General features: G+C 71.9%; 50 protein-coding genes, 1 tRNA gene, 1 pseudogene and 1 riboswitch (1 of these 53 running past the window's edge). Of the genes and pseudogenes, 15 read left to right on the forward strand and 37 right to left on the reverse strand.

The features are described 5' to 3' along the window. Positions 1-56: 56 nt before the first annotated feature. Together ACFYZ3_RS27540 and ACFYZ3_RS27545 are read right to left on the reverse strand one after the other, a co-directional pair. Entirely contained in the window at positions 57-569 is a 513-nt protein-coding gene (locus ACFYZ3_RS27540; RefSeq protein ID WP_388522929.1) for an ATP-binding protein, read from the reverse strand. Between the two features lie 196 nt (positions 570-765). Further along, a complete protein-coding gene (locus tag ACFYZ3_RS27545) occupies positions 766-1,143 on the reverse strand; it encodes an STAS domain-containing protein (RefSeq protein WP_003975744.1) in 378 nt (125 codons plus the stop codon). 240 nt (positions 1,144-1,383) lie between these two features. Between ACFYZ3_RS27545 and ACFYZ3_RS27550 the strand changes: the two genes are divergently transcribed. Further along, entirely contained in the window at positions 1,384-2,310 is a 927-nt protein-coding gene (locus ACFYZ3_RS27550) for an RNA polymerase sigma factor SigF (protein ID WP_388522932.1), read from the forward strand. A gap of 83 nt (positions 2,311-2,393) precedes the next feature. Here ACFYZ3_RS27550 and ACFYZ3_RS27555 read toward each other — a convergent pair whose 3' ends face one another. From ACFYZ3_RS27555 to ACFYZ3_RS27585, 7 genes are all read right to left on the reverse strand, one after another. Next, positions 2,394-2,726 carry a hypothetical protein gene (locus ACFYZ3_RS27555; protein ID WP_388522934.1) on the reverse strand — a complete coding sequence of 111 codons (333 nt, stop codon included), beginning with the start codon at positions 2,724-2,726 and terminating at the stop codon, positions 2,394-2,396. A gap of 36 nt (positions 2,727-2,762) precedes the next feature. Then, a complete protein-coding gene (hutI, locus tag ACFYZ3_RS27560) occupies positions 2,763-3,938 on the reverse strand; it encodes an imidazolonepropionase (protein ID WP_388522937.1) in 1,176 nt (391 codons plus the stop codon). A gap of 38 nt (positions 3,939-3,976) precedes the next feature. After that, positions 3,977-5,326, reverse strand: coding sequence for a formimidoylglutamate deiminase (locus ACFYZ3_RS27565; protein WP_388522939.1), 1,350 nt, complete (start codon positions 5,324-5,326; stop codon positions 3,977-3,979). Beyond that, complete coding sequence (locus ACFYZ3_RS27570) at positions 5,323-6,540, reverse strand: allantoate amidohydrolase (protein ID WP_388522942.1); 1,218 nt, start codon at positions 6,538-6,540, stop codon at positions 5,323-5,325. Before ACFYZ3_RS27570 ends, ACFYZ3_RS27565 begins: the two co-directional genes overlap by 4 nt. Continuing rightward, a complete protein-coding gene (hutU, locus tag ACFYZ3_RS27575; protein ID WP_388522945.1) occupies positions 6,537-8,255 on the reverse strand; it encodes a urocanate hydratase in 1,719 nt (572 codons plus the stop codon). The genes ACFYZ3_RS27570 and hutU overlap by 4 nt, the downstream gene beginning before the upstream one ends. 221 nt (positions 8,256-8,476) lie before the next feature. After that, complete coding sequence (locus ACFYZ3_RS27580; protein ID WP_361008513.1) at positions 8,477-9,064, reverse strand: hypothetical protein; 588 nt, start codon at positions 9,062-9,064, stop codon at positions 8,477-8,479. 138 nt (positions 9,065-9,202) lie between these two features. Beyond that, the gene (locus ACFYZ3_RS27585; RefSeq protein ID WP_388522948.1) at positions 9,203-10,072 is read right to left on the reverse strand and encodes a MurR/RpiR family transcriptional regulator; all 870 of its coding nucleotides are present in this window, start codon (positions 10,070-10,072) and stop codon (positions 9,203-9,205) included. A gap of 154 nt (positions 10,073-10,226) precedes the next feature. On the opposite strand from ACFYZ3_RS27585, the gene ACFYZ3_RS27590 reads away from it, so the two are divergent. Further along, on the forward strand, positions 10,227-10,664 hold the full coding sequence (locus tag ACFYZ3_RS27590; protein ID WP_388522951.1) for a hypothetical protein: 438 nt from the start codon (positions 10,227-10,229) through the stop codon (positions 10,662-10,664). Between the two features lie 373 nt (positions 10,665-11,037). Here the strand turns inward: ACFYZ3_RS27590 and ACFYZ3_RS27595 are convergent, their stop codons facing one another. Further along, positions 11,038-12,423 carry a cystathionine beta-synthase gene (locus tag ACFYZ3_RS27595; protein WP_388522954.1) on the reverse strand — a complete coding sequence of 462 codons (1,386 nt, stop codon included), beginning with the start codon at positions 12,421-12,423 and terminating at the stop codon, positions 11,038-11,040. A gap of 167 nt (positions 12,424-12,590) precedes the next feature. Here ACFYZ3_RS27595 and ACFYZ3_RS27600 point away from each other — a divergent pair, with 167 nt between their 5' ends. From ACFYZ3_RS27600 to ACFYZ3_RS27610, 3 genes are all read left to right on the forward strand, one after another. Then, positions 12,591-13,622 (forward strand): SGNH/GDSL hydrolase family protein, encoded by a 1,032-nt coding sequence (locus ACFYZ3_RS27600; RefSeq protein WP_388522957.1) that lies wholly within the window; start codon positions 12,591-12,593, stop codon positions 13,620-13,622. 265 nt (positions 13,623-13,887) lie between these two features. After that, on the forward strand, positions 13,888-15,108 hold the full coding sequence (locus ACFYZ3_RS27605; protein ID WP_388522960.1) for an acetyl-CoA C-acetyltransferase: 1,221 nt from the start codon (positions 13,888-13,890) through the stop codon (positions 15,106-15,108). Positions 15,109-15,402: 294 nt separating this feature from the next. Next, positions 15,403-16,212: a hypothetical protein gene (locus ACFYZ3_RS27610; RefSeq protein WP_388522963.1), complete on the forward strand. Its 810-nt coding sequence runs from the start codon at positions 15,403-15,405 to the stop codon at positions 16,210-16,212. A 60-nt stretch (positions 16,213-16,272) separates the two neighbouring features. Here ACFYZ3_RS27610 and ACFYZ3_RS27615 read toward each other — a convergent pair whose 3' ends face one another. Continuing rightward, complete coding sequence (locus ACFYZ3_RS27615; protein ID WP_388522966.1) at positions 16,273-16,584, reverse strand: hypothetical protein; 312 nt, start codon at positions 16,582-16,584, stop codon at positions 16,273-16,275. Positions 16,585-16,687: 103 nt separating this feature from the next. Between ACFYZ3_RS27615 and ACFYZ3_RS27620 the strand changes: the two genes are divergently transcribed. Then, positions 16,688-16,918 carry a DUF4287 domain-containing protein gene (locus ACFYZ3_RS27620; protein ID WP_030189937.1) on the forward strand — a complete coding sequence of 77 codons (231 nt, stop codon included), beginning with the start codon at positions 16,688-16,690 and terminating at the stop codon, positions 16,916-16,918. Between the two features lie 73 nt (positions 16,919-16,991). Here the strand turns inward: ACFYZ3_RS27620 and ACFYZ3_RS27625 are convergent, their stop codons facing one another. The 11 genes and pseudogenes from ACFYZ3_RS27625 to ACFYZ3_RS27675 form a co-directional block, all read right to left on the reverse strand. Then, positions 16,992-17,915, reverse strand: a complete 924-nt coding sequence (locus ACFYZ3_RS27625; protein WP_388522969.1) for a Bax inhibitor-1/YccA family protein — start codon at positions 17,913-17,915, stop codon at positions 16,992-16,994. 168 nt (positions 17,916-18,083) lie between these two features. After that, complete coding sequence (locus ACFYZ3_RS27630; RefSeq protein WP_388522972.1) at positions 18,084-19,253, reverse strand: 4-hydroxybenzoate 3-monooxygenase; 1,170 nt, start codon at positions 19,251-19,253, stop codon at positions 18,084-18,086. A 234-nt stretch (positions 19,254-19,487) separates the two neighbouring features. After that, on the reverse strand, positions 19,488-20,834 hold the full coding sequence (locus ACFYZ3_RS27635; protein ID WP_388522975.1) for an ammonium transporter: 1,347 nt from the start codon (positions 20,832-20,834) through the stop codon (positions 19,488-19,490). Between the two features lie 27 nt (positions 20,835-20,861). Next, the gene (locus ACFYZ3_RS27640) at positions 20,862-21,803 is read right to left on the reverse strand and encodes an urease accessory protein UreD (RefSeq protein WP_388522977.1); all 942 of its coding nucleotides are present in this window, start codon (positions 21,801-21,803) and stop codon (positions 20,862-20,864) included. A gap of 1 nt (position 21,804) precedes the next feature. After that, positions 21,805-22,425 carry an urease accessory protein UreG gene (gene ureG, locus ACFYZ3_RS27645; protein WP_388522980.1) on the reverse strand — a complete coding sequence of 207 codons (621 nt, stop codon included), beginning with the start codon at positions 22,423-22,425 and terminating at the stop codon, positions 21,805-21,807. A 76-nt stretch (positions 22,426-22,501) separates the two neighbouring features. Continuing rightward, positions 22,502-23,299 carry an urease accessory protein UreF gene (locus ACFYZ3_RS27650; protein WP_388522982.1) on the reverse strand — a complete coding sequence of 266 codons (798 nt, stop codon included), beginning with the start codon at positions 23,297-23,299 and terminating at the stop codon, positions 22,502-22,504. A gap of 5 nt (positions 23,300-23,304) precedes the next feature. After that, positions 23,305-25,028 (reverse strand): annotated as a pseudogene (gene ureC, locus ACFYZ3_RS27655) (urease subunit alpha). A gap of 1 nt (position 25,029) precedes the next feature. Then, entirely contained in the window at positions 25,030-25,476 is a 447-nt protein-coding gene (locus tag ACFYZ3_RS27660) for an urease subunit beta (RefSeq protein ID WP_388522985.1), read from the reverse strand. Next, complete coding sequence (locus ACFYZ3_RS27665; protein WP_388522988.1) at positions 25,473-26,375, reverse strand: sirohydrochlorin chelatase; 903 nt, start codon at positions 26,373-26,375, stop codon at positions 25,473-25,475. Before ACFYZ3_RS27665 ends, ACFYZ3_RS27660 begins: the two co-directional genes overlap by 4 nt. A gap of 2 nt (positions 26,376-26,377) precedes the next feature. Further along, on the reverse strand, positions 26,378-26,683 hold the full coding sequence (locus tag ACFYZ3_RS27670; RefSeq protein WP_388522991.1) for an urease subunit gamma: 306 nt from the start codon (positions 26,681-26,683) through the stop codon (positions 26,378-26,380). 59 nt (positions 26,684-26,742) lie between these two features. Continuing rightward, positions 26,743-27,735, reverse strand: a complete 993-nt coding sequence (locus tag ACFYZ3_RS27675) for an urea transporter (RefSeq protein ID WP_388522994.1) — start codon at positions 27,733-27,735, stop codon at positions 26,743-26,745. Positions 27,736-27,844: 109 nt separating this feature from the next. Between ACFYZ3_RS27675 and ACFYZ3_RS27680 the strand changes: the two genes are divergently transcribed. The 6 genes from ACFYZ3_RS27680 to ACFYZ3_RS27705 all read left to right on the forward strand — a co-directional run bounded on the left by ACFYZ3_RS27680 (position 27,845) and on the right by ACFYZ3_RS27705 (position 35,535). Further along, positions 27,845-28,336 (forward strand): fluoride efflux transporter FluC, encoded by a 492-nt coding sequence (locus ACFYZ3_RS27680; RefSeq protein WP_388522997.1) that lies wholly within the window; start codon positions 27,845-27,847, stop codon positions 28,334-28,336. Then, positions 28,336-28,710 (forward strand): fluoride efflux transporter FluC, encoded by a 375-nt coding sequence (locus tag ACFYZ3_RS27685; protein ID WP_388522999.1) that lies wholly within the window; start codon positions 28,336-28,338, stop codon positions 28,708-28,710. The genes ACFYZ3_RS27680 and ACFYZ3_RS27685 overlap by 1 nt, the downstream gene beginning before the upstream one ends. Continuing rightward, entirely contained in the window at positions 28,707-30,848 is a 2,142-nt protein-coding gene (locus ACFYZ3_RS27690) for an FUSC family protein (protein ID WP_388523002.1), read from the forward strand. The genes ACFYZ3_RS27685 and ACFYZ3_RS27690 overlap by 4 nt, the downstream gene beginning before the upstream one ends. A 558-nt stretch (positions 30,849-31,406) precedes the next feature. Next, a complete protein-coding gene (locus tag ACFYZ3_RS27695; protein WP_388523004.1) occupies positions 31,407-33,683 on the forward strand; it encodes a CDP-glycerol glycerophosphotransferase family protein in 2,277 nt (758 codons plus the stop codon). A 155-nt stretch (positions 33,684-33,838) separates the two neighbouring features. Then, the gene (locus tag ACFYZ3_RS27700; protein ID WP_388523007.1) at positions 33,839-34,390 is read left to right on the forward strand and encodes a hypothetical protein; all 552 of its coding nucleotides are present in this window, start codon (positions 33,839-33,841) and stop codon (positions 34,388-34,390) included. Then, a complete protein-coding gene (locus ACFYZ3_RS27705) occupies positions 34,387-35,535 on the forward strand; it encodes a glycosyltransferase family 4 protein (protein ID WP_388523010.1) in 1,149 nt (382 codons plus the stop codon). Before ACFYZ3_RS27700 ends, ACFYZ3_RS27705 begins: the two co-directional genes overlap by 4 nt. Before the next feature lie 91 nt (positions 35,536-35,626). Here the strand turns inward: ACFYZ3_RS27705 and ACFYZ3_RS27710 are convergent. Next, positions 35,627-35,710, reverse strand: a tRNA-Leu gene (locus tag ACFYZ3_RS27710). A gap of 461 nt (positions 35,711-36,171) precedes the next feature. Between ACFYZ3_RS27710 and ACFYZ3_RS27715 the strand changes: the two genes are divergently transcribed. Together ACFYZ3_RS27715 and ACFYZ3_RS27720 are read left to right on the forward strand one after the other, a co-directional pair. Next, positions 36,172-36,942, forward strand: coding sequence for an ABC transporter ATP-binding protein (locus ACFYZ3_RS27715; protein ID WP_361008439.1), 771 nt, complete (start codon positions 36,172-36,174; stop codon positions 36,940-36,942). A 91-nt stretch (positions 36,943-37,033) separates the two neighbouring features. Further along, complete coding sequence (locus ACFYZ3_RS27720; protein ID WP_388523013.1) at positions 37,034-39,565, forward strand: ABC transporter permease; 2,532 nt, start codon at positions 37,034-37,036, stop codon at positions 39,563-39,565. Between the two features lie 73 nt (positions 39,566-39,638). On the opposite strand, the gene ACFYZ3_RS27725 is transcribed toward ACFYZ3_RS27720, so the two are convergent. The 14 genes from ACFYZ3_RS27725 to ACFYZ3_RS27790 form a co-directional block, all read right to left on the reverse strand. After that, positions 39,639-40,955 (reverse strand): class I SAM-dependent methyltransferase, encoded by a 1,317-nt coding sequence (locus ACFYZ3_RS27725; protein WP_388523016.1) that lies wholly within the window; start codon positions 40,953-40,955, stop codon positions 39,639-39,641. A gap of 226 nt (positions 40,956-41,181) precedes the next feature. Beyond that, positions 41,182-42,606, reverse strand: coding sequence for an NAD(P)/FAD-dependent oxidoreductase (locus ACFYZ3_RS27730; protein ID WP_388523019.1), 1,425 nt, complete (start codon positions 42,604-42,606; stop codon positions 41,182-41,184). 442 nt (positions 42,607-43,048) lie between these two features. Continuing rightward, positions 43,049-44,014 (reverse strand): exopolyphosphatase, encoded by a 966-nt coding sequence (locus ACFYZ3_RS27735; protein ID WP_388523022.1) that lies wholly within the window; start codon positions 44,012-44,014, stop codon positions 43,049-43,051. Then, positions 44,011-44,550 carry a DUF501 domain-containing protein gene (locus tag ACFYZ3_RS27740; RefSeq protein WP_388523025.1) on the reverse strand — a complete coding sequence of 180 codons (540 nt, stop codon included), beginning with the start codon at positions 44,548-44,550 and terminating at the stop codon, positions 44,011-44,013. Before ACFYZ3_RS27740 ends, ACFYZ3_RS27735 begins: the two co-directional genes overlap by 4 nt. 69 nt (positions 44,551-44,619) lie before the next feature. Further along, complete coding sequence (divIC, locus tag ACFYZ3_RS27745) at positions 44,620-45,102, reverse strand: cell division protein DivIC (RefSeq protein ID WP_356859335.1); 483 nt, start codon at positions 45,100-45,102, stop codon at positions 44,620-44,622. Positions 45,103-45,197: 95 nt separating this feature from the next. Continuing rightward, positions 45,198-46,478 carry a phosphopyruvate hydratase gene (eno, locus tag ACFYZ3_RS27750; protein WP_388523028.1) on the reverse strand — a complete coding sequence of 427 codons (1,281 nt, stop codon included), beginning with the start codon at positions 46,476-46,478 and terminating at the stop codon, positions 45,198-45,200. A gap of 247 nt (positions 46,479-46,725) precedes the next feature. Continuing rightward, a complete protein-coding gene (gene rpfA, locus ACFYZ3_RS27755) occupies positions 46,726-47,454 on the reverse strand; it encodes a resuscitation-promoting factor protein RpfA (RefSeq protein WP_388523030.1) in 729 nt (242 codons plus the stop codon). Between the two features lie 3 nt (positions 47,455-47,457). Further along, positions 47,458-47,624, reverse strand: a riboswitch (cyclic di-AMP (ydaO/yuaA leader). Between the two features lie 183 nt (positions 47,625-47,807). Beyond that, positions 47,808-48,836: a transglycosylase family protein gene (locus tag ACFYZ3_RS27760; RefSeq protein ID WP_388523033.1), complete on the reverse strand. Its 1,029-nt coding sequence runs from the start codon at positions 48,834-48,836 to the stop codon at positions 47,808-47,810. A 143-nt stretch (positions 48,837-48,979) separates the two neighbouring features. Next, on the reverse strand, positions 48,980-50,281 hold the full coding sequence (locus ACFYZ3_RS27765) for a cytochrome P450 (RefSeq protein ID WP_388523036.1): 1,302 nt from the start codon (positions 50,279-50,281) through the stop codon (positions 48,980-48,982). After that, positions 50,278-51,255, reverse strand: a complete 978-nt coding sequence (locus tag ACFYZ3_RS27770) for a nucleoside triphosphate pyrophosphohydrolase (RefSeq protein WP_388523039.1) — start codon at positions 51,253-51,255, stop codon at positions 50,278-50,280. Before ACFYZ3_RS27770 ends, ACFYZ3_RS27765 begins: the two co-directional genes overlap by 4 nt. 75 nt (positions 51,256-51,330) lie before the next feature. Further along, a complete protein-coding gene (locus ACFYZ3_RS27775; RefSeq protein WP_388523042.1) occupies positions 51,331-51,984 on the reverse strand; it encodes a SurA N-terminal domain-containing protein in 654 nt (217 codons plus the stop codon). 162 nt (positions 51,985-52,146) lie between these two features. Further along, positions 52,147-53,637 carry a serine/threonine protein kinase PkaE gene (pkaE, locus tag ACFYZ3_RS27780; RefSeq protein WP_388523289.1) on the reverse strand — a complete coding sequence of 497 codons (1,491 nt, stop codon included), beginning with the start codon at positions 53,635-53,637 and terminating at the stop codon, positions 52,147-52,149. Between the two features lie 38 nt (positions 53,638-53,675). Further along, the gene (locus ACFYZ3_RS27785; protein ID WP_388523044.1) at positions 53,676-54,275 is read right to left on the reverse strand and encodes a hypothetical protein; all 600 of its coding nucleotides are present in this window, start codon (positions 54,273-54,275) and stop codon (positions 53,676-53,678) included. Between the two features lie 138 nt (positions 54,276-54,413). After that, positions 54,414-56,453 carry an N-6 DNA methylase gene (locus tag ACFYZ3_RS27790; RefSeq protein WP_388523046.1) on the reverse strand — a complete coding sequence of 680 codons (2,040 nt, stop codon included), beginning with the start codon at positions 56,451-56,453 and terminating at the stop codon, positions 54,414-54,416. A gap of 204 nt (positions 56,454-56,657) precedes the next feature. Here ACFYZ3_RS27790 and ACFYZ3_RS27795 point away from each other — a divergent pair, with 204 nt between their 5' ends. After that, positions 56,658-56,913: the beginning of a hypothetical protein gene (locus tag ACFYZ3_RS27795; protein ID WP_388523049.1), read on the forward strand. The gene runs 257 nt beyond the window's last position; only the first 256 of its 513 coding nucleotides appear in the window; its start codon is at positions 56,658-56,660; its stop codon lies off the right edge, out of view.

Here is a 56,913-nt window from a genome sequence, read left to right on the forward strand (position 1 = left end):
GAGGTGCGGGGGTAAGCGCAGAAGCGCTCGGCAGGCCCGGCACACGCGCCGCAGGCCTACGCCGGGGCGCCCAGCTCCGCCCAGACCCGCTTGCCCGCGACCCCCGGGGTGCGTACGACGCCCCAGTCCAGGCACAGGCGCTGCACGATGAACATGCCGTGGCCGCCGGGGCGACCGGCGCGGTGCGGGGTGCGGGGCGCCGGCTGTCCCGTGCCCCGGTCGGAGACCTCCAGGCGGATCACCTTCTTCTCGCAGGTGATCCACAGCTCGTCCGGCCCCTCGGCGTGCAGGCACGCGTTGGTGACCAGCTCGGAGACGACGAGCAGGACGTCCTCCGCGGCCGCACGCTGGTCCGCGGTGGCGGAGGGCAGCCAGCCCCAGGCGTACAGCGCCTCGCGGGTGAAGTCACGGGCCAGCGGGACGACCCCGCTCGCGTCCTCGAAGCTCAGCCTGCGGGCCTGCCGCCCGCCGCCCTCCCCGGACGCGGAGGCGGGCGCGGACGCCGTCCCGGAAGCGCCGCCGGGCTCCGGGCCTCGGTCGCCCGGCGAGTAGGGCCGGGTGGTGCTCATCAGCGCTTCACCTCACCGATTCACCAGTTCATGTTTCAAAGTCGTAGACAGCCATGTCGTACACAGCCGGTTCAGGGTCTCTCCTGCCCGACCGGATCGCACGAACACCCCTGTATTGCGCACGAAACCCGGGGCGGGGTGAAAACACCCGCTCCGGGAAGCACACGCACCCCTCCGTCGGCCGGACAAGGACGGCTCAGTCGGACGCGTCGGCCAGGGCGGCCGCGAGCGTGTCATGAAGGGTGAAGACCGCTTCGGCCCCCGTGATCTCGAACACGCGCGCCACTACCGGCTGCATGGCCACCAAATGCACTCCGCCCCCCGCGGCCTCCGCTTTCAACCGAGCGCCGAGCAGGACGTTGAGCCCCGTGGAGTCGCAGAACTCCAGCCGTGAGCAGTCCACGACGAGCCGGTTGAATCCCTTGTCGAGACAGTCCTCCAGCGGCTCGCGCAACAGATCGGCGGTGTGGTGATCCAGCTCACCCGCCGGGGTCACGACGGCGCTGGGGCCCTCTTCCCGTACCTCGACCAGAAGCCGGCCCGACTGGGCACTGCCGACCGTCCCGCGGTCCATGCCGTTTCTCTCTCCCGGGGTCGTGACTGCTTGCTGACGCACTCGAACACTACGCCTTCCCACCGCACTCCGACACCCGAACAACCGCACACAAACGGACATACCCGCACAGAACACACTTGCGGTCAGCTCGGTAAACCCGGTAGGGCTAGTAGGACACGTAAACCGACACGGCCGGCTTTGGAGGCGCCGCACACCGCAGTGCACGTATCTGGCTTCGGCAGCCGTATGCCGAGAACGATGGAGGACATCATGTCACCCCGGCTCGACGGATCGCGTACCCACGAAGCGACGTCGACACTCCCTCCGGAACATCTGGATCCCATCGCGCACCCTGACGCCGTCGTCGACCACGACGACGCACTCGCCGGGCTTCCGGACATCCCCGCGTACGACGAGGTCGCTCCGGCGGACGCCAGGGCCCTGTCCAAGACCCTCTTCGAGCGACTGGAGTCGCTGGAGGAAGGCACCCACGAGTACGCGTACGTACGCAACACGCTCGTCGAGCTGAACCTCGCGCTGGTCAAGTTCGCCGCCTCCCGCTTCCGCTCGCGCAGCGAGCCGATGGAGGACATCATCCAGGTCGGCACCATCGGCCTGATCAAGGCGATCGACCGTTTCGAGCTGTCGCGTGGTGTGGAGTTCCCCACGTTCGCGATGCCGACCATCATCGGCGAGATCAAGCGCTTCTTCCGCGACACCTCGTGGTCCGTGCGCGTTCCGCGCCGCCTCCAGGAGCTGCGGCTCGACCTGGCGAAGGCCGGTGACGAGCTGGCCCAGCGCCTCGACCGCGCCCCGACGGTGACCGAGCTGGCCGAGCACCTCGGCCTGTCCAAGGACGAGGTCGTCGAGGGCATGGCGGCGTCCAACGCCTACACCGCCTCCTCGCTGGACGCCCAGCCGGAGGAGGACGACGCGGAGGGCGCTCTCGCCGACCGCATCGGCTACGAGGACCACGGGCTCGAAGGCATCGAGTACGTCGAGTCGCTGAAGCCGCTGATCGCCGAGCTGCCTTCCCGGGACCGGAAGATCCTCTCCCTCCGCTTCGTCGCCGGCATGACCCAGTCGGAGATCGGCGAGGAGCTGGGCATCTCCCAGATGCATGTCTCACGTCTGCTGTCGCGGACCCTCGTACGGCTGCGCAAGGGGCTCACGGTCGAGGAGTAGTCCTCAGTCCTGACCGTGTGACGCTTGCCCTCCAGGGGGGTGGTCCGAAATCGGGCCGCCCCCCTTCGGGGTGCCGTCGCCCCTCACGAGGAGTTGGCGATCAGCACGGCCGTCGGCAGGAACGGCACCAGGACGCACAGCAGCCAGAACGAGCGCGGGGCGAGGGCGGTCCTGCGCCGCAGGGGTTCGTTGGCCAGCCACCAGATGAGCCCGAACAGCGCGACGACCGGGACGACGATCACCAGCCAGAGCGCCATGCCGTCGTTCTCCGTCGGTTCGCGCACGGTCCAGCCGAGTTCGGCCAGCGGCCAGTTCACCAGCAGGTACCAGACGAGCCAGATCGGCACCACGGCCGGGACGCCGAGCAGCAGGTTCACCAGGAACGGCGCCCCCCATGCCCGCCAGTGCCTCGCCATCCGCCCCGTCCCCCGCTCCCGCCGACGCTCGTACGCTCACACCTTACGTACGCCCCGCCGCCACACTCCCGCGACCAGCGGCACCCCCGGCCGGTAGGCCAGGTGGACGTGGCTCGGGGCGTCGAGCAGCGTCAGGTCGGCGTACGCGCCCGGGACGAGGCGGCCGACGTCCTCGCGGCGCAGGGCCGCGGCGCCGCCCGCGGTGGCGGACCAGACCGCCTCGTCCGGCGTCATCCCCATGTCCCGCACCGCGAGCGCGATGCAGAAGGGGACGGAGGACGTGAAGGAGGAGCCGGGGTTGCAGTCGGTGGACAGGGCCACCGTGGCGCCCGCGTCGATGAGACGCCGGGCGTCCGGCCACTGGGCACGGGTGGAGAACTCGGCGCCGGGGAGCAGGGTGGCGACCGTACGGCTGTTCGCGAGGGCGTCCACGTCGGCGTCGGTGAGGTGGGTGCAGTGGTCGGCGCTGGCGGCGTCGAGTTCGACGGCGAGCCGGACGCCGGGCCCGTAGGAGAGCTGGTTGGCGTGGATGCGGGGGTGCAGTCCCTTGGCCTTGCCCGCGGTGAGGATCGCGCGGGCCTGGTCGCCGTCGAAGGCGCCCTTCTCGCAGAACACGTCGATCCAGCGGGCGTGCGGGGCGCAGGCGTCGAGCATCTCGCCGGTGACCAGGTCGACGTAGGCGGCGGGGTCGTCGGCGAGTTCGGGGGCGACGATGTGGGCGCCGAGGAAGGTGACCTCGTCGGTGTGGCGGGCGGCGACGCGCAGGGCCCGGGACTCGTCGGCGGTGGTCAGGCCGTAGCCGGACTTCGTCTCGAAGGTGGTGGTGCCCTGGCGCAGGGCCTCGGCGAGGTAGCGGGTGAGCCCGGCCTCCAGTTCCGCGTCGCTCGCGGCGCGGGTGGCGGCGACGGTGGTGCGGATGCCGCCCGCGCTGTAGGGGCGGCCGGACATGCGGGCGTTGAACTCCTCGGTGCGGTCGCCCGCGAAGAGGAGGTGGGAGTGGGAGTCCACGAAGCCGGGGAGGACCGCCCGGCCGGCGGCGTCGACCCGATTGTCAGTGGCGGGTGCTTTGCTTGATTCACCGGTCCACACGACGCGGTCACCCTCGATGACGAGGGCCGCGTCCCGGACCAGACCGAGCGGGGAGTGGTCGCCGAGGGAGGGGTCGTTGGTGACGAGTGCGGCGATGTTGGTGATGACGGTGCTGCTGCTCATGGGGTCCCTGGTGTCCTCGTGGGGGCGGGGGCGGGTGGTCAGGCGCGCAGGGCTTCGACGGCCCGGGCGAGGGCCTGCGGCACATCCGGTACGAGGGCGTGCGCCCCGTCGCGTACGACGTGCCGCCCGCCTACGACCGTGTGCCGTACGTCCGCTGCCGTCGCGGCGAATACGGCCGTCTCGGCGCCGAGCCTGGGCAGCGGCCCCGCTGTCCTGACCGAGTCCAGCGCGACCGTCGCGAGGTCGGCGCGGGCCCCGGCCTCGATGCGGCCGGTGTCGTCCCAGCCGAGGGCGGCGTGCCCGTCGGCGGTGGCGGCCCGCAGCAGGGCGGCGGCGGTCCAGTGGCCGCGGGCGCGGGTGCGCAGGCGCTCGTTCAGCTCCATGGCGCGCGCTTCCTCCAGCAGGTCGATGACGGCGTGGCTGTCGGAGCCGAGGGAGAGCGGCGAGCCCGCCCGCTGGAGCGCGGCCGCGGGTCCGATGCCGTCGGCGAGGTCCCGTTCCGTGGTGGGGCACATGCAGGTGCCGGTGCGGCTGCCGCCGAGCAGGGCGATGTCCTCGTCGGTGAGGTGGGTGTTGTGGACTCCGGTGGTGCGGGCGCCGAGCACACCGTGGTCGGCGAGGAGGCGGGTCGGGGTGCGGCCGTGGGCCTGGCGGCAGGCGTCGTTCTCGGCGGTCTGCTCGGACAGGTGCACATGCAGCGGGGCCCGCCGCGCCTCGGCCCACTGCGCCACGGTCGCCAACTGGTCCGCGGGCACGGCCCGTACGGAGTGGATCGCGGCCCCGATCCGTGCGTGATCCCGTTCCTTGAGAACTGAACAGCGTTCGGCCCAGGCCTGGGCCGTGCCGTCGGAGAAGCGGAGCTGGTGGGTGTTCGGGGGGTCGCCGAAGCCGGAGGACAGGTAGCAGGTGTCGAGGAGGGTGATGCGGACACCGGCTTCGGCGGCGGCCTCGATCAGGGCCTCGCCCATCGCGTTGGGGTCGGCGTAGGGAGTGCCTCCGGGCGCGTGGTGCACGTAGTGGAACTCGCCGACGGCGGTAATCCCGGCCAGCGCCATCTCGGCGTACACGGCGCGGGCGAGGGCGTGGTAGGTGTCCGGGGTCAGCCAGTCGGCGACCGAGTACATCACCTCGCGCCAGGTCCAGAAGGTGCCCGAGCCGACCTGGACGGTGCCGCGCAGGGCGCGGTGGAAGGCGTGGCTGTGCGCGTTGGCGAGGCCGGGCAGGGTCAGTCCGCGCAGGATCTCGGCGCCCGGGGGCGGGGCGGGGACGTCCGTACGGACGGCGGCGATGCGGCCGTCCCTCACGTCCACGGCGACACCCGGCTCGACATGGGTGCCGAGCCAGGCGTGCTCCAGCCAGTACGTGCGGGGCCGCTCGGAGGAGGTCACGTGCAGGCCAGCCCTTCCAGTACGTCGGCGAGTGCGTTCACCCCGGCCACGCAGTCGTCCTCGGCGGCGTACTCGGCCGGGGAGTGCGAGACGCCGGTGGGGTTGCGTACGAACAGCATGGCGGTCGGGACGCGGTCGGAGAGGATTCCGGCGTCGTGTCCGGCGCCGGTGCCGAGGACGGGCACCTTCAGCTCCCTCTCCGTGCCGAGGATGCGGGCGAGTTCGTCGCGCAGGGCGTGGTCGAACTCGACGACGGGCGTGAAGGACTCGCGGACCACGTCTAGGTCCACGCCCTGGGCTGCGGCGTACTCGCGGGCGGCCTTCTCGATGCCGGTGACCACGGTGTCCAGGCTCGCCTGGTCGGCGGCGCGGGAGTCGAGCCAGCCGCGCACCAGGGAGGGGACGGCGTTGACGCCGTTGGGCTCGACGCCGATCTTGCCGAAGGTGGCCACGGCACCGGCGAGTTCGGCCTCGCGGCGGGCGGCGAGGACGGTCTCGGCGTACGGCAGCATCGGGTCGTGCCGGTCGGCGAGGCGGGTGGTGCCTGCGTGGTTGGCCTCGCCCCGGAAGTCGAACCGCCAGCGTCCGTGCGGCCAGATGGCGGACGCGATGCCGATGCGGTCGCCGGACAGGTCGAGGGCGCGGCCCTGCTCGACGTGGAGTTCGACGAAGGCGCCGATGCGGGCGAGCCGTTCGGGGTCGGCGCCCAGGGTGGCCGGGTCGTACCCGGCGGACTCCATGGCCTGCGGGAGGGTGATGCCGTCGCCGTCGGTGAGCCGGTGCGCCTGCTCGACGGTGAGCGCCCCCGCGGTGAGCCGGGAGCCGACGCAGGCGAGACCGAAGCGGGCGCCCTCCTCGTCGCCGAAGTTGACGACGCCCAGCGGCCTGGTGAACCGCGCTCCCCTCCCCCGCAGTTCGTCGAGGGCGGCGAAGGCGGAGACCACGCCGAGGGGGCCGTCGAAGGCGCCGCCGTCGGGCACGGAGTCCAGGTGGGACCCGGTGACGACGGCGTTCCCGGCGGCCGGGTCGCCGAGCCAGGCCCACTGGTTGCCGTTGCGGTCGGTCTCGTAGGTCAGGCCGCGTGCCTCGGCCTGCTCCTGGAACCAGGTCCGGCAGTCGGCGTCGGCGCCGGTCCAGGCGGAGCGGCGGTAGCCGCCGGAGGCAGAGCTGCGGCCGACCGGCAGCAGCTCCGCCCACATGCTGTGGAAGCTCACGCGCCGTCACCCTCGCGCGCCGTCCCGCTCCCGTGCGCCTCGTCGCCCTCGTGCGCCTCGCCGCCCTCGCGCATCGGCACCCGCACGTCGCGCTCGGCCGCCACCGACTCGGCGATGTCGTACCCGGCGTCGACGTGCCGGATGACACCCATGCCGGGGTCGTTGGTAAGCACCCGGCGGATCTTCTCCCCGGCGAGCGGGGTGCCGTCGGCGACGGTGACCTGCCCGGCGTGGATGGAGCGGCCCATGCCGACGCCGCCCCCGTGGTGGAGGGAGACCCAGGAGGCGCCGGAGGCCACGTTGACCATGGCATTGAGCAGCGGCCAGTCGGCGATGGCGTCGGAGCCGTCGAGCATCGCCTCGGTCTCGCGGTACGGGGAGGCGACGGAGCCGCAGTCGAGGTGGTCGCGGCCGATGACGATCGGCGCGGCCAGCTCGCCACTGGCGACCATGTCGTTGAACCGCTCACCGGCCTTGTCGCGCTCGCCGTAGCCGAGCCAGCAGATGCGGGCGGGCAGGCCCTGGAAGTGGACCCGCTCCCCCGCCATCTTGATCCAGCGGGCCAGGGACTCGTTCTCGGGGAAGAGGTCGAGGATGGCCTTGTCGGTCTTGGCGATGTCTGCGGGGTCGCCGGACAGGGCGGCCCAGCGGAAGGGGCCCTTGCCCTCGCAGAACAGAGGGCGGATGTAGGCGGGGACGAAGCCGGGGAAGGCGAAGGCCCGGTCGTACCCGGCGAGCTGGGCCTCGCCGCGGATGGAGTTGCCGTAGTCGAAGACCTCGGCACCGGCGTCCTGGAAGCCGACCATGGCCTCGACGTGCCGGGCCATGGACTCGCGGGCCCGGGTGGTGAAGCCCGCCGGGTCCTTGGCGGCGGCGTCTGCCATGTCCTCGAAGGCGATCCCGGTGGGCAGGTAGGCCAGCGGGTCGTGGGCCGAGGTCTGGTCGGTGACGATGTCGATCGGGGCGCCCACGGCGAGGAGCTGCGGGACCAGCTCGGCGGCGTTGCCGAGGACCCCGATGGACAGCGGCTTGCGGCGGTCCCGTGCCTCGGTGGCCAGCTGGAGGGCGTGGTCGAGGGAGTCGGCCTTCACGTCCAGGTAGCGGTGCTCGATGCGGCGGTCGATCGCGCGCGGGTCGCAGTCGACGCAGATGACGACGCCGTCGTTCATGGTGACCGCGAGCGGCTGGGCGCCGCCCATGCCGCCGAGACCGGCGGTGAGCGTGATGGTCCCGGCCAGCGTGCCGCCGAACTTCTTCGCGGCGACGGCGGCGAAGGTCTCGTAGGTGCCCTGGAGGATGCCCTGGGTGCCGATGTAGATCCAGGAGCCGGCCGTCATCTGCCCGTACATGGTCAGCCCGAGGGCCTCCAGGCGGCGGAACTCCTCCCAGTTCGCCCAGTCGCCGACGAGGTTGGAGTTGGCGATGAGGACCCGCGGGGCCCACTCGTGGGTCTGCATGACGCCGACCGGACGGCCGGACTGGACGAGCATCGTCTCGTCCTGCTTGAGGGTGCGCAGGGTGCGGACCATGGCGTCGAAGGAGCGCCAGTCGCGGGCCGCCTTGCCCGTGCCGCCGTAGACGACGAGCTTGTCGGGGTGCTCGGCGACCTCCGGGTCGAGGTTGTTCTGCAGCATCCGCAGGGCGGCCTCCTGCTGCCAGCCCAGGGCGCTCGGCTCGGTACCGCGTGGCGCTCGGACGGGACGAGGTCCGGACATGGTCTGCCTCCTGGTGGCTGTGCTCCCGGCGGATTGTTGCTACGGATATTCATATCCTCGCCTCCTGAATAGAGCTAGTCAACAGGGTCGTGTTCCGTGCCGCCCACATGCGAGTGCGGGGCCCCCTTGTAGGAGGCCCCGCACTCGGGCTTGCCGGTACGCGCGCTTCGCGGACCGCGCGTTCGTCGTGGTTGCTCGTGGTTGCTCTTGGTTGCTCGTACTCAGACCGTCGCCGGCGTCTTGCGCCTCGCTCCGCCCGGTGCCGCGTCGCCCGCCGCGATGCCTGTGCTGCGGTAGGCCCTGACCGCCTTGCCCGCGGGGCGGCCCGCGTTGCCGGCGAGCCAGTCCACGCGGACCCACAGCAGGGCGTCCCCGGCCTGTTCGCGGCGGCCGATCCAGGCGGACTTGAGCCACAGCCCGGCGCCGCAGCCGGCCAGCAGCAGGCCGCCCGCGGCGGGCAGGGCGAAGGCGCTGCCGAGGGCGGCGAGGAAGGCGAGGAGCAGCCACCAGCGGTGGCCCCGGCGCCAGTTGCGTACGGTGACCCCGCGGTCCTGGAGCACGTCGTGCTTGCCCGCGCGGGCGGCCGAACCGGCCAGGGCCGTGTAGCGACGCCGGCGCACCCACGCCACGACGGCCGTGGCGACGATGAAGAGGGCGGCGCCCGCCAGCACACCGATCCGGCGTCCGGTGAGTCCCGGCACCAGCACACCGATGCCCGCCGCGAAAACGCCCAGCCACCACAGTGGTGCGGCGCCCGCCCGTACCACGACGGCGACCCGAGCCAGCCCCACCTGTCCTCCGCGCGCCACGTCCTGCCTCCTGTCCCGTTCCTGCCTGTGCGATGCGTCTGAAGGGTGTGTCAGGCGCCGCACTGTAACGGGGCAAGCTGAGACGAATCTGAGAACCCGTCCGCCGTCCGGGTCGATCAGCTCCGGGCTGCTCCCGGGTCAGTCCACGAAGAGCCCCCGTGCCGCGGCCCTGGCGTCGAACTCCTCCAGCCGGGCCTGCGCGTCCGGCAGGTCGTCGCACATCGCCTCGAGGAGCACCCGGCCGAGCAGCATCGGCGCGCAGGCGGTGTCGAAGGCGAGGCCGGTGCCGACGGCGGCGGGCAGCAGCAGGTCGGACACCTTGGCGACCGGCGCGAAGGCGGAGTCGGCGACGGTCACCACCGTGAGCCCGGCCTCCTTGGCGTGGGCGAGCGCCTCGACGACCTCGCGCGGGTGCCGGGGCAGGGCGAAGCAGAGCAGCGTGCCCGCCCCGGCCCGGACGGCGGCGTCGATGCGGTCGTGGAGCATCGTGCCGCCCTCGCCGAGGAGCCGGACGTCCGGGTGGACCTTGGCGGCGAAATAGGCGAAGCCGTGTGCCTGGGCGGCGGCGGCCCGCAGCCCGAGCACCGGCAGCGGCCTGCTCCCGGCGAGCAGGCGGCCCGCCTCCCGTACCGGACCCGGGTCGGCCAGCACCTCCGCGAGGTGCCGCAGGTTCTCGATCTCGGCCGCCACGGCCTGCTGGTACTCGTTGACGGCACCCATGTCCGGGACCGGCTCCGCGGGCGCGACCTCGCGCAGATGGCGGCGCAGCGCCGGGTAGCCGTCGAAGCCGAGGGCAACGGCGAAACGGGTCACGGACGGCTGGCTGACCCCCGCCAGCTCGGCCAGCTCCACGCTCGACAGGAAGGGCACCTCGGAGGCGCGGCGCACCATGCTGTGCGCGATGCGCCGCTGGGTCGGCGTCAGCCGGTGCCCCTCGAAGAGCGTCTGCAGCCGGGCGGCCGGACTGTCGGTCCCGCTCGTCCCGCTGCTGCCGCCGGTCCCGTTCATGACGTGGCCCCCTCGCCCTATTCACGCGCCCCGACTCCTGCATACCTTTATACAGCGAGGCGGCGGCGCAGGCCGACCCCTACCGGCCCGCCCCCGCCGGAAACGGGGGTTGTCCCCAGTGCCGGCGGCGCCCCGGCTGCCTACCGTGGGATTCATGACGGGAATGGACGCACGCGACGCCGACCTGAAGAAGGAACTCGACGCCACCCTGCGGACCCGCAGGGAGCTCGGCGAGGAGTACGAGTCCGCGCTGGTCGACTCGTTCCTGGAGAAGGTCGACCAGCGCATCGACGGAGCGGTGGAGCGCCGGGTGCGCCGGCAGCTCGCCGAGCAGCAGATGACGGCGGCCCGGGACAGCCGGTCGCCGCGGCCCACGGACACCTTCGGCGAGCGCTTCGGCTTCGGCATCGTCTCGCTGGTGCTCGCGATCCCGCTGTCCGCGATCGGGGGCGGGGTCGCGAACCTGCCCGGGATGCTGGTCGCCTGGGCGGGCATCGTCGGGGTCAACGTGGTCCAGGTCGCCCGCACCAACCCGGACCTGTTCGGGCACCGCCGCCGCGGCGCCGGGCGGGGCGACGCCTGGGAGGACTGAGAAGCGACGCCCGGAAGGACCGGGACAGGCGTGGGAAGACTGCGCGGGGACCGCCGCACCCCCATCACTGGGGGGCGGGACGACGGCGGTCCCCGCGGGGGACGCGCGTTCCGGGCCTCACGGCCGGGGCAGCGCGTCCGTGGCGTCCTTGGAGGTCCGGGAGCCGCTCCGGAAGGTCCGTGACGCCGTTCGGCGCCGGCGGAACCGGGGAGCCGCTCCCTGTCCCTGCCGACACCCCTTACTCTGCCGGTCCCGTGTTAAGCGACTGCTGCGCGCACATGACGTGCGCGTACCACTTCCGCGAAGTCCACGAAGATCATCAGCCGGGCCGCGGATCCCGCCCGCCCTGCTTGTCCTACTCGCGCTGCTCGCCCTACTTGCCCTTGGCGAGGAAGGACAGCAGGTCCTGCCGGCTCACCACACCGGTCGGCTTGCCCTCGACGAGGACGATCGCCGCGTCGGCGCCGCCGAGCACCGACATCAGGTCAGCGACCGGCTCGCCGGAGCCGACCTGGGGCAGCGGGGCGGACATGTGCTTCTCCAGCGGGTCCTCCAGCGAGGCACGCTTGGCGAACAGCGCGTCCAGCAGCTCGCGCTCCACCACCGAGCCGACGACCTCGGCGGCCATCACGTCCGGGTGACCGGCGCCGGGCTTGACGATCGGCATCTGCGAGACGCCGTACTCGCGCAGCACCTCGATGGCCTCGCCGACGGTCTCGTCCGGGTGCATGTGGACGAGGGAGGGGATGTGGCCGCCCTCCTTGTGGTTCAGGACCTCCGCGACGCGGGCGCTGGGTCCCGCGTCCTCCAGGAAGCCGTAGTCGGCCATCCACTCGTCGTTGAAGATCTTGCTGAGGTAGCCGCGCCCGCTGTCCGGCAGCAGGACGACCACCACGTCGTCCTCGCCCAGCCGCGCCGCCACCTCGAGGGCCGCGACGACCGCCATGCCGCAGGAGCCGCCCACCAGCAGGCCCTCCTCCTTGGCGAGGCGGCGGGTCATCTGGAAGGAGTCCTTGTCGGAGACGGCGACGATCTCGTCGGCGACCTCGCGGTCGTACGCCGTCGGCCAGAAGTCCTCGCCGACGCCCTCGACCAGGTACGGACGCCCGGAGCCGCCGGAGTAGACGGAGCCCTCGGGGTCGGCGCCGATCACCTTGACCGCGCCGTCACTGGCGTCCTTCAGGTACCGGCCGGTGCCGGAGATGGTGCCGCCGGTGCCGACACCGGTCACGAAGTGGGTGATCTTCCCCTCGGTCTGCTCCCACAGCTCGGGGCCCGTGGAGTGGTAGTGGGAGAGCGGGTTGTTCGGGTTGGAGTACTGGTCCGGCTTCCAGGCGCCCGGCGTCTCGCGGACCAGCCGGTCGGAGACGTTGTAGTAGGAGTCGGGGTGCTCGGGGTCGACCGCGGTCGGGCAGACGACGACCTCGGCGCCGTACGCGCGCAGCACGTTGATCTTGTCGGTGGACACCTTGTCGGGGCAGACGAAGATGCACTTGTAGCCCTTCTGCTGGGCCACGATGGCGAGGCCGACGCCGGTGTTGCCGCTGGTCGGCTCGACGATCGTGCCGCCCGGCTGCAGCTCACCGCTCTTCTCCGCGGCCTCGATCATGCGCAGGGCGATGCGGTCCTTCACCGAGCCGCCCGGGTTGAAGTACTCCACCTTGGCCAGGACGGTCGCCCTGATCCCCTTGGTCACGCTGTTGAGCCGCACCAGCGGGGTGTTGCCGACGAGGCTGATCATCGAGTCGTGGAATTGCACCGTGGTCTCCGGATGCCGCAAATGAAGGGTCGATATCGGTCCGGCCAGCCTATGGCCTGCGGACCCGCGGATGCCCCGTGACGGTCGTTCACCCTGCGTTGAGATTGGGCGACCGTCCGTACGGGGCAAGGAGTGGGTGTACGGGTTGGAGGAGGTGGCGGCGACGCATGACGAGCATGTCGAGGGCGAGGGTGGCCCGGCGGATCGCGGCCGGCGCGGCGTACGGCGGCGGCGGTATCGGGCTGGCGGGGGCGGCGGCGGTCGGTCTGGTGGTGGCGGAGGTGCAGTTGGCCAGGCGCCGGGTGGGCGTGGGCCCACCGACCCGGGTGCCGAACGCGCAGGGACTGTACGGCGGCACCCTGCCCACGGCCGGTGACCCACCGCTGCGGCTGATGATGCTGGGCGACTCCACGGCCGCCGGGCAGGGCGTGCACCGGGCCGGGCAGACGCCTGGCGCGCTGCTGGCGTCCGGGCTCGCGGCGGTGGCGGAGCGGCCGGTGCGGCTGGGGTCGGTGGCGCAGCCGGGGGCCTGCTCGGACGACCTGGACCGACAGGTGGCGCTGGTGCTCGCGGAGCCGGACCGGGTGCCCGACATCTGCGTGATCATGATCGGCGCCAACGACGTCACCCACCGGATGCCGGCGACCCGCTCGGTGCGGCACCTGTCCGCGGCGGTACGGCGGCTGCGCACGGCCGGTGCGGAGGTGGTGGTCGGCACCTGTCCGGACCTGGGCACGATCGAGCGGGTGCGGCAGCCGCTGCGCTGGCTGGCCCGGCGGGCCTCGCGGCAGCTCGCCGCGGCACAGACCATCGGCGCCGTCGAGCAGGGCGGGCGCACGGTGTCGCTGGGCGATCTGCTGGGCCCGGAGTTCGCGCAGAACCCGCGGGAGCTCTTCGGCCCCGACAACTACCACCCGTCCGCCGAGGGGTACGCCACCGCCGCGATGGCGGTACTGCCCTCGGTGTGCGCCGCGCTCGGCCTCTGGCCGGCCGAGGAGGAGCACCCGGACGCGCTGCGCCGCGAGGGCTTCCTGCCGGTGGCGCGTGCGGCGGCGGAGGCGGCGTCGGAGGCGGGTACCGAGGTCGCCGCCGCTATGCCCACGGGGCCTCGGGGGCCCTGGGCGCTGCTCAAGCGCCGGAGGCGGCGTCGGGTGTCGGAGGCGGAGCCGGCGCCTTCGCCGTCGGGGCAGGCCGGGTAAGGGCGCCGCCCGGCGCTTGCCGGGTGCCTCCCCCACTCTCGGCTTCGCTCGAGCGGGGGGACCCCCATCGCCCACCCGTGCCGCTTGGGGGTACCTCCCAGGCCGTTCAGGCACTGGGGGAGGCACGACTGCCCGCAGCTACGGGCATTGCCAAGCAAGCGCTTAGACAGTTGCGGTCCATGTCACACGGTCGTACGCGTGACCCGGGCCATACGGCCGGGTAACTTCCCCAGCAGCCGCCCATCTTCTCGCCACTGGAGCCGTGATGCCCGAAGCCGTGATCGTCTCTGCCGCCCGTTCCCCCATCGGCCGCGCCTTCAAGGGCTCCCTGAAGGACCTGCGCCCCGACGACCTGGCCGCCACGATCATCCAGGCGGCCCTCGCGAAGGTCCCCGAGCTGGACCCGAGGGACATCGACGACCTGATGCTCGGCTGCGGTCTGCCCGGCGGCGAGCAGGGCAACAACCTCGGCCGGATCGTCGCCGTCGAGATGGGCATGGACCACCTGCCGGGCTGCACGATCACCCGGTACTGCTCCTCCTCCCTGCAGACCTCCCGCATGGCCCTGCACGCCATCAAGGCCGGTGAGGGCGACGTCTTCATCTCGGCCGGCGTCGAGATGGTCTCCCGCTTCGCCAAGGGCAACTCCGACAGCCTCCCGGACACCCGCAACCCGCTCTTCGCCGAGGCCGAGGCCCGCACCGCCGAGGTCGCCCAGCAGGAGGGCACCACCTGGCACGACCCGCGCGAGGACGGCCTCGTCCCCGACCCGTACATCGCGATGGGCCAGACCGCGGAGAACCTCGCCCGCGCCAAGGGCATCACCCGGCAGGACATGGACGAGTTCGGCGTCCGGTCCCAGAACCTCGCCGAGGAAGCCATCAAGAACGGCTTCTGGGAGCGCGAGATCACCCCGGTGACCCTGCCCGACGGCACGGTCGTCAGCAAGGACGACGGTCCTCGCGCCGGCGTCACCCTGGAGGGCGTCCAGGGCCTCAAGCCGGTCTTCCGCCCCGACGGCCTGGTCACCGCCGGCAACTGCTGCCCGCTCAACGACGGCGCCGCCGCCCTCGTCATCATGAGCGACACCAAGGCCCGCGAGCTGGGCCTGACCCCGCTGGCCCGCATCGTCTCCACCGGCGTCTCCGGCCTCTCCCCCGAGATCATGGGCCTGGGCCCGGTCGAGGCCAGCAAGCAGGCCCTGGCCCGGGCCGGGCTGGGCGTCGGCGACATCGACCTGGTCGAGATCAACGAGGCGTTCGCCGCGCAGGTCATCCCCTCCTACCGCGACCTCGGCATCCCGCTGGAGAAGCTGAACGTCAACGGTGGCGCGATCGCCGTCGGCCACCCCTTCGGCATGACCGGCGCCCGCATCACCGGCACCCTGATCAACTCCCTCCAGACGCACGACAAGCAGTTCGGCCTGGAGACCATGTGCGTCGGCGGCGGCCAGGGCATGGCCATGGTGATCGAGCGCCTGAGCTGACCCCTGCCGAAGGCCACTGAGGGACCGTCAGTAGCGCCTCACGGACCCAGCGTGACAACTCGGCCCGGAACCCCGTTCACCCCAGGGTTCTGGGCCGTTTTGTGACCCAAACTCCCCCAGGATGTGACCTACCTCTCCTGCCCCATGGATTTACGCAGGTCAGACCACCCTCACCCCTACCTCGCGGGCCCAAAGTCCTGTCCGTTTCGTGACGTTACGCACTGACAGACGGTTAGTCCTCCCTTCAAGCTGATGTAGGAAGTCGGGGGTCGACTTTGAACCGGGAGTACGTCAGTGAGCGCCATGCCGATCGCCCTGCTGCTCACCACGGCCGCCACCGGCGCCGTGGGCGTCGCCGTCCTGCGCAGCATCCTGGTGCTGCGCCGCCAGGTGACCGCCTTGCGCGCCGAGCTGGCCGAGAGCCGGGCCACCGCCACGCGGGGCCGGGTGCCCGCCGCCCGCACCACCGCCGACGCCGAGGAGATACGCGCCGCCGTCGCGGAGGCGCTCGCCGAGGAGCGCGAGCGGGAGCTCGCCGAGGCGCGGGCCTTCTGGGCCGCCCAGGAGACCCGGGACGCGTCCGACGCGCCCCTGCTGCTGGGTCTGTCCGACAGTGAGCTGTTCCTGCCCCGCCAGGCCGACCTCGTGGGCCTGGAGTCCGTGACCGAGCCGGCCGCGGACACCGACGAGCCGACCGCGCAGGACGCGGGTCACGCCGGTCCCAGGGAGTCCGCCGAGCTGGCCGCCGCCCGCCGCCGGCACCCCTCGCACCCGGACTTCGTGCCGAACCCGTCCCCGGCCGTGAACGACCACGACCGCACCGTGGCGACCCTGGAGGGGCTGGCCGAGTCGAGCGTCGCGCTGGCCGACGTCCGTCCGGGTCCGCTGGGCACCCTCGACGTGTACGTCTTCGCCGACGGCACCACCCTGTGCATGACCCCGGGCCACCGCGAGACCGCGGAGCGCCTGGCCGCCGCGGTGGGCGCGGGCCAGACGCCGTACCTCCTCGGCGGCTCCGGCATCTCCGGCGCCTACACGCTGACCTTCGCGTGCGGCGAGGAGAACGTGTACATCCTGGCGGACCGCGTCATCGCGTCCCTGTAGTCACCCCGGCCGCGCCAGTCACGCCAGCCCCGCCGGTTTGCATCAGCCCCGCCGGTCGCGTCAGACCCCGGCCCGCTTGCGGGCCTCCTCGACCAGCGCCGCCGCTTCTTCCACCTGGCCCTCGTTCTCCAGGACGAGGGCCAAGTCGTGTGCGGCGACGGCGATCTGGTCGGCGGCGGCGAACATGCCCGCGTCCGGCATCTCCCGGGGCTCGGCCCCGGGCTCCTCCGCGAGCTGGGCGCGCCGGGCCAACTCCCTGGCCAGGCCGAGCGCCTCGGCGGCGGCGCCGCGTTGCAGCCTGCTCTGCGGGGCGGCCCGCAGGCGGTCGGCGAAGTCGTCCACGGCACGGGTCAAAGGCGTCGTATCAACCACGGCGCGAGCGTACGCGGCCGTCCGGGACTGTTGCCAACGGGCGAACGCTCAGGCACGGTGACGTGAAGGACCGGCTCACATCCCCTTTCGCCCGGAGGCGCCGATGTCCCAAGTCTTCTCCGAGGAGACCCATCGCAATCTGCTCGCCCGTATCCCCCAGTGCACCGGCCGTGAGATCTCCGACTGGCTGCGCGCCGTCGAGGACGGCCCCGCCCTCTTCCGCTTCGAGGAGAAGGTCAGCTGGCTGCGCCACGAACACAACCTCGCGTACGGCCACGCGAAGGCGATCGTCCACGAGTACGACCTGAGAAGGGCCGCGCGCAAGCTGCTGTGAGCGAACGCGCCGACCCCACGACGACGAAGGGCCCCGGGCACGAAGCCCGGGGCCCTTCACCTGCTGGGTGCTACTAGTCGTTGCTGTTCAGGATCGCGATCAGGCGCAGGAACTCCAGGTAGATCCAGACCAGCGTCAGCGTGAGGCCGAAGGCGGCGAACCAGGCCTCCTCGCGCGGGGCGCCGTAGGCGAGCCCGTCCTCGACCTGCTTGAAGTCGAGGGCCAGGAAGCAGGCACCGAGGATGATGCCGACGATGCCGAAGACGACACCGAGCGCGCCGCTGCGGAAGCCGAGGCCGTCGCCGCCGCCGAAGACGGCGAACAGCAGGTTCACCATCATCAGGAAGACGAAGCCGAGCGCGGCCGCCATGACGAAGCCGTAGAAGCGTCGGTTGACGCGGATCCAGCCCGCCTTGTAGGCGATCAGCACACCGGCGAAGACCGCCATCGTGCCGATCACGGCCTGCATGGCCGCGCCGTCCGCGATGCGGTTGTCGACGACGCTGGAGACGACGCCGAGGAAGACACCCTCGAACGCCGCGTAGGAAAGGATCAGCGCCGGCGTGGGCTTGCGCTTGAAGGACTGGACGAGCGCCAGGACCATGCCGATCAGCGCGGCGCCGATGCCGATGCCGTACGAGCGGCTGATGTTTGCGTCGTCCACCGGCAGCAGCGCCCACGCGAGCGCGGCCGTCACCACGAGCACGCCGAGCGTGCTGGCCGTACGGATGACGACGTCGTCCATCGTCATCCGGCCGGTGGTGGCGGGCGCCTGCGGCGGCGCGCCGAACTGCTGGTCCGGCTGGGCGTACGGGTTCTGCGCGTACGGGTTGCCGGCGGACGGCTGGGCGTACGGGTTGCCCTGAGTGCCCTGCGCGTACGGGTTGGCCTGCGTGGCGACGGCGGGTCCCCCGGCCTGCGGCGCGGCGTTGAAGCCCGCGTAGCCGTTGTCGCGGCTGAACCCCCGTCGCGAGAAGACCGGGTTTCTGCTCCTCATTTCACTCCTCCATGGCCACACGGCGCAGCCTTGGCTCAAGAGTAATAGAACGGCAAAGGAATGACCCTACTGCTTGGGGAGGATCTTTCCCTCGCCTTGCGACTCAACACGCTACGCCGATCAGTGATTCCCCTCACGGCCGGGGGCGCCCGGGCTGTCCGGCCCCGCTCACCCGATCGGGAACCCGGTGTAGGCCTCGGCGAGGTCGGTCTCGGCGGCGCGGGAGGACGTGATCCGGTCGAGGCGGGCCAGCTGGAGCCGGTCCTCGAAGGGCGTGGCGTCCGGAGCGGTGTGCAGCAGTGTCGTCATGTCGTACGAGAACCGCTCGGCCTGCCAGACGCGGCGCAGGCAGGTCGCGGAGTAGGCGTCGAGCAGTTCGTCGGAGCCGGTCGCGGTGCGGTGGGCCAGCGCCCGCGCGAAGGTGACCACGTCGCCGACGGCGAGGTTGAGGCCCTTGGCTCCGGTGGGCGGCACGATGTGCGCGGCGTCGCCGGCCAGGAAGAGGCGGCCGTGCCGCATGGGCTCGTGGACGTAGGAGCGCATCGGCGTGACCGACTTCTGGGTGATGGGGCCCCGCCGCAGGCTCCAGTCGTCGTCGGTCTCGAAGCGGCGCTCCAGCTCGTCCCAGATCTGCTCGTCGCTCCAGCTGTCGGCGTCCGTGTCCGCGGGGACCTGGAGGTAGAGGCGGGAGACGGACGGGGAGCGCATGGACAGCAGGGCGAAGCCGCGGTCGTGTCGGGCGTAGACCAGCTCGTCGTGCGAGGGGGCGACGTCGGCCAGGATGCCGAGCCAGCCGAAGGGGTACGTCCGCTCGAAGGTCCGCCCGTCCGGCACGGCCGCCCGGGCCACCCCCCAGTAGCCGTCGCAGCCGACGACGTAGTCGCACTCCAGGACGTCATCGGCGCCCTGGTGGCGGAAGCGGACGCGCGGCCGGTCCGTCCCGGCGCCTTCCACCGCCAGCGCCTCCGCCTCGAACAGCAGCGGGCCGCCCTCCTTGAGCTGGAGCGCGATGAGGTCCTTGCAGACCTCGGTCTGGGCGTAGACCATGACGGACCTGCCGCCGGTGAGCGCGGGGAAGTCGACGCGGTGGCGGCGGCGGGCGAACCGCAGCTCGATGCCGTCGTGGCGCAGCCCCACCCGGTCCATCCGCTCCCCGGCCCCGGCCCCGCGCAGCACGTCCACCGTGCCCTGCTCCAGGATCCCGGCGCGCTGCCTGCGCTCGACGTAGGCACGGTCGCGGCTCTCCAGGACGACCGAGTCGATCCCGGCGTTGTGCAGCAGCCGGGCGAGCAGGAGCCCGGCGGGGCCTGCCCCGATGATGCCGACGGTGGTGCGCATCGGTCGTTCCCTTCGATCGGCGTCGTTGCCTTGCTCGAATCACCCGTTGTTCGCGGCGGTTGTTCGCAGCAGTTGTCCGCAGCAGTTGTCCGCGACGACTGTTCGTGTGGTGAAAATTCCTTCACCATCATCTGACGCCGAGTCTCGGCCTCCCGCGCACCACTGTCAACGGGCGAACCGGACATCCTCCCGGAGATCCCCTCCCGGGCCGCCCCGGTCCGCGCCCGGGGTGCCTCAGCCCTCCCGGTGTTCCCGCAGCAGTCGCCGGATCTCTTCCAGCGTCTCCCGGTCGGTGCCCCGGCCGGCGCCCGCGAGGGCGTCCAGGCGCTCGGCGGTGCGGAAGTCGTAGGCCCGCTCCTCGTCCTGTCCCGGTACGGCGGCGTACGTCTCCTTCTCCCCGAAGCCGACGACGACGTCCACGGCCTTGGCGAGGAGCCAGGTCAGGACGAAGGAGAAGGCGGCCACGGCGAGGATGGCGACGATCTGCTTCCAGAGCAGGGAGCCGCCGCCCCCGTAGAAGACGCCTTCCTTGCCGCTGACCGTGGAGGTGGCGAAGAAGCCGACCATGAGCAGTCCGACCAGGCCGCCCGCGCCGTGCACGCCGACCACGTCCAGGGTGTCGTCCACGTTCAGCCGGTACTTGAGGGTGACGGCGAACGCGCAGACGAAGCCCGCGACGAGTCCGGTCACCAGCGCGCCGCCGGGGTCGATCTCCCCGCAGGCGGGGGTGATGGCCACCATGCCGGCCACGGCCGCCGAGCCCACGCCCATCATGGTGACCCGGCGGGTGCGCCAGTACTCGACCAGTGGCCAGGTGACCATCGCACCGGCCGCGCCGAGCTGGGTGTTGATGAAGGCCGTGGCGGCGGTGCCGGTGTCGCGGACGGCCGACCCCGCGTTGAAGGCCAGCCAGCCGAACCAGAGCAGCGCGACGCCGATCATGACCAGGGGGATGTTGTTGGGCGTCGGCTCCTTGCGCCGGAAGTCCGCCGGTCCTCTGATGACCAGCGCGGCGGCCAGCCCCGCGATGCCGGAGTTCAGCTCCACCGGCAGGCCCCCGGCGAAGTCCAGCGCGCCCAGGTGCTTGGTGATCCAGCCGTGCTCGGTGTCGAAGACCCAGTGCGCGATCGGCACGTACACGATCAGCAGCCACAGCGCCGAGAAGACCAGCCAGCCCCGCATCGTGGCCCGGCCGGCGATCGAGCCGCTGATCAGCGCCACCGTGACGATGGCGAAGCCCATCTGGAAGGTGGCGTACACGTACGTCGGGATGGACCCGGTCAGGGTGTTCGGCTCGATGCCGCGCAGGAAGGCGTGGTCGAGGTTGCCGATGAGCCCGACGCCTCCGACGTCGGGGCCGAAGGCGAGCGAGTACCCGACGATGAACCAGAGGATGGTGACGAAGCACAGCGAGGCGAAGCTCATCTTGAGCATGACCAGGATGTGCTTGGTGCGGACCATGCCGCCGTAGAAGAAGGCGAGGGCGGGGGTCATCAGCAGCACCATGGCCGCCGCGGCCAGCATCCAGGCGGTGTCGCCCGAGTCGTAGGCGGGGGGCATGGGGGCGGGCGCGGTGATCACGGGCGGGGTCTCCTGGGAGAGAGGGGGCTACGGTTTACGCAGGTCGGGTGCGGGATGGCCGGTGAGCAGCCGGCGTACGGCGTCCCACGCGGCCCGGACGGCCTCGGTGACCCGGGGTTCCTCGTGGCCGAGGATCCGCACCCAGGCCCCGCAGTCGTCCGGGAGGACACTCGCCCCGTGCAGGACCTCACGTCCCTCCAGGGACGCGTGCAGGGCGTCGGCGATCTCGGCGGCGGGACGCCTGCCGCTCACCACGAACAGCGAGGCGACGTGGTCGTGCCCGGCGAAGACGCCCGGGCCGTCCACTCCGCCCGTCCGCTCCGGGGTGAGCCGCAGCGTGTCCACCGCCAGCAGGGTGCCGTCGGGTCGGCGGATCTCCAGGTCGCCGGTGAGGACGGTGTACGCGTGCCGCTCGCCGCGGGCGAGCCGGCCGGCGGTGACGGCCTCCCCGTAGACGACCGTGGCGTCCTCGTCGACGGTGAGCACCACGTCCTGGTGGAAACGCGCCCCCCGGAAGGGGATGAGCGGATCGGGCAGGTACTCGACGTAGGCGCCCTCGTCCGCGCTCAGCCGCACGAGCTGGGTCGCGTAGTCCTGCTCCATCCGGTAGACCTTCGTGGCCGCCTGCGTGGTGAACAGCGTCTGGGTTCCCGGACCGCACCTCAGGTCCTGGCGGTAGCGGTCGGCCTGGGCGATGCCGCCGCCCGTGGCCATCAGGTAGGTGCACGCCATGCCGGGCAGCGCCGGATCGACGTAGAGCGGGCGCATGATCTCCAGCGGCGTCTTCTGGTACCGCTCCACCAGCTCGGTGCGCTCGCCACGTCGGGCGAAGCCGAGGTCGAGGATGCCGACCTTGGCGGGCGAGCCCGGCCCCAGGGTCTCGGGCACGGCGGAGAGCGCCGACAGCTCCGGGGGGAGACGGCTGGGCTCGTAGTACTCCGGCGCGAGCCGGTCGCGGACGGCCGGCATGTCAGATCAGGACCTCGCGCCGGGACTCGAGGAAGGCGAGGACCTCCTCGACACCCTTCCCGGTGAGGCAGTCGGTGAGCACCACGGGACCCTCACCGCGCACGGTGTGGGCGTCGGACTCCATGACGCCGAGGTCGGTCCGCACGTACTGGGCGATGTCGATCTTGTTGATGACGAGCAGGTCGGAGTCGGTGATGCCCGGTCCCCGCTTGCGCGGCATCTTCTCGCCCTCGGCGGTGTCCAGGACGAAGACGAACACGTCGACCAGGGCGGGGCTGAAGGTGAGGGTCAGGTTGTCGCCGCCGCTCTCGTAGAGCAGGACGTCGGTGTCGGGGAAGCGTTCCAGCATCTCCGCGCCCGCGGCCAGGTTCATCGTCGGGTCGTCGCGCACGGCGGTGTGCGGGCAGGCGCCCGTCTCGACGCCCACCACCCGGTCGCCCTCCAGCACCCCGTCGAGCGCGCGGCGGATGTGCTGGGCGTCCTCCTGGGTGTAGATGTCGTTGGTGATCACGGCGGGCCGATGACCCCGTTCGATCAGAATCGGCACGAGGGCCTCGATGAGGGCGGTCTTGCCCGATCCGACGGGTCCGCCGATTCCCACGCGCAGCACGTTGTCCCGCACTTGCCTTCCTCTTCTCCTGGTCGGGTACTCCTGGTCGTGCCCGCCGGCCCTCGCGGCCGGCGGACGGGTCGGGTGGTCAGCTCGCGAACAGCCGTGCCGGGGCCCGCTCGTGACGGGCCGACATGACGTCCACCGCGTACGTGGTCGCACCGAGGTCCTCGATCCCGCGGTCCACCGCCGCCCGGGTGGTCTCCTCGATCACCGGGGCGGCCTGCCGCAGCAGGCCCTGGGCCAGCCGGTGGTCGGTCAGCCGCAGCCGCAGCGCCGCCCCGGCGAAGCTGGCGCAGAACGCGAACAGGTCGGCGGCGACGGCCTGCCGGACGGGCACCCCGGTCGCCGCGTACACGACGCCCGCGGCGACGGCCTGGGTGCCCGGTGCCCGGCGCTCCGTCACCACGCGGTGGTAATGGGCGACGCCCGGGGCGCCGAAGACCTCGGCCGCGAGGTCCAGCAACTGACGTCCGGTCCGCGTCGCCGCCTGCCGCATCTCGCGGCCCAGCTTCGTGGCGTACAGGCGGCGGTCCGTCGCGGCCACCGCATCCCAGTCCTCGGCCGTGGCGGCCCCGTGCGCCAGGGCGAGCGCGGTGGCGTCGGCCGGTCCGACGCCGTGCCGGAGCACGTCGTGCAGCAGCGCGGCCAGGGAGTCGTGGTCGACCGCCCCCTGCTGCACGAAGCCCTCCAGGCCGTGGGACAGGGTGTAGAAGCCGCTGGGAAACGCCGAATCGGTCAGTTGCAGGCCGACGAGGAGGTGGTCCAGGCCGAGGCCGGGAGCGGCCGCGTCCGCGTCGCCCGTCCCGTCGTCGCCCGGCCCGTCGTCGCCCGGCCCGTCGTCCTCGGCCACCTCGGCCGTCGTGGTCCTCTCGTCGCGGTACATCGGGCTCAGGCGAGGAAGAAGAGCTGGTTGAGGGGGAGTTTCTGGGCCGGTTCGATGGTCGCGACCTCGCCGTCGACCGTGACCTTGTACGTCTCCGGGTCCACCTCGATGTCCGGCAGCACGTCGTTGCGGACCATGTTGTGCTTGCCGATCGTGCGGGTCTTGAGCACCGGCAGGACCCTGCGCTGGAGGCCGAGCTTCTCCGGCACCCCGGCCGCGATACCGGCCTGGGACATGAAGGTGACGTGCGTCGACTGCATGGCGCGCCCGAACTGGCCGAAGGACGGCCGGTAGTACACGGGCTGGGGGGTCGGCAGCGAGGCGTTCGGGTCGCCCATCTGCGCCCAGGAGACGATGCCGCCCTTGATGACCATCTTGGGCTTGGCGCCGAAGGAGTGCATGGGCCAGAGCACGATGTCCGCGAGCTTGCCCGCCTCCAGCGTCCCCACGTAGTCGGCCACCCCGCTGGCGATGGCCGGGTTGATGGTGGCCTTGGCGAGGTAGCGCAGCACGCGCTGGTTGTCGTTGCGCGCGGAGTCCTCGGGCAGCGGGCCGAAGGCCTCCTTGCACACGTGCGCGATCTGGAAGGCCCGGGTGACGGACTCGCCGACGCGGCCCATGGCCTGCGAGTCGGACGAGATCATGCTGATGATGCCCCGGTCGTGCAGGACCGTTTCGGCCGCGATGGTCTCCGCCCGCACCCGGCTGTCGGCGAACGCCACGTCCTCGGGGATGTCGTGGCTGAGGTGGTGGCACACCATCACCATGTCCAGCAGCTCGTCCACGGAGTTCTTGGTGTACGGCAGCGTCGGGTTGGTCGACGACGGCAGCACGTTGGGCTCGCCGGTGACCCGAAGGATGTCGGGGGCGTGGCCGCCGCCGGCGCCCTCGCTGTGGAAGGTGTGGATCGTCCGTCCGTCGATCGCGGACCGGGTGTCCTCGAAGAAGCCGCCCTCGTTGAGGGTGTTGGTGTGGATGGCGACCTGCACGTCGTGCCGGTCCGCGACGGCCAGCGCGTTGTCGATGACGGCGGGGGTGGAGCCCCAGTCCTCGTGGACCTTGAGCGCGGCGGCGCCCGCCTCGATCTGCTCGTCCAGCGCCGCGGGGAGGCTGCCGTTGCCCTTGCCCATGATGCCGATGTTGACCGGCAGATCCTCGGCCGCCTCCAGGATGCGGGCGATGTTGTAGGGGCCGGGGGTGCAGGTGGTGCCGTTGGTCCCGTCCGTCGGCCCGGTGCCACCGCCGAAGAGGGTGGTGATGCCGTTGCTGAGCGCCTGCTCGCACTGCTGGGGCGAGATGAAGTGCACGTGCGAGTCCAGCGCCCCGGCGGTGGCGATCAGGTGCTCGCCGGCGATCACCTCGGTGCCGGTGCCGACCACGAGCCGGGGGTCGACGGCGTCCTGGGTCTGCGGGTTGCCGGACTTGCCGATCCCCGCGATGAACCCGTCCTTGACGCCGATGTCGCACTTGACCACGCCGATCACCGGGTCCATGACCACCACGTTGGTGATGACCAGGTCGAGGGCCCCCTGCGCGGCGGTGGCCTGCGGATCCGAGGCCATGCCGTCGCGCAGGTCTTGCCGCCGCCGTAGACCACCTCGTCGCCGTACGACCCCTCGCGGACGTCCTTCTCGACCTCCACCACGAGGTTGGTGTCGGCCAGCCGGAACCGGTCGCCCACCGTGGGGCCGAACAGGTCGGCGTACTGCTTGCGGGTCAGGGTCGGCATGTCAGTTGGATCCCTTCTTCTTGGACTTCTTGGCGCCGCCCTTGCCCGGCTCCGCCTTCTGCGTGCCACCGGTGCCGCCCGTCCCCCGGAACCCGCGCTGCAGCGCCCGGCTCACGGCCTCGACCCTGGCGGGGTGCGATTTGACGCTGCCGTTGAGGAGGCCGCTGAAACCGGTGAGGCGGCCGGTGCCGGCGTAGGCGCACAGTTCGACCTCGCGGGTGCCGCCGGGCTCGAAGCGGACGGACGTGCCGGCTGCGATGTTCAGGTGCATGCCGAGCGTGGCGTCGCGGTCGAACTCGAGGGCGGAGTTCGCCTCGAAGAAGTGGTAGTCCGAACCGACCTGGACGGCCCGGTCGCCGGTGTTGCTGACCGTGACCTTGAGGGTCCGCCGGCCGGCGTTGATCTCGATCGGGTCGTCGCCGTACTGGTATCGCGGAGGGAGTTTCATCGAAGGCTCCTGCTGGATGGGAGGACGTGGGGGTCGGATGGGACGCCGTGGGCGGGGACCGGAGCCGGGGCGGCGGGTACGGCGGCCGGAGCACCGGCCGCTTGGCGGGCGGAACCGCCGTCTCCGGGACCGTGCCCGTGGCCGTGACCGTCCGGACCGTGCCCGTGGTCGTGACCGTCCGGACCGTGGCTGTGGGAGTGCCCGTGGCCGTGGGTCGCGGTGAGGGCGCGGTGCAGGCCGTCGTCGCCGTGCCGGTCGCGCCGGTGCCAGGCGTCGCGGACGCGCGCGTCGAGCACGCCCGCCGTCGCGGACGCCGCCAGGAGCGGCCCGCCGGTCTCGCAGTGTGCGGGGGCCGGCACGCCAGGCGTCACCCAGGCGGCCGCGAGCATCACGACACGCTCCGCGCCCAGGGCCCGGCAGCGCCGTACGCCCTCGGCCGGGTCCGGGTCGCCGCCGACGAGGGCCACCTCGACCGTGTGGTGCCGGCCGTACTGCCGCACCAGGCGCGCGATGCGGAACAGGTCCGCGTCGGCGAACGGGTCGCCGGAGGGCGCGGTGACCAGCAGCGCCCGGTCCCGCGGCACCCGCGTGGCCGCCGCTCTGAGCCAGCCGACCAGGTGCTCCGCGGTCCCGAACGGCTCGGCCAGCACGGTCCCCGCGCGCTCCTCGGGGGTCAGGCCCAGCAGGGTGCGGGCGGCGTCGGCGACCAGCTCCGGGTCGCGGCCCAGCGTCATCGGCACCGCGCAGACGTCCTCGCCCCGGGAGCGCGACGCGCGGACGCGGCCCAACAGCTCACGCCCGCCGGACACGCAGGAGACGCGGGGATCCACGAGGTCCCGCAGGGCGTGTCCGCCGTCGCTCTCGTGGCCGCAGACCGCGACCACCGTGCCGCGGCGCACGGTCAGCCGCCGACCGGGTCGTGGCAGGAGACGAGCTTGTTGCCGTCGTCGAAGGTGGCCTCGACCTGGAGCAGCGGCAGCATCTCCCGCACGCCCGGCATGGTCTGCTGCTCGCCGATCACGTGCCGGCCCAGTTCCATGCAGTCGGCGACGGTCTTGCCGTCCCGGGCGGCTTCCAGGATGGCCTCGGTGATGAGCGCCACCGACTCGCTGTAGTTGAGTTTCAGGCCGCGCTCGCGGCGTTTGCGGGCCAGGTCGGCCACGACGTACACCAGCAGCTTGTCGATCTCTCGGGGGGCCAGGTTCATGGGACTGCCTTCCTCGGTGACGCGGGGGGCGTGACGCGGTCGCGGGCGGGCCGGGGGTCTCAGGAGTCGTCGGCGCGCAGGGTGATGCGGGACAGGACGGGCACGGCCGCCAGCAGGGCCCAGGTGGCGATGTTGAACGGCCAGGTGAAGGTGTGGCTGTCGAAGGACTCGAACAGCACCGAGAGGGAGGCCGTCAGGGCGGTGGTGGCGGCGGCGGCCAGCACCGTGTAGGCGAGGTTCCAGCCGGTGGGACGCAGCAGGACGACGCCGAACGCGAGGCTCGTCAGGACCGCGTTGTAGCCGTAGATCCCCTCGCCGATCAGTACGGCCGGGGCGCCGAGCGCCCACGCGGTGAGGATCCCGACGACGCTGCCCAGCACGGCGTACAGCCCCACCTTCCACCCGGCCAGGAAGAGGCCGGCCAGCATGATCAGGCCGACGTACCAGGTCTCGACGAAGAAGATCTGGGAGACGTTGGAGAAGAAGCCCTGCCACAGGTCCGTCCAGCCGACGTAGGGGCTCTTCGGGGTGGCCGGGGTGACGGCGGACTCGGGCGTCCCGTGCCAGACCCGCTCGAACGAGGGGGCGCCGAGCACCATCACCAGGGAGACCAGGCAGAACGGCCCGGTGAACGCCTTCAGGCCGAAGGGGCGCAGCAGGTTGCCGAGGGCCGCGGTGATGAGCGTGCACGTCACGGCCGCGCACACGGCCATCACGTAGGTCGAGGGGTGGTGGCCGAGATACACCACCATGGCGATGCCGCCCAGCACACCGCAGTAGGTCATCAGCCCCTGGGTCAGGGAGTCGTGCGAGACCGCCAGCAGCCGCGCCGTCAGCGTGGAGACCACCGCTCCGATCGTGGCGAACAGGCCGATCTCCCAGCCCGCCACCCAGAGGGCGACGAGAATGACGAGCGAACACCACACGCTCGCCTGGAAGTCCACCTGTCCCACGCCGCGCAGCGCGCCGAGCGCGGTCCCCTTCCACGTGTGCGCGGCCGTCCTCGGCGGTGGCGGCGCCCCGGGGCCGGGTTCGGACGATTGCGAGGCCACGCGGGCTCCTTCGCGCAGGACTTGAGGCCCGCAACGGGCCATCGAGGGGCGGGGAGCTGTCGTCCGTGCATGCGCGGCCGCATGATCGATCGCCAGCTAGTGTGGCGATATGCACCTTCATTCGCACCCGGACTCCACGGCCGGGCCACGGATGCCCGTGGTCGCGGTGGTGGCGGTGGGCGGTGCGGGAGGCGCCCTGCTGCGCTACGGGGCCTCCCGCCTGTGGCGCAACGGCAGCGACGCCGCGCTGCTGTGGCGGACGGGTGAGGCCGCCTTCCCGGTGACGACCCTGTTGATCAACGTGGTGGGCTGTTTCCTGATGGGCGTGCTGACCGTCGCGCTCAAGGAGCGGTTCACCGGCGCCCCGCGCCTGCTGAACCCCTTCCTCGGCACGGGTGTCCTCGGCGGCTTCACGACCTTCTCGTCCTACACGGACGACACCCGCCGGCTGTTCGAGAACGGCCAGCCGGGCTACGCCGTGGCCAACCTCCTGGTGACCGTGGCGGGGGCCCTGTTGGCGGTGGTCCTGGGCGTGGTCGTGGCACGCCTGCTCCTGGGGCGGCCCCGGGGTGCGCGGACCGGAGAGGGCAGCGGTTCCTGATGGGTGAGTGGCTGCTGGTCCTGGCGGGCGGAGCGGTCGGAGCCCCCGTCCGCCATCTGATCGGTACGGCGACGCGGGAGCACCTGCGGTCCGCCTTCCACTGGGGCACGTTCCTCGCCAACATGGCCGCGGCCCTGCTGCTGGGCTTCCTCGTCCAGGCGGGTACCGAGGGAGCGCTCGGCGAGTCCGGCCAGGCACTGCTGTCCACCGGCTTCTGCGGCGCGCTGTCCACCTGGTCGACGTTCTCCAACGAGGTCCACTCCATGGCGAGCGCCCGCCGGCTGATCGGGGCCGCCGGCTATGTGTGCGTGACGGTCGCCGTCGGTCTGGGGCTGTCGTTCGCGGGCATGGCGGTCGCCCAGGCCCTGTGGTGAGCGGGGCCGCCACCCGGACGGCGCACCGGTGGCGGGCGGCACGGCCGCGGTTCGACCGGGGGCGCGCCGCGCGCTCGCTGCTCGCCTTCGGGTTCTCCCTCGGCACGGTCACGGCGGTCGGCGGGATCCACTACGGGATCTTCGCCGCGATGGGCTGCTACGTGGACGCCTACGGCGCCCGCGACCCCTACCCCCGGCGGGGACCCCTGCTCGTGATCCTCTCGGCGGCTTTCCTCGTGGCCTTCGCCGCGGGCTCCGCCGCTGCCGGAGAGGTGTGGGCCATGGTGGGGGTGCTCTCCGTGGTCTCCGTCGCGGCCACCCTCGTGGTGCGCACGCTGCGGCTGAGCGGACCGGGCAGCTACTTCGTCGTCCTCGTCGCCGCCATGGCGGCCTTCCTGCCACCGGCCCCGCCCTCGGAAACCGCGGTCCGGGCCGGCTGCCTGGCCCTCGGGGCGGCCGTGTCCTGGCTGGCGGGCATGTCGGGCCGGCTGTCCCGCCCGTACGGACCCGAGGAGCGGGAGGTGTCGGCCGCCTTCCGGTCGGTGGCGGCCTTCGCGGAGGCACGGACCGGCGCCCGGGGAGGCCCCAAGGCCGGGACCGAGCCCGAGGCCGCACCCTGGACCGAAACCGAAACCGAAACCGGAACCGGAACCGGAACCGGAACCGCACCCGGGACCGAAACCGGAGCCGCACCCGGGGCCGGAGCCGAAGCCGAGGCCGGAGCCGCACCCGGGACCAGAGCCGAAACCGCACCCGGGGCCGGGGCCGGAGCCGAAACCGCGGCCGGAGCCGGAGCCGCGCCCGGGGCCGGTGTGCCGGGTCCGCGGGGTGTTGGCTCCGGCGCCGGGCGGGACGCCTACGCGGCCGTGCACCGGGCGTGGGCGGCGTTGAACGACGCCCGCGAAGGGCACGGCGAAGTGAGCGCACCGGAGCCCGCGCCCCGGCGGATGACCCTGTACGCCCTGATGACCGGGCTCGAGACCCTGCTCGACACGGTGCAGAACGCGGCGGAACGGGACGGGGAGCCGGTGTCGCCCGCACGGATCGCGTGGCTGCGGGCCGCGGGCGGAAGGATCGCGGCGGGCGGCGTGCCGGGACCCTGCCCCGGCGGCCCGGCCACCGCTCGGGACCTCCTGGCAACCGCCCACAGGCTGTGGCCGGTGCCGTTGCCACCCCGCAAGAGCCTGCTCGCGGAACTGCGCCGCCTGCTGTCCCGGTCCTCCCCCGGTCTCCCGGTCGCCCTCCGGGTCGGGCTCGCCGTCGCGGTGGGCACCGTGCTGGGCGCCGTGCTGCCGCTCCTGCACCCGGCGTGGGTGGCCGTGGGCGCGGCCGCCGCCCTCCAGGGAGGGCCCGGCCAGCAGCCCGCCCGGCGCGCGCGGGCCCGGTTCGTCGGAACCGTGAGCGGGGTGGCGCTCACGGCCCTCGTCTTCCACTCCTGCCAGCCGGGCACCTGGGTGACGGTGGCCGTCGCCACCGTCGCGCACGCGCTCTCACGGGGCCTGCCGCCCGACGCCCTCCTCACGCGCACCCTGCTGAACACCCCGGTCGCCCTGCTGCTGGTCGCCGCCGCCGTCCCGGCCGGCCTGGGCCGGCTCGCCGCCTTCCGGCTCCTCGACCTGACCCTCGGACTGGTGCTCGGCGTGGCCGCCGCGCTGCTGCTGGGCGGTGTGCCCCGGCGACGGGTGTGCGCGGCGGTGGCGAACGCCGTGGCCGGGACGGGGGCCGCCGTGCAGGAGCGGCTGCGGACGGGGGCGGTGCGGGTCGCCTGCGAGGGGACGGCCTGGCAGCGGATGACGGAACTGTGGGACATGCACGCCGCCGTGCCCACCGAGGAGATCCGTACGAGCGGCACGGCGGACCGGCTGTGGCCGACCGTCCTGGCGGTACGACGCCTGCTGTCCTGGAGTGTGCTCGGCCGCCTGCCGGCGCCGGATCCCGACGCAGCGGTCCTGGTCGGGCGCCACGTGGAGGCACTGACCGGTGCGGCCCACGCGGGTCTGCCCGGCTCACTGGCCCTCCGACGGTCCCTGTCCGGGCCACCGCGGGCTCCGGAGTCCGCGCACCATCCCGAGCTCCACCGGAGACTGGCCGACCTGACGAGCGCGCTGGCCGGCCCCGATGCCGGACTTGAACCCTAGCCGCCGCCCCCTCTGACCTGCGGCGACACCGTGGAGTCTCCGGATTCCCGCAGAACTGCGCGGATCCTCCCGAGTGTGCTCGCCAAGCCCGGCCGGAGTGTTCCCGTGGGAACACGAGCGACACGACACCCGCTGTCGCGCACAGCCGTTCCGGGTCAATCGGGTGGCCTGTGGCACACGTTGAGGCCAAGACGCATGCGGCCGTCGGGGAACCGATGCCATCAAGAGGGCCGTTGGCCGGAAACGACGCATTCCCGCCACTCATCGGCAGAAGCCGAAGGCCGGGCTTTCACGTTCCGAAAGGAGGCGCAGGCGCATGATCACCGACTACGTCACATCACCGTCGACCGTGAAGTCATGATTCACGTCACAGGCCGCAGGATCGCCGAACGGAGCGTCAGGTCATGCGCCTAACATATGAACTGTTCATCAGTGTATCCTGCCTCATCTGTCAACCACGCGCCTGCCCTCCAGGCCCCCAGGATGACGAAGGACTCAGGACCCGAACCCGAACCCGGACAGCGAACCGGTGCGGTCGAAGGATTGGAAGAGCAGGGCGTGTCGAAGCCGCGTATCAGCGTGATTGTGCCGATTTACCAAGTTCAGCCCTTCTTGCAGGAGTGTCTCGACTCCATCCTCGACCAGTCCTTCCGTGACATCGAGGTAATCGCCGTCAACGATCGCTCGCCCGACCGCTGCGGAGAGATCGTCGACGAATACGCCAAGGCCGACGAGAGGGTGCGGGCACTGCACCTGCCCGAGAACGTGGGCCTGGGCCGGGCGCGGAACGCCGGCATGGAGATGGCGCGCGGCGACTATCTCTTCTTCCTCGACAGCGACGACACGCTTACGCCCGGCTCGCTTCAGCTCATTGCGGACCGGCTGGATCAGACCGCCGACCCGGACGTTCTGATCTTCGACTACGCGCGCACATTCTGGTGGGGCGGGGAGACGCGCAACAGCCTGGCGTCCGTCTTCAAGACGCAGGGGCCGGAGGTCTTCACCGCAAAGCAGAGACCGGAGTTCCTCACCCTGATCATGGTGGTGTGGAACAAGGTCTACCGGCGTGAGTTCATCGAGCAGCGCGGCTTCGAATTCCCCCCGGGGTACTACGAGGACACTCCCTGGACCTTCCCGGTCCTGATGGCGGCCGACCGGATCGCCGCCCTCGACCACGTGGTCGTCCACTACCGCCAGCGCCGCCAGGGCAACATCCTTCGCACCGTCAGCCGCAAGCACTTCGACATCTTCGACCAGTACGAGCGGGTCTTCGCCTTCATCGACAGCGACCCGTCCCTCGGTGAGTGGCGGGCCCAGCTCTTCACCAAGATGATCGACCACTTCATCGCCATTCTGGCGAAGAGCAACCGAGTGCCCGAAGAGCTGCGTGCCGAATTCTTCGCACAAGCACATCGCCACTATCGGCGCTATGTGCCGACCGGCTACGTGCGGCCCGAGGGACACACGGGCATACGGCACGCACTCATCGCCCGCGGCGCCTACCCGGTCTACCAGACTCTGAAGGTGGCCAACAACGGCCGGCGCAAAGTCCGCAAGACGGTGCGCGCGACCCGGAAGAAGGCGGCCGTCAAGCGGATGGACCGCCTTTACGAAGCCGCACTCAAGCAGCCCGTCGACCAGAATCTGGCCGTCTACTCGTCCTACTGGGGTCGCGGTTACGTGTGCAACCCCGCTGCTTTGCACGCCAAGGCCAAGGAGATAGCCCCGCACATCAAGGGCGTGGTCGTCGCCAAGCAGGACGAGGTGAAGAAGCTCCCGCCCGGCACCGATTACGTGATCCCGGGGACCGCCAGGTACTGGGAGATCATGGCGCGCGCCAAGTACTTCTTCAACAACGTCAACTTCGAGGACCGCTTCGTCAAGCGGCCCGGCACCGTCCATGTGCAGACGCAGCACGGCACGCCGCTCAAGACCATGGGCATCCACCTGCTGCCGCACCCGGTCGCCGCCAAGGGCACGAACTTCAGGAAACTCCTGGAACGCTCGGACCGCTGGGACTACTGCATCTCCTCCAACCGGTTCTCCTCGGAGATCTGGGAGCGGGCCTTTCCGTGCTCCTTCGCACCACTGGAGAGCGGCTACCCGCGCAATGACGTCTTCTACACGTCGACTGCCGCCGACGTCCGTCGCATTCGGGAAGGGCTCGGCATTCCGCGGGGGAAGACCGCCGTGCTCTACGCGCCGACCCACCGGGACTACACCAAGAGCTACGTCCCCCAGCTCGACGTCGCCCGTCTCGCCGAAGCCCTCGGTGACGAGTTCGTGGTGCTGATGCGGGGCCACCACTTCTACGAACAGACCGCGGAACTGCGAGCGTTGCAGGACTCGGCCCGGGTCATCGACGTCACCTCCCACACCTCCTCGGAGGAGCTGCAGCTCGCCGCGGACGTGCTGCTGGCGGACTACTCGTCGATCATGTTCGACTACGCCAACCTCGACCGGCCGATCGTGATCTACGCCAACGACTGGGACGCGTACAAGATCTCCCGCGGTGTGTACTTCGACGTCACGGAGGAGCCGCCCGGGCACGTCGCTCGCACCCAGAACGAACTGCACGAGATCTTCGTCAGCGGCGCTTGGCGCAACGAGCAGTCGGACACCCTGCGCGACACCTTCCGCCGCAAGTTCTGCGAGTACGACGACGGCCGGGCGGCCGAGCGGGTCATACGGCAGATCATGCTGGGTGAGTCGGCGGACAGGCCCCCGGTCCTGCCGTTGGACGAGCGGACGCCGGCCCCCTCGCCGGAGGCCGCCGAGGCCGCCGAGGCGGACGTCATGAAGTCACCCGTGGTCGGCCCCAGGGCCGCCGCCTAGCCTCCTCCCGGTCGGAGCGTCGGCGCGTTCCTCAGTGGCGTGCCGACGCTCGGTGTCGAGACGTCGACGCCGGCTGTCTTGGCTCCGCTGCTTTGCCTGACCTCTCCGCCTCCCCAGGGGGTGGGCCATTGACGGGAACAGAAGAGAAGGTGGCCATGCAAGCCAGTGCCGGGGAACGGCCGCACGCCGAGATCAGACGGGTCTGGCCGCGCGACGGCCGTATTCGCATTCTGGGGACGATCGTCACCGGCGGGGTGTCGGACGACGTCCCCGTGGACAAGTCGTGGACGCTGCGCCTCACCTCTCGCGAACGGCCCGAGCTTCCCGTCCTGTCCGGCGCCGAGCGGCTCAAGGGCCGGTTCGTGCGTACGGTGACCCGTACCTCGGCGCCCACACCGCGTCAGCTGTTCTTCCCCGTCGTCAACGACGGCGCGCGCTTCGAGACGGCCGTGTCCGTCCGCGACCTGGCCGTCTGGGACGCGCTGCCCCGCGAGCACTGGGACCTGCACGTGCTCGCGACACGCGGCGGCAAGAAGGTGACCCTTCGGGTCGGCCGCCACCTCGACGACATGCCGGGCAAGAAGCAGATCGTCAAGTTCCCTGAGCAGTACAGCTCGGGTGTCGCCGTACTGCCGTACTACACCGACGGCGACGACCTCTCCATACGCTGCGCCCGACGCGACGACGCCAACCGGAGCGCCACATGAAGCTCACGTACCTGATCTACAACGCGTTCGGCGTCGGCGGCACCGTCCGTACCGTGTTCAACCAGGCCAACGCCATGGTCGAGCGCGGCCACGAGGTCGAGATCGCGACCATGCTGCGCTACCACGAGGAGCCGCCCTTCCCGCTGGACCCGCGGGTGAAGGTGACCGCGCTCGTGGACAACCGGTCCGGCTCGTACGTGGACTGGGACCGGTACGAGGGCCCCGAGGACACCTCCTGGCACGAGCGGTTCCCGGCGGGCATCTCCAAGAACGCCGACAGCCGCCGCCGTATCGGCGCGATGATCCGCTTTCTCCGGGGCCTGGAGGACCGGATCGTGATCGGCACCCGGCCCACGATCAACCTGATCGTCGCCGAGTACACGGACCCGGCGCTGGTCCGGGTCGTCCAGGAGCACGCGGGTCTGTCCACGCACAAGGGCGAGTGGCGCGAGGCCATCGACGCCGCCTACGTGAAGATGGACGCGCTCGTCTGCCTCACCGAGGCGGACCGTGCCGCGTACGCCGAGGCGTTCCCCCAGGTCCGCGTCGAGCGCATCCCGAACGCGCTGCACTCCCTGGACGTGCCACGCAGCGACCTCTCAAGGCCCCAGGTCGTCAGCGCCGGCCGGCTCGACGGCAACAAGGGCATCGACAAGCTGATCGCGGCGTTCGGCCAGGTCGTGGAAACCCACCCGGACTGGACCCTGCGCGTCCACGGCGACGGCCCCGAGATGGAGGCCCTGCGCAAGGCCGTCCGGACCAGGCACCTGTACAACCACGTCTTCCTCATGGGTCCGACGCGCACGCTCGACGAGGAGCTCGCGAAGGGCTCCATCTTCGCGATGAGCTCCAAGTCCGAGGGCTTCGGCATGGTGCTGCTGGAGGCCATGAACGTCGGTCTCCCCGTGGTCAGCTTCAACTGTCCGGTCGGCCCGCGCGAACTCGTCGCGGACGGCGTGGACGGCCTGCTCGTCCCCGAGCTCGACGTGGCGGCGCTGGCCGCGGGCATCACCCGTCTCATCGAGGACGAGCAGCTGCGCCGCGAGTTCTCCCGGGCGGCCCTGCAGAAGGCGGCCGCATACGGACCCGACGTCGTCACGAAGTCCTGGGAAGACCTCTACGAGGTCCTGACGACGGCAAAGTAGTACCGAGCGAGGCCGCCGGCCGCCGCCCCGGCGGCCGGCGGCCTCGCCGTGCCTGCTCGCCGACCGTGGATGTGCGCAGGTGCGAGGAGAGTGCCCGGAGCCGGACTTGAACCGGCACGCCCTCGAAGGGGCAGCGAGGTTTAAGCTCGCCGTGTCTGCATTCCACCATCCGGGCAGGCCATGGGCTCCGCTACGCGTGCCTTGAGCCTATCGGGACGCTCCTCCCGGCCTCGGGCGGGACGGCCGATGTTGTCTTATTTTATTGGCGCCTGAGGGGGCATCAGTTACCAGGGCAGGCCAACAGCACATGCCAACAGCCTTGCGTGCGACCGCCCGCGCTGTATGCGGAATGACGGGATTTCACCGTCCCGACGAGGGCGCCCGCCCCGTTCCCGCCCGCCCCGCCGTCGGGGGCGCCCGTCATCCGCAGGTATGACGCCGGCCCGTCCCGTCCGACCGAAGTCGCCCCCCTGAACCGGAACAGCGGCTGACTACACGGCGCCGTACGGCCGGGACGATGGATGACATCCCCGAGCACACACCGTGCCGACCGCACACAGCGTGCCGACCGCACGCACCGTGCCCGGCACACGCCGTGCCCGCCGCACACGCCGTACCGACAGGAGCGCCCTTCCCGTGACCACCGCACCCATCGCCGACCGGTCCACCCTCGTGGCCGCGCGCGCCACGGAGCTTTCCAAGATCTACGGCCAGGGCGAGACCCAGGTGGTCGCCCTGGACCGGGTCTCCATCGACTTCCGGCAGGCCGAGCTGACCGCGATCATGGGCCCCTCCGGCTCCGGCAAGTCCACGCTGATGCACTGCGTCGCGGGCCTGGACACCTTCTCGTCCGGCTCGGTGCGCATCGGCGAGACCGAGCTGGGCTCGCTCAAGGACAAGCAGCTCACCAAACTGCGCCGGGACAAGATCGGCTTCATCTTCCAGGCGTTCAACCTGCTGCCGACGCTGACCGCGCTGGAGAACATCACCCTTCCGATGGACATCGCGGGCCGCAAGCCCGACAAGCAGTGGCTGGACTCGGTGATCCAGATGGTCGGGCTGTCCGGACGGCTCGCGCACCGGCCCGCCCAGCTCTCCGGCGGGCAGCAGCAGCGGGTCGCCGTGGCGCGGGCGCTGGCCTCCCGTCCGGAGATCATCTTCGGGGACGAGCCGACCGGAAACCTCGACTCCCGGTCCGGCGCCGAGGTGCTGGGCTTCCTGCGCAACTCGGTGCGGGAGCTGGGCCAGACCGTGGTGATGGTGACCCACGACCCGGTGGCCGCCGCCTATGCGGACCGGGTGGTCTTCCTCGCCGACGGACGCATCGTCGACGAGCTGTACGGGCCGACGGCCGACTCGGTGCTCGACCGCATGAAGCGGTTCGACGCCAAGGGCCGCACCAGCTGACGTCCGCGTCCGCCCGGTCCACCCCGCCCGCTCCCCGTCCGCCCCCGCCCCGTACTCCGTACGCCCGTACGTCTGGACAGAGAAGACCCCCATGTTCCGTACCGCCTTGCGCAACGTCTTCGCGCACAAGGCCAGGCTGTTGATGACCGTGCTCGCCGTGATGCTCGGCGTGGCGTTCGTGTCGGGCACCCTGGTCTTCGCCGACACCCTCTCCAACGCCTTCCGCAACCAGTCGGCGAAGAGCTACGACGACGTCGCCGTCGCCGTCACCTCGTACGCCGACCCGGACAACCCCAAGGAGGAGTACGGTCTCACCGGCGAGGTCCTCGACCGGATCTCCGCCGTGGACGGCGTCGCCGGGGTGTACGGCCGCGTGGAGGGCTTCGCCGGGGTCGCCGACCCCGACGGGAAGCTCATCGGCGTCGGCTGGTCCAACAAGGGCTCCAACTTCGCGCCCGGCAAGGACGGCAAGGACGCCGCCTACACGTTCACCGACGGCTCAGGACCGGTGCAGGACGACCAGATCGCCCTGGACGAGGAGTCCGCCGCCAAGGGCGAGTACAAGGTCGGCGACCGGGTGCGCGTCGCGACCAACGGCCCGGTGCAGGAGTACACCCTCAGCGGTGTGTTCACCACCGAGGACGGCGCCGTCAACGCGGGCGGCAGCCTCGTCCTCTTCGACACCGCCGTCGCCCAGAAGCAGTACCTCGCGCAGGGCTACTTCGAGGACGCCACCGTCACCGCGGCCCCCGGCGCCGACGACGCCAGGATCCTGGCCGCGGTCGAGCCGCTGCTGCCGGACACCGCCGAGGCCCGGACCGGCCAGGCACTCGCCGACGAGCAGGCCGACCAGATCGAACAGGGTCTGGGCAACCTCAAGCAGGTCCTGCTCGGCTTCGCGGGCATCGCGCTCTTCGTCGGCGTCTTCCTGATCTCCAACACCTTCACGATGCTGGTCGCCCAGCGCACCAAGGAGATCGCCCTGATGCGCGCCGTCGGCGCGTCCCGCAGGCAGGTCACCCGCTCGGTGCTCGCCGAGGCCGCGCTGGTGGGCCTGGTGGCCTCGGCCGTCGGCTTCGCCCTCGGCGTCGGTCTGGCCGTCGGGCTGCGCTCCGGCATGGCCGCGGCCGACATGAAGATGCCGGACGGTCCGCTGGTCCTGTCCGCCACGCCGGTGGTCGCGGCGTTCGCGGTGGGCGTGCTGATCACCGTGTTCGCCGCCTGGCTGCCCGGCCGCCGGGCCGCGAAGATCCCGCCGGTGGCGGCCATGAACAGCGTCCACGCGGTGGCCACCACCAAGTCGCTGGTGGTGCGCAACTCCATCGGCGCGGCCATCACCGCCCTCGGCGCGGTGGGGATCGTGGCGGGCGCCTCGACCGGCGGCGACGACGGCCGGATGTACATCGGCGCGGGCGCGTTCCTCGCGCTGATCGGCGTGATCGTCCTCATCCCGCTGCTGTCCCGGCCCGTGATCGCACTCGTCCGTCCGCTGCTCGTCGGGCCCTTCGGGGTGGCCGGGAAGCTGGCCGGCCAGAACGCGGTCCGCAACCCGCGCCGCACCGGTGCCACCGCCTCGGCGCTGGCGATCGGACTGACGCTGGTGACCGGCCTGTCGGTGCTCGGCGTCACGGTCGGCGCCGCCATCGACAAGATGACCACGGACAACATCAGGGCCGACTACATGGTCTCGATGGCCAACGGTGGCGACCTCGACCGGTCCGCGCTGACGGCCCTGGAGAAGGCCGACGGCGTGTCCGCGGTGTCGCCGCAGCAGGACGCCTACTTCCGGGTCGACGGCGACTACGTGTCCGCCTCGGCGGTCACCCCCGGTGACATCGAGAAGGTCCTGACCGTCGACGTCGTCAGCGGCGACGCGGGCTCGCTGGCCCAGGGCCGGATCGCGGTCGCCGAGAAGACGGCCGCGAACAGGGGCTGGAAGCCCGGCGACACCGTCCCCGTCACCTTCGACGACGACGAGAAGGCCACGCTGACGGTCGGCGCCGTCTACAAGGACAGCGAGTTCCTCTCCCCCGTCCTCGTCGACCGGAAGGTCGTGGACCGGCACGAGGCGAAGCCCTCCATCCGGGAGATCTTCGTGAAGGTCGACGGCGGCCAGTCCGCGGCGAACGAGAAGGTCCTCGTCGACGCCCTCGGCGACAACCCGGCGATCACCGTGATGGACCGGCAGGACATCCGCGACGAGTTCGGCGGCGCCATCAACACCCTGCTGAACGTCATGTACGGCCTGCTGGCGATGGCCCTGATCATCGCGGTCCTCGGCGTCGTCAACACCCTCGCGATGTCGGTCTTCGAACGGCAGCAGGAGATCGGCATGCTGCGCGCGATCGGTCTCGACCGGCGCCGGGTGAAGCGGATGGTGCGGCTGGAGGCCGTCGTCATCTCGGTGTTCGGCGCGGTGGTCGGCATCGGTCTCGGCACCTTCCTCGGCTGGGCGATCGGCGAGACCGTCGCCGAGGAGATCCCCGGGTACGCGCTGGTCCTGCCCTGGGACCGGATCGGGATCTTCATGGTGCTGGCCGGTCTGGTCGGCGTCCTGGCCGCCCTGTGGCCGGCCCGCAACGCCGCCCGGCTGAACATGCTGAACGCGATCAAGGCCGAGTGACCTCGCCGCGACGCGGAACACCGAGGGCCGGGCTCCCCGCACGGGGGGCCCGGCCCTTCGGGTCGGGTGCGGATCAGGCGCGGCCCGGCGCGCCCCACACGCGGGCCCGCAGCGGCAGCCCGGAGGCGCCGGAGTCGGGCGTCTTCACCGCGAGGACCTGGTTGACGCCGATGCGGTTGCGTTCGAAGGCGAGCGCGGAGGCGGCCATGTACAGCTGCCAGACCCGGGCGCGGCCGGGGCTGACGAGCCGGACGGCGGTCGCCCAGTCGGACTCCAGGTTGGCGACCCAGCGGCGCAGCGTGAGCGCGTAGTGCTCGCGGATCGACTCCACGTCGCGGACCTCGAACCCGGCGCGCTCCAGCTGGGTGACGGTGGTGCCGACGGGGGCCAGTTCGCCGTCGGGGAAGACGTAGGCGTCGATGAACTCGTCGACGTTGTAGGCGGACTCGTCCCGCTGCGGCCGGCGGGCGATCTGGTGGTTCAGCAGCCGTCCGCCGGGCTTGAGCAGCTTGTGCAGGTCGGTGGCGTACTCCAGGTAGCGCTCGGCACCGACGTGCTCGGCCATGCCGATGGAGGAGATGGCGTCGTACGGCCCGTCCGCGACGTCCCGGTAGTCCTGGACGCGGATCTCCACCCGGTCGGTGAGCCCCTCGTCCGCGACGCGCTTGCGGGCGTAGGCGGCCTGCTCCTGGGACAGGGTCACGCCGACGACGCTCACGCCGTGCTCGCGGGCCGCGTGGATCGCCATGGAGCCCCAGCCGCAGCCGACGTCGAGGAGGCGCTGACCGGGGCTCAGGTCCAGCTTGCGGCTGACGAGTTCGAGCTTGTCGCGCTGGGCGTCCTCCAGGGTGCCGCCCTCGGCCGGCGGGGCGGGCCAGTAGGCGCAGGAGTACACCATGGAGGGGCCGAGGACGAGTTCGTAGAAGTCGTTGCCGACGTCGTAGTGGTGGCTGATGGCCCGCTTGTCGCTGCGCTTGGTGTGCAGGTGGCCGCGGGCCCGGCGGACCTCCTCGGGCGGCGGGGCCGGTGGCAGCGGCGGCCCGGCGAGCTTCACCAGTCCGCGTACGGCGGCCCGGACCTCGGGGTCGCGGAGCGCCTCGACCAGGCCGCGGGCGTCCTCGCCGCGCTCCCAGATCAGGCCGGCCATCAGGCCGAGGGCGGTGTAGAGGTCTCCGTCGATGTCGATGTCGCCGGCCACCCAGGCGCGGGCCAGGCCCAGTTCACCCGGTTTGAACAGCAGGCGGCGCAGGGCCCTGCGGTTGCGGACGACGAGGGTCGGCGCGCCCGGCGGACCCGCCTGCGAACCGTCCCAGGCGCGGATGCGCACCGGGAGTGGTGCTCCCAGCAACTGTTCGAAGAGGTTCTGCAGCCGCAGCGCGGCGTCAGCCATGGCGTACCTCCGTGACGAGCGATCCCGGAATGTCCAACACCACGTAAACACCTGGGAGCCCGCCGTACAGTCCCCGGCGCGCGTTACGACTCGGCAAAATAGCTGTACACACCAACGGACTTGTCGCCGCGGCGGTGCGGCACCCGCGCAGCGCGAAGGGGCCGCCCGCACCACGGATGGCGGACGGCCCCTTCGGGGGACTGCTACTGCTGCGGGCGACCGGAGGTCAGGAGGCCTTGGCCTCGGTCTTCTCCTGCTTCGCGGCCTTCTCGCTCTGGTCGGCCTTGTCCACGGCCTTCGCCGCGGCGGGCTTCGGGGCGGGCTTGGCGGCCTCGTAGAACTCCTCGCGCGGGGTCTCCATCGCGCCGAGGGAGACGACCTCGCGCTTGAGGAACATGCCGAGCGTCCAGTCCGCGAAGACGCGGATCTTGCGGTTGAAGGTCGGCATCGCCATGCCGTGGTAGCCGCGGTGCATGTACCAGGCGAGACGGCCCTTGAGCTTGATCTTCATCTTGCCCATGACGATCATCGCGACGCCCTTGTGCAGGCCGAGGCCCGCCACCGCGCCCTTGTTGGCGTGGCTGTACTCCTTCTGCGGGAAGCCCCGCATGCCGGAGATCACGTTGTCGCCGAGGACCTTGGCCTGGCGCAGCGCGTGCTGGGCGTTCGGCGGGCACCAGGCGTTCTCGTTGCCCGCCTTGCGGCCGACGAGGTCGGGCACCTGGGCGTTGTCGCCCGCGGCCCAGATGTAGTCGGTGCCCTGGACCTGGAGGGTCGCCTGGGTGTCGACGTGACCGCGGGGGCCGAGCGGCAGGCCGAAGCGGGCCAGCGCCGGGTTGGGCTTGACGCCGGCCGTCCACACGATGGTGTTGGAGTCGACCTCGAGACCGTTCTTCAGCACCACGTGGCCGTCGACGCAGGAGTCCATGGAGGTGGACAGGTAGACCTCGACGCCGCGGCCCTCGAGGTGCTCCTTGCCGTACTGGCCGAGCTTGGGACCGACCTCGGGGAGGATCTTGTCGGCGGCGTCCACGAGGATGAAGCGCATGTCCTCGCGGGAGACGTTGTTGTAGTACTTGGCCGCGTCCCGGGCCATGTCCTCGACCTCACCGATGGTCTCCGCGCCGGCGAAGCCGCCGCCGACGAAGACGAAGGTGAGCGCCTTGCGGCGGATCTCCTCGTCGGTGGTGGAGTCGGCCTTGTCCAGCTGCTCCAGGACGTGGTTGCGCAGGCCGATGGACTCCTCGATGCCCTTCATGCCGATGCCCTGCTCGGCGAGGCCGGGGATCGGGAAGGTGCGGGAGACCGCGCCCATCGCGATGACCAGGTAGTCGAAGGGCAGCTCGTACGCCTCGCCCACCAGGGGGGCGATCGTGGCGACCTTGCGGTCCTGGTCGATGGTGGTGACCCGGCCGGTGAGGACCTCCGCCTTCGGAAGCACGCGCCGCAGGGGGACGACGACGTGCCGCGGGGAGATGCTGCCGGCGGCGGCTTCGGGGAGGAAGGGCTGGTAGGTCATGTACGACCGCGGGTCGACGACGGTGACGGTCGCCTCGCCGTAACGCATCTTCTTCTGGATGCGTCGAGCTGCGTACAGGCCTACGTACCCACCGCCTACTACGAGGATCCTGGGACGCTCCGTGGTGCTCATGCCATCGAGTATCCACCCGGTTGAGGGGGGTGGATCGTGCGCCCCTTCACAAGCTTCGGTGGGTGCTGTGCTACCATCCGCCGCTCACGTGACGGAGATCATGGCGGGCGAAGGAACCAGGGTGTAGGGCACCCCGTTGTCAATGCCGCGTGAGCTGCACCTCCGCGCTTCGGAAGCGGTGGACCACCCTTCCGCGAGGGCCCCGCGGAACCCTCTCGCGACACCGACCTGAACACGTTCAAAGGGCAGTTGAAACCCCAAAAGGGTCAACGCGCGCGCTTTCGTCGTCCGACAGGGCCCAATTCCTTGTGAAGAACTTCACGAACTTTCCCGACGGGACGTCACCGAGGGGCCCCGAAAGGCCCCCCGGCACCCGCTCAATCGTCGTCCGTCCTGCTCAGACCGCTACCGGCACCGCTGTCGCACCGCCGACGCGAGCGCCCTACGCGATCGACCACGCGATGCCGTCGAGGATGTCGTGCTCGCTCACGACGACCTCCTCCGCGCCCGTCCGCTCCATGATCGCCAGCAGCACCAGGGACCCCGCCGCGATCACGTCGACCCGGCCCGGATGCATGGCGGGGACCGCCGCGCGCTCGGCGTGGGTGGAGGCCAGCAGCCAGTCGGTGATCTCCCGGACCCGGTCGCGCGAGACACGGGAGTGGTGGATGGCGGCCGAGTCGTACTCCGGCAACTCCTGCGCGATCGCGGACACCGTCGTCACCGACCCGGCCAGACCCACGAGCGTGCGCGCCTCGCCCAGCGGCACCGTCCGCTCGGCCAGGTCCAGGGCGGCCTCGATGTCGGCCCGCATCGCGGCGACCTGCTCCGCCGCGGGCGGGTCGGTCACCGCGCCGTCGCGCACCAGGTGCCGCTCGGTCATCCGCACGCAGCCGACGTCCACGGAGCGGGCGGCGCGCACGTGGTCGTCGCCGACGACGAACTCGGTGGAGCCGCCGCCGATGTCGACGACCAGGTAGGGCTTGTCGAGGTCCGCCCGGCCGGTCAGTTCCTTCGTCGCCCCGGTGAAGGAGAACTCGGCCTCCTGGTCGCCCGAGATGACCTCCGGCTCGACGCCCAGGATGTCCAGCACGCCGCGCACGAAGTCGTCCCGGTTCTCCGCGTCGCGGGAGGCGGAGGTGGCGACGAAGCGCAGCCGCTCGGCGCCGTGCGCCTTGACGACCTCGGCGTACTCGCGGCAGGCGGCGAAGGTCCGCTCCAGCGCCTCGGGCGCGAGCCGCCCGGTGCGGTCGACGCCCTGGCCGAGCCGCACGATGGTCATGCGGCGGTCCAGGTCGGTCAGCTCGCTCGTGGCCCCCGCGCCGGAGGCGCTGTCGGACACAGTCGCGTCGGCGACCAGCAGGCGGATGGAGTTCGTACCGCAGTCGATGGCGGCGACCCGGGTCACTTGGCATCCTCCTCGGCCGTCTCGGGTACCGTCACGCACGGGCCCTTGCGCCACCACTCGGGCAGCATCGCGATCGCCTCGTCGCCCAGCGGGTTGACCCCGGGACCGGCGGCCAGCGAGTGGGCGACCAGCACGTGCAGGCACTTCACACGGTCCGGCATGCCGCCCGCGCTCGGGAAGCCGGTCAGCTCCTCGATCTCGTCGCGGCGCCGGATGTAGTCCTCGTGCGCGCCGCGGTAGGCGGCGGCCAGCTCCGGATCGGTGGCCAGCCGCTCGGTCATCTCCTTCATCACGCCGTTCGCCTCCAGCGTGCCGATGGCGGAGGCCGCCTTCGGACACGTCAGGTAGTACAGCGTGGGGAAGGGCGTGCCGTCGGGCAGCCGCGGCGCCGTCTCCACCACGTCGGGCTGCCCGCACGGGCAGCGGTGCGCGATGGCCCGCAGGCCGCGCGGCGGACGGCCGAGCTGCTGCTTGAAGGCCGCCACGTCCGCGTCGGTCGGCTCGGTGCGCGGGGTGGTCGGCGGGGGAGTCTGCATGACTGTCTTCTGCTGGTCTTCCTGTTGAGTCACTGCCGGAGCGGCCGGTTCACTGTCGGTGCGGTCGGTTCACTGTCGGCGGGCGACGGCGTCGGCCTTGTCGACCGCGTCCCACACGTTCCGGTACCAGGGGCGGTCGGCGGCGCCGGCCCGGGCGCGGGTCTGCTCGGCCGCCTCCGGGTCGACGACGACGAACCCCGTCTCCCCCGGCATCACGTAGTGCAGCCGCAGCCGGACCTGCTGCTCAGCGTAGGCGTCGTCCTGCCAGCGTGCCTTGAGGTCGCGCAGGTCCTCGACCCGCTGCCGGGTCTCCCGCTGCTCCCGCTGGAGATCGGCGATCTCGGCGCGCTGGGCGACGTACTGCCGTATCGGGTAGGCGAGCGCCACGACGAGCGAGCAGAGCACCATGGCGAGCAGCGCGGCCCGGCCGGTCAGCCGGGAGCGCCGGGCCTGGCGCTTGGTCTGCGAGCGGTAGACCCGGGCCGCGGTCTGTTCCCCGATGATCCGGATCCTGGTCGCGGTGGAGAAACGGTCCCGGTCCTTCACGGCCATCTGGTCTCCGCCTCCCGTGCACGCGCGTACGTCCCCGCACACGGTACGGGACCGGGTACGGGGACGTACGTACGACGCTGCCTTCTACCGGGTCGTCAGCCCTTGAAGCGGGGGAACGCGCTGCGGCCGGCGTACACCGCGGCGTCGTCGAGGATCTCCTCGATGCGCAGCAGCTGGTTGTACTTGGCGACGCGCTCGGAGCGGGCCGGGGCGCCGGTCTTGATCTGGCCGCAGTTGGTGGCGACGGCCAGGTCGGCGATGGTGACGTCCTCGGTCTCGCCGGAGCGGTGGGACATCATGCACTTGAAGCCGTTGCGCTGGGCCAGCTCGACGGCGTCCAGGGTCTCGGTCAGCGAGCCGATCTGGTTGACCTTGACCAGCAGGGCGTTGGCCGAGTTCTCCTCGATGCCGCGGGCCAGGCGCTCCGGGTTGGTGACGAACAGGTCGTCGCCGACCAGCTGGACCTTGTCGCCGAGCTTGGCGGTGATGGTGTTCCAGCCGTCCCAGTCGTCCTCGAACAGCGGGTCCTCGATGGAGACCAGCGGGTACGCCTCGACCAGCTCGGCGTAGTACTCGGTCATCTCGGCGGCGGTGCGCTGCTTGCCCTCGAAGGCGTAGGAGCCGTCCTTGTAGAACTCGGACGCGGCGACGTCGAGCGCGAGGGCGATCTGCTCGCCGGGGGTGTAGCCGGCCTCCTTGATCGCCTCGAGGATGAGGTCGAGGGCCTCGCGGTTGGAGCCGAGGTTCGGGGCGAAGCCGCCCTCGTCGCCGAGGCCGGTGGCCAGGCCCTTGTTCTTCAGGACCTTCTTGAGGGTGTGGTAGACCTCGGCGCCCCAGCGCAGGGCCTCGGAGAAGGACTCCGCGCCGATCGGGGCGATCATGAACTCCTGGATGTCCACGTTGGAGTCGGCGTGCGAGCCGCCGTTCAGGATGTTCATCATCGGCACCGGCAGCAGGTGCGCGTTCGGGCCGCCCAGGTAGCGGAAGAGCGGCAGGTCGCTGGCCTCGGAGGCGGCGTGGGCGACGGCGAGGGAGACGCCGAGGATGGCGTTGGCGCCGAGCGAGCCCTTGTTGTCGGTGGCGTCCAGGTCGAACATGGCCTGGTCGATCAGGCGCTGCTCGGTGGCGTCGTAGCCGACCAGCTCCGGGCCGATCTGCTCGATGACGGCCAGCACGGCCTTCTCGACGCCCTTGCCGAGGTAACGGCCCGGGTCGCCGTCACGCAGTTCGATGGCCTCGAAGGCACCGGTGGAGGCGCCGGAGGGAACGGCGGCACGCCCCGTGCTGCCGTCGTCGAGGCCGACCTCGACCTCGACCGTGGGGTTGCCTCGGGAGTCCAGGATTTCCCGGGCTACGACGACGTCGATGGACGGCACGAGCATCTCCTTCTTCAATGTGACGCTTCGATGTGGCGCTTCGGTGGGCCGCGGTCCGCGGGACCGCGACGGCTCTGCGGGACCGAGCCTAACCGGCTCCGGGCGATCGGCCAGCCGATCGCCCACCCGCTGGACAGAACCGAGAGTAAATTGTTTCCGAACGGAACAAAGGCGGAACATGAAAATCCCGCCCCGGTGCGTACGGGGGAACACGCACCGGGGCGGGAGTCGCGGGGCGGGCCGCCGCCTACTTCAGGTGCAGCTGCTGGCCCGGGTAGATCAGGTCGGCGTCGTCGACGATGTCGTCGTTCAGCTTGAACAGCTTCGCCCAGCCGCCCTTGACGTCGTGCTCCTCGGCGATCGAGCTGAGGGTGTCGCCCTTGACGACCTTGTACTCGCCGTCGCCCTTCTCGACCTTCTTGCCGGTCGGGGTGGTGACGGTCTTCTTCGCGGGCTTCTCGGCCTTCGGCTCGGCGGCCGGGCGCTCGGAGGAGCGGGAGGCCTTCTGCTCGGTGGAGCGCTCGGCGGTGGAGCCGCTGCTCTGGCTCTGCGAGCTCTCGGAGCTGGAGGAACCGCTGTCCTGGGAGCCGCCACCGGTGTACGCGGCGCCCGACAGGCCGGTGCCGCAGACCGGCCAGGCACCCTTGCCCTGGCCCGCGAGCACCTTCTCGGCGATCTCGATCTGCTGGGACTTGCTCGCCTGGTCGGCGGAGGAGGCGTACTGCGTACCGCCGTAGGCGGCCCAGGTGGAGGCGGAGAACTGCAGACCGCCGTAGTAACCGTTGCCGGTGTTGATGGACCAGTTGCCGCCGGACTCGCACTGGGCGACGGCGTCCCACTCGGACGCGGTGGCGGCGGAGGCGTTGCCGGCCGCCATCAGCGGGGCGGCGACGGCGGCACCGGTGACGCCGGCGACGGCGATGACTCGGGTGGCCTTGGACGGGCGACGGTGCTTGCCCTTGCCGGAAAACAGCATGGTTGATCCCCTCACCGACGCCTGCGAGGTGAGCTGTCGGGTTCGGGCCGGTTGAGTTGCCCGGCCGGGTTCCTCGCGGAACTCGGCTTCACCCCTAGCCACTCCGGCTCAACTGCCCGGTGCGGCGCTTACCTTGGGTCCCCCGCTCCTGCCTGCGGCGCTTGACGCGACGACTGTTCCCGTACGGCCGCTGGCAGGATTCGGCGTTGCGGCTGTCGGGGCCCGCGGTGGCGAGCGGTCATGACCGTAGACACGCGCTCCGCGGATTTTCAAAGACGATCACGGCTTCTGAGACCTATCTCTCACGAGATCCAAAAGGGACATACAGTCCCTAACCGTGACGTGAACTCCCCCTACTTTTCGCCCGATTCGCCCGTGACCGTGAGCGTCTGACCGGGCAGGATGTGGTCGGGGTCGGCACCGACGACCGCCTCGTTGTCGGCGTAGAGCGCGTGCCATCCGCCGTCGACCTCAAGGGAGTCGGCGATGGCCCAGAGACTGTCGCCGGTGCGGACGACGTAACAGCCGTCCCCGGCCTCTCGCTCGTCACCGTCGCGCGAGGCGTGCCGGCCCGCCGTCGGGTCCGTACGGCCCTCCCCCGTCGCATCCTCGTCCGCACTGCCGCCGCGGTGCTTGCCGGAGCCGGACGAGCCCTCGGTGCCCTGCGGTTCGGCACTGGCGGAGGGGTCGGATTCGGACGAAGTGTCCGGCTTGGTGGATTGGTCCGCACCATCGGACGAGGCGTCAGACGACGGCGAGGAAGAAGCCGAAGAAGAGGGCGAAGGGGACGAAGAGGACGCCCCGGACTCCGACTCCGGAGTTTCGGCCGTACCGGTCGAGCCGGTTGAACCGGTCGAACCGGATGACTCGGATGACGGGGACGACTCGGGCGATTCGGTGGTCGCGGGTGATTCGGACGACTTGGTGGTGTCCTGCGCCCCCGAGGAGTCCGACCCCTCCGACGCCCCGTCACCGGCCGTGCCGGAGCCACCGCCCGTGATCCCGGAGTCGCTGCCCAGGCCGGCCAGCAGACCGCAGGTCGGCCAGGCGGCGATGCCCTGGGCCGCGTGTATCTTCTCGGCGATTCTTATCTGCTGGGAGCGACTGGCCTGGTCGGCGCTGGGGGCGTAGTCCAGACCGCCGTACTGCTCCCAGGCCTCCTGGGACAGCTGAAGGCCGCCGTAGTACCCGTTGCCGCTGTTCTGGCTCCAGGCGCCGCCGGTCTCGCACTCGGCGACCTGGTCCCAGTTCGCGGAGTCGGCCGCGTGGGCGCCGGTGGCGCCGAGCAGCGGGATCGCGATGGCGGAGCCGGTCACTCCGGCGGCGACGACCAGTGCGGGTGCCTGGCGGGGGCGGCGGTGACGACCGTTCCCGGAGAGCATGCGACGACCTTTCACGAGACGACGGGGACCACGCGGCGGTTGACGCTCGACACCACGTTGATCCGTGAACGTATAGGGAGATCATCGCTTGTCACAAGTTCATGCCGCGCAGATCACGTGAAGATCACAGAGTTGAGCGCGTGTCACTTTTGCTTCGGCGACGGACCGTTGTCCGCCGGTGACGCGGGCGGTGTGAACGAGACGGGCAAGGTGCGCAGACCTCGCATGATGAGGCCGCCGCGCCACCGGAGTTCGGCCGGGTCCGCGGCGAGGCGGAGGTCCGGCAGCCGGGTGAGGAGCGTCGCCAGCGCCGTCTGCCCCTCCAGCCGGGCGAGCGGGGCGCCCAGGCAGTAGTGGATGCCGTGGCCGTACCCGAGGTGCTGGCTGTCGCGGCGGGCGAGGTCCAGGGTGTCCGGGTCGGTGAACCGCTCCGGGTCCCGGTCGGCGGCGGCGAGGACGACGAGGACGGGGTCGCCGGCCGCGACGTCCTGTCCGCCGATGGTCAGCGGCCGGGTGGCGAAGCGCCAGGTGGCCAGCTCCACCGGGCCGTCGTAGCGCAGGAGTTCCTCGACGCCGGTCTCCAGCAGGCCGCGCTCCCCGGCGGCCAGGGACGTTTGCAGCCGCTCCCGCTGCCCGGGGTGGGTGAGCAGGGCGTAGGTGCCGTTGCCGACGAGGTTGACGGTGGTCTCGAATCCGGCGAAGAGCAGGATGAAGGCCATGGCCGCCGCCTCGTTCTCGGTGAGGTGCTCGCCGTGGTCGGAGGCGCGGATCAGGGCGGAGATGAGGTCCTCGCCCGGGGCGGGCTCGGGCGGCAGCGCGGCACGCTTGCGGTGGATGAGGTCGGCGAGATAGCCGCGCATCTTCTTCACCGACCGCGCGACCCCGCCCCGCGGGCCTCCGCCGTGACGGATCATCATGCCCGCCCAGTCCCGGAAGTCGTCCTGGTCCTCGCGGGGAACGCCGAGCAGGTCGCAGATGGCGTAGATGGGCAGCGGGAAGGCGAACTCGTGGATCAGATCGGCGGAGCCGGTGGCGGCGAACCGGTCGATGAGGCCGTCGGCCAGCTCCTGCACCCGGGGCGCGAACTCGGCCACGCGGCGGGGCGTGAACGCCTTGCTGACCAGCCGTCGCAGCCTGGTGTGGTCGGGCGGGTCGATGTTGAGCAGATGGGTCATCAGCTCGGCCTTCCGCTCCCCCGGAATGCCGGTCTTGCCCTTGGCGTGCGCGGGCTCGGCGTGGTGGGCCGGGTTCTTGGACAGCCGCGGGTCGGCGAGGGCCTGCTTCGCGTCGGCGTACCGGGTGACCAGCCACGCCTCCACTCCGCTGGGCAGCCGGGTGCGGTGCACGGGGGCGTGCTCGCGCAGCCAGGCGTAGGCGGGGTAGGGGTCGCTCGCGAACTCCCAGGTGAACAGCTCGGGGACCGGGGCGGAAGAGCTGCCGGTCATCCCTCTGCCGTCCGGATCGCGTCCCGGTAGGTGCGGGCCGCCGCTCTCAGGGCCGCCTCGGGGTCGGTGCCCTCGGACTCGGCGCGGGCGGCGAGGGCGAGCAGGTCGTAGCCGATGCCCTCGCCGGAGGGCAGCGGGACGTCGAGGCCCGCGGTGCGGACGCGGGAGGCGAGCTTGGCGGCGAGGGCCAGGCCGGGCTGGCCGAGGGGGACGCCCTCGGTGACCGAGGTGCGCTGCTTCTCGGCGGCCTTGGTGCGCAGCCAGTGGGCGCGGACCTCCTCGGGGGTGTCGGCCGTCTCGTCGCCGAAGACGTGCGGGTGGCGGTGGATGAGCTTGTCGACGATGGTGCCGGCCACGTCGTCCACGGAGAACGGGGCGTCGGGGTCCTCCTCGGCGATGCGGGCGTGGAAGACGACCTGGAGGAGCACGTCGCCCAGCTCCTCCCGCAACTCGTCGCGGTCGCCGTCCTCGATGGCCTCGACGAGTTCGTACGCCTCCTCGATGGCGTACTTGGCGAGGCCCTTGTGGGTGCGCTGCGAGGACCACGGGCATTCGAGGCGGATGCGGTCCATGACCTGGACGAGGTCGAGGAGGCGGGCGCCCGGGAGGTCGTAGGAGGCGGGGAGCAACTCGAGGTCGGGCATCCGGACGCGTCCGGAGCCGGCGAGGCGGGCCAGCGAGTCGGTGAGCGCGGGCTCGCCCTCGCCGGTCGCGACAACGACCGCGGTACGGCCGCCGGCGCAGGCGTCCACCAGTTCCTCGGCGGTCGGGGTGGCCTCCTCGACCCGTATCCCCGCCTCGCGCAGATAGGGCAGCTGGGGGTGGGCTCCGTCGGCGCACAGGACGCGGTCGGCGGTGCGCAGGGCCTGCCAGGCGGGCCAGGACAGCAGGCCGGGGGCGACGCGGTGGCTGGTGGTGAGCAGGACGATGCGGCCCTGGTCGGGGGCGGTCGCGTCGGCGGTGGTTGCGTTCACTCCTCGAACCTAACGCACACCGCCGACGACCCCCGAGTTGTCCACAGGGGGTCGTATCGCCGCTGGTCAGTGGTGCTACGCGGGCTGCTGGGACCCCGCCGCCGTGATCTCCCGCACCCACGGGGTCCGGGCGTCGACGCGGCTGCTCTTCTGGACGTCCCAGGCGCCGTAGCGCGGGTTGAGGTCGACGTCGAGCTTCTTGGAGGCCTCGGACAGGGCCTGCCAGAACTCGGGCCGGCTGGTGTCGGTGCCGAGGCTCTGGGCGAGCTTCTGGGCCTCGATCTGGACGAGGAGGTTGTCGTCGAGGCGGTCGGGGGCGACGCCGTACTGCTGGAGCCAGACCGTCTCCAGCTGCTCGGGGCCGCCGGCCTGCTTCTCCAGCTCGCCGCGCATGTCCTGCACTTCCTTGCGGCTGACGCTCACCCCGGCGTCCTGGGCGGCGCGGTGCAGGACCCGGTCGAGGACCATGCCGTGCAGGGTGTCGCGGGTGAGGGTGCCGGTCCGGGCGACGACCTGCTGGTACTGGGTGTCGTCCGGGACGGCGGCGCGCTGTGCCTCGCGCACCTCGTCGACGCGGTTCTCCAGCTGGGCGACGGTGATCCGCTGGTCGCCGACGACGGCCGCCGCGCCCGGATGGGCGTCGTTGCCGCAGGCGGTGAGCAGGGGTGCCGCTGCGGCGATCGCGGCGGTGAGGAGAAGCGCGGAGCGACGGCGGCTGCGGCGGTGCAAGGGAACCTCCCGTTTGGAGATTGTGCGACGGTGCACAAAGTCTTGCGATGATCGATGTTAGGCAGTGGCCCGGCTCTGGCCAACCCATTGGACCAACGATTCATCAGGACTTCGGGCACCGCCTCGCGCCCGGCCCGCCGCCGGGCCCCGTGGCGACGCTGGTCAGCCGTGCATCCGGCCCAGCCACTGGAGCGTGCGCCGGATGTCGGCCGCGAGCGGATGGCCGGGGCCGTGGACGCGCTCCACGTCGTGCAGCAGCCGGGCCAGCGTGTCGTGGGCGGCGGCGCGGTCGCCGAGGGCGAGGAGGAGGTGGCCGATGCGGCGGCGGACGTCGTGGGCGAGGTCGGGGTCGCCGGCGACGTACTGGTTCTCGTAGTACGGCAGCAGCGCCCGGTACTCGGCGAGCGCGGCGGCCGGTTCGCCGAGCTGTTCCAGGCACTGGGCGGCGTCGTAGCGGTGGCGCAGGGCCTGCGGGTCGGCCTGGCCGGCCTCGGCGGCGCGTTCGTCGGCGAGGCGGCGCAGTTCGGGCAGGGCGCGCCGGTACTGGCCGTCGTCCATGAGGGTCGCCGCGTACTGCCGGCGCAGGGTGCGCACGACCGGGGAGCGTTCGCCGTGCTGTTCGGCGGCGGCGGGCAGGATCGCGCCGAGGACGTCGACGGCCTGGGTGATGCGGCCCTCGCCGAGGAGGCGCTTGACGTCGTCGACGGCGCGGGCGACGTCCGGCTTGGCGGCCTCGGCGGTGGGCGGTACGGGAGCCGGCTGCGGCGCGGGGGTGCGGGCGCGGTCGGGCCAGGGGGCGTGCGGGCGCACGAAGGGGCGGGTGGGGTCCAGGGGCCCGCCGGTGGGCACGCCGAGCGCGGGGAGCAGCAGCGCGAGGTGCTCGTAGACCTCCTGCGCGGAGTCGGGGCGGTGCTGCGGGTCCTTGGCGAGCAGGCGCAGGACGAGGGCTTCGAGCGATTCGGGGACCTCGGGGCGGATGCGGCGCACGGGCAGCGGGGGCTCGTACAGGTGCCGGTGCAGGACACCGAGCGCCGTGGACCCCGCGAACGGGACGTCGCCGCTGAGCAGTTCGTGCAGCAGCACGCCGAGTGCGTACAGGTCGGTGTACGGGCCGACGGCGCCGCCCATGGCCTGCTCGGGGGCCATGTAGGCGGGCGAGCCGATGGGGGTGCCGGTGTGGGTGAGGCGGGTGGTGTCGGCGTCCATGACGGAGGCGACGCCGAGGTCGAGGACGGTGACGGTGCCGTCCTGCTTGACCATGACGTTGCGCGGTTTGAGGTCGCGGTGGACGATCGGCACGGCGTGCACGGCGCTGAGGACGGCGCACAGCTGGGCGGCGACCGCGACGGCCCACTGCCACGGGTACGGATCGTGCTCGGCGAGGTGGTCGGAGAGGTCGGCGCCGTCGACGTACTGCATGACGAGGAACAGTTCCTCGCCCTCGCTGCCCGCGTCGTGCACCGTGACCAGGCCGGGGTGGTCGACCTGCGCGGTGATGCGGCACTCGCGCACGAAGCGGCGGCGCAGTTCGTCGGCCTCCGCCCCGGCGACCTTGTCGGGGCGCAGCAGCTTCACCGCCACGCGCCGGTCCAGACGCCGGTCGTAGGCCGTCCAGACCTGTCCCATGCCGCCCTGGCCGATGAGCGTGGACAGCTCGTACCGGCCGGCGACGACGCGTCCGGTCGCCACGGTCACCTTCCGCCCTGGTGGCCGCCGTCGCGGCCGTCGTGGTTGCGCAGGTAGTCGCTGAGCTCGTCGAGTTCGGCGCGGACCTGGTCGATGCGGGCAGGCGCGGGGTGGTGCTGGGGCGGTGGGGCCTGGTACGGCGGGACCGGCGTCTGTACGGGGGCGGGAGCGGGTGCCGGGGTGTAGGGGTACGAGGGCTGCGGGTGTCCGTACCCGGCCGCCGGGGGCGGCGGCATCGGGACGAGGTGGCCGGGGTGGGGCGGCCGCCGGTGGTGCCGGATGTCGGCGTAGAGGAAGTACCCGGCGCAGGCGCAGGCGTTGAGCAGCAGGATGATCATTCCGGTGGTGCCGGCCGGGGTGCTGAAGTCGTCGGTGTCGTCGGTGGCCAGGAAGCAGAAGCTGACCACCAGGGCGACGGCCGTCGCCGCGAAGACCCACCAGTCGCGCGGTCGGCGGCTCACGATGGCCGCGTACAGCGTCGATATCCAGGCGAGGAACCCGATGCTCAGCAGGGCCAGGGCCACGAAGAAGACGCGCAGCAGGACCAGCACCGCGGTCCTGGGGCGGCGCGGCGGCGGTGGCGGCGCATAGCCGTGGCCGTGCATGACTTCTCCTGGAGACCTGATGAGACGGACGTGCGCCGGGCGACCGGTGCGGAGTCGAGCGTATAGGCCGACACGGACCGGCGGCCCCGGGTTGTACCGAACCGTTGTCGTCCTGGTCACTCGGCCCGTGCGGGCGGCTCAGCCGGGGGCGACCGTGCCGTCCGTGAGCCCGTCGTACATGCCCCGCACCAGCTGCTCCCCCAGGCGGCCCGCGAGGCGCAGCGCGCGCTCGAACTCGTCGAGGGCGCGGAAGCGGTCGCCGTAGCCGCGCTGGGCGTCGAGGGGCAGCCGGGGCAGCTGGAGGCGCCGCACGTCGAGGCGGGTGGCGGTGGAGGCGTAGCTGCTGGCCTGCCGGTGGTTGGCGGTGCCGCGCAGGAACCCGGCGAGGAACCAGGGGTCGAGGGCGGCGGGGTCGGGGCGCAGGAGCACGAGGTTGCGCCCGAGGGCGGCGCCGGCCGTCTCCTGGTCGATGACGCGGGCGACGGAGCCGCCGCCGAGGACGGGCACGACGACGTCGCCGGGTTCGGTCAGGACGGGTTCCTCGTCGCTGTCCGGGAGGGTGGCCGAGGGGCCGGTGCCGGTGAGGACGTCGTGGTCGGTGAGCAGGGGCACGCGCGCGTGGCCGCCGTTCGTGCCGGTGCGCAGTACGAGGGCGCCGCCGCGGGCGAGTTCGCCGACGGTGGTGAGGGGTCTGCGGGGTGCGGCGCGTCCGGTGCCGGTGGCCGCGGGGGTCAGCTCGGCGGTCAGGCGCAGGGTCTCGTCGAGGCGCTCGCGTACGTCCGTGAGCCGTTCGGTGCCGCCGGTGGCGGTGGGGGGCGGCAGATGGCGGGCGGGCGCCAGGTCGACGTCGTCGTCGAGGAGTTCGATGACGGGCAGACAGCGGGCGAGGCCCGGCCGGTCGTCGAGCCGGCCGGTGCGGTCGAACGCGGTCCAGGCGTCGAGTACGGCGTCCCGTACGGACCGCCAGTCCGGCCCGCCGCGCCCCTCGCCGGCGAACTGCCCCGTGTCGGCGAGCAGCACCCCGGGCTGCGCGGGCGCCCTCTCGGGCCGGCGCAGCACCCACAGGTGCAGGGGGATGTTGTACGGCGGTGCCGCGCCGACCGGCAGGGCGATCACGGCGTGCAGCGCGCCCCGGCGCAGCAGGTCGGCGCGGACCCGGCGGCCGGAGCGGCGGGAGGCCGCGGCGGGCGGCATCAGGACGACGACGGTGCCGCCGTCCCTGACCCGGGCCAGGGCGTGCTGAACCCACGCCAGTTCGGACTCGGTGCGGGCCGGGAAGCCGTACTCCCAGCGGGGGTCGTAGGCGAGTTCGTCGTGGCCCCAGTTGCGCTCGTTGAACGGCGGGTGGCACAGCGCGGCGTCGGCGCGCACGCCGGTGAGGGCGTCCGCGCGCAGGCTGTCACCGGCGGCGATCCGCACGGCGGCGTCCGTGCTCAGGGCGAGCCGCAGCGCGGTGAGTGCGGCCAGTGCGGGGTCGCTGTCCTGGCCGCACAGCTCCTGCCCGGGCCGGGTGGTGGCGGCAGCGGCGCGGAGCAGGGAGCCGGTGCCGCAGGCGGGGTCGAGCACCGTGCGGGCGGGGCCGGCGAGTTCGGCCATGAGGTCGGCGAGCGGGTCCGGGGTGAGCGTGTACTGCCGCGGGTTGGCGTCGAGGTGCCGGCCGAGCAGGAACTCGTAGGCCTTGCGGGCGCCCGGTCCGGCGGCGAGTTCGGCGGCGCCGCGCAGGAGCGGTGCGGAGGGGAGCAGCCGGGCTCCGGTCGGGGTCGCGACGGCGCGCTCGGGGCCGGTGCCGAAGCGGGCGTCGAGTACCTGGTCGAGGGCGGCGGGCAGCAGGTCGGCGAGGCGTTCGTCGGAGCCGGCGCTCGCGTCCAGCCAGAGGGTGGGCCGGTCGTGGACGAGCAGGAGGACGCAGCCGGCCTGCACCAGGGCTGCGACCGGGCCCTCCGGGTGGCCGGCCAGTTGCTGCCAGACGCGTTCGCGCGGGGGGACCTCGGCGAGTTTGCCCTGGGCGCGCAGCCATGCCTCGACGTCGGCGAGGGCGAAGGACGGGCTGGTCTCGGTGCCGCCGACCGGTCTGGGGAAGTCGGCGTGCCGACGGCGCCAGTTGCTGACGGCGGCGCGGCCGACGCCGGCGAGCCGCGCGATACCGGCGGCGGTCACCTCTGTCCCGTGGTCCTGCACGCTCGGGCCCCCTCGTCCTGGTGTGTGGGGTCGATCCTACCGATGAACACGTTCCGACTCTGTTCACATCGTGTACATGAGCGACTCCGTGGATCGTGTTGACTCGGTTCACAAGCTCTGTTCTCATTGACGCATCGAACCGGCCGAGGCGATGGACCTCGGTTCACGGTCGACCGATCTGTCTCTGGGGAGAGGACTGACGTCATGGGCATGAAGACCAAGATCGTGCTGGGCGCCGTGGTAGGGGTCGCCGTCGTCGGCGCGCTGTCGGCGAACGCGGGCGACGGGGACGGCGACACCAGGAGCGACAACCGGACCTCGGCGAGCGCGGGCGAGAAGCAGGACGGCGCGGGCGCGGACGGCGCGAAGACCGACGGCGCGAAGACCGACGGCGCGTCCGAGGCGAAGCCCGCCGAGGACAAGGCCGTCGAGAAGGCGTCCCAGGCCGAGCAGTTCAAGG

The organism is Streptomyces sp. NPDC001599, from assembly GCF_042893535.1.
Lineage (GTDB): Bacteria > Actinomycetota > Actinomycetes > Streptomycetales > Streptomycetaceae > Streptomyces.

Coding starts and splice junctions, on each gene's coding strand:
- ACFYZ3_RS27540 (WP_388522929.1), bottom strand. CDS start 569: ATGAGCACCACCCGGCCCTACTCGCCGGGCGACCGAGGCCCGGAGCCC.
- ACFYZ3_RS27545 (WP_003975744.1), bottom strand. CDS start 1,143: ATGGACCGCGGGACGGTCGGCAGTGCCCAGTCGGGCCGGCTTCTGGTC.
- ACFYZ3_RS27550 (WP_388522932.1), top strand. CDS start 1,384: ATGGAGGACATCATGTCACCCCGGCTCGACGGATCGCGTACCCACGAA.
- ACFYZ3_RS27555 (WP_388522934.1), bottom strand. CDS start 2,726: ATGGCGAGGCACTGGCGGGCATGGGGGGCGCCGTTCCTGGTGAACCTG.
- hutI (WP_388522937.1), bottom strand. CDS start 3,938: ATGAGCAGCAGCACCGTCATCACCAACATCGCCGCACTCGTCACCAAC.
- hutU (WP_388522945.1), bottom strand. CDS start 8,255: ATGTCCGGACCTCGTCCCGTCCGAGCGCCACGCGGTACCGAGCCGAGC.
- ACFYZ3_RS27585 (WP_388522948.1), bottom strand. CDS start 10,072: ATGAACGGGACCGGCGGCAGCAGCGGGACGAGCGGGACCGACAGTCCG.
- ACFYZ3_RS27590 (WP_388522951.1), top strand. CDS start 10,227: ATGACGGGAATGGACGCACGCGACGCCGACCTGAAGAAGGAACTCGAC.
- ACFYZ3_RS27600 (WP_388522957.1), top strand. CDS start 12,591: ATGACGAGCATGTCGAGGGCGAGGGTGGCCCGGCGGATCGCGGCCGGC.
- ACFYZ3_RS27605 (WP_388522960.1), top strand. CDS start 13,888: ATGCCCGAAGCCGTGATCGTCTCTGCCGCCCGTTCCCCCATCGGCCGC.
- ACFYZ3_RS27620 (WP_030189937.1), top strand. CDS start 16,688: ATGTCCCAAGTCTTCTCCGAGGAGACCCATCGCAATCTGCTCGCCCGT.
- ACFYZ3_RS27625 (WP_388522969.1), bottom strand. CDS start 17,915: ATGAGGAGCAGAAACCCGGTCTTCTCGCGACGGGGGTTCAGCCGCGAC.
- ACFYZ3_RS27630 (WP_388522972.1), bottom strand. CDS start 19,253: ATGCGCACCACCGTCGGCATCATCGGGGCAGGCCCCGCCGGGCTCCTG.
- ACFYZ3_RS27640 (WP_388522977.1), bottom strand. CDS start 21,803: ATGCCGGCCGTCCGCGACCGGCTCGCGCCGGAGTACTACGAGCCCAGC.
- ACFYZ3_RS27650 (WP_388522982.1), bottom strand. CDS start 23,299: ATGTACCGCGACGAGAGGACCACGACGGCCGAGGTGGCCGAGGACGAC.
- ACFYZ3_RS27660 (WP_388522985.1), bottom strand. CDS start 25,476: ATGAAACTCCCTCCGCGATACCAGTACGGCGACGACCCGATCGAGATC.
- ACFYZ3_RS27670 (WP_388522991.1), bottom strand. CDS start 26,683: ATGAACCTGGCCCCCCGAGAGATCGACAAGCTGCTGGTGTACGTCGTG.
- ACFYZ3_RS27680 (WP_388522997.1), top strand. CDS start 27,845: ATGCACCTTCATTCGCACCCGGACTCCACGGCCGGGCCACGGATGCCC.
- ACFYZ3_RS27685 (WP_388522999.1), top strand. CDS start 28,336: ATGGGTGAGTGGCTGCTGGTCCTGGCGGGCGGAGCGGTCGGAGCCCCC.
- ACFYZ3_RS27700 (WP_388523007.1), top strand. CDS start 33,839: ATGCAAGCCAGTGCCGGGGAACGGCCGCACGCCGAGATCAGACGGGTC.
- ACFYZ3_RS27705 (WP_388523010.1), top strand. CDS start 34,387: ATGAAGCTCACGTACCTGATCTACAACGCGTTCGGCGTCGGCGGCACC.
- ACFYZ3_RS27720 (WP_388523013.1), top strand. CDS start 37,034: ATGTTCCGTACCGCCTTGCGCAACGTCTTCGCGCACAAGGCCAGGCTG.
- ACFYZ3_RS27725 (WP_388523016.1), bottom strand. CDS start 40,955: ATGGCTGACGCCGCGCTGCGGCTGCAGAACCTCTTCGAACAGTTGCTG.
- ACFYZ3_RS27730 (WP_388523019.1), bottom strand. CDS start 42,606: ATGAGCACCACGGAGCGTCCCAGGATCCTCGTAGTAGGCGGTGGGTAC.
- ACFYZ3_RS27740 (WP_388523025.1), bottom strand. CDS start 44,550: ATGCAGACTCCCCCGCCGACCACCCCGCGCACCGAGCCGACCGACGCG.
- divIC (WP_356859335.1), bottom strand. CDS start 45,102: ATGGCCGTGAAGGACCGGGACCGTTTCTCCACCGCGACCAGGATCCGG.
- rpfA (WP_388523030.1), bottom strand. CDS start 47,454: ATGCTGTTTTCCGGCAAGGGCAAGCACCGTCGCCCGTCCAAGGCCACC.
- ACFYZ3_RS27760 (WP_388523033.1), bottom strand. CDS start 48,836: ATGCTCTCCGGGAACGGTCGTCACCGCCGCCCCCGCCAGGCACCCGCA.
- ACFYZ3_RS27765 (WP_388523036.1), bottom strand. CDS start 50,281: ATGACCGGCAGCTCTTCCGCCCCGGTCCCCGAGCTGTTCACCTGGGAG.
- ACFYZ3_RS27785 (WP_388523044.1), bottom strand. CDS start 54,275: ATGCACGGCCACGGCTATGCGCCGCCACCGCCGCCGCGCCGCCCCAGG.